Raw genomic sequence first — 55,941 nt, 5'->3', positions numbered from 1 at the left:
GCCGCGCGGCACAGGTCCGCGAGGTGCTCGAGCCTCCGCACCTTGAAGCGCGCCGCGGCCTTCACGCCGGGGTCCACGTCCGCCATGGCGGCGCGCAGCTCGTGGAGCACCCGCTCGAACGTCGCGAGCGCCTCCTCCACCGCGCGCTTCTCTCTCGCGCGCAGCACGTTCGCGACGAGCCGCCAGACGTTCGTCTCCGCCTCGAAGTGCTCCTTGCGGTCGCCCGGGATCGTCACCGTGCGCACCACGCCCCAGTGGCGCAGCTCGGCGAGGCTCATGGAGAGGAGCCCGGTCGAGATGTGCAGCCGGTCGCACAGCTCCGGCGCCGCCAGCGGGCGCTCGGAGAGGAACAGCACCGCCCACACCCGCCCGAGCTGCCGCCGGAACCCCCACAGCTCCATGAGCGCTCCGACCGCGTCGGCGACGGCGAGGTCGGAGCGCGTGAGGGCGTGGGAGGTGGCGGGCGGGTGGGACGCGGTCGCGGTCATGGGCGGAGGCGTCAGGCGAGGGCGAGATCCACGAGCGCGGCGAGCGCGAAGGCGATCGACGCGAAGGCGTTGTAGTTGAAGAACGCGACGTTGATCCGCTCCGGCCGGAGCTGCCCGCGCGGCGCCACGTGGACGTGCTCGGCCGCGACCACCGCGGCGAGCACCACCGTCCCGGCGAACCAGCCCGCGCCCCGGCCGCCGAGCACGCCCGCGAGGGCGACGCAGGCGATGGCGAGGACGTGGAGCCCGCGGGCCCAGGCGAGCGCGCCGCGCACGCCGAAGCGCGCCGGGATGGAGCGGAGCCCCGCGCCGCGGTCGTAGTCCATGTCCTGCAGCGAGTAGAAGACGTCGAAGCCGGCGATCCAGGCCCCGACCCCGAGGCCGAGCGCGATCGCCGAGGCGGGCGCCGCGCCGGTGAGGGCGATGGCGACGCCGATGGGCGCGAGCGCCTGCGCGACGCCCAGCCAGAGGTGGCAGGCCCAGGTGAAGCGCTTCGCGTACGAGTAGCCGAGCAGGATCGCCAGCACCGGCAGGGCGAGCCAGCCGCAGATGGGCGCGATGAGCGCCGCCGCGGCGACGAAGGTCGCGCCGCTCCCGGCGAGGAGCGCGATGGCCGCCCCCGGAGACACCTCGCCCGTCACGAGCTCGCGCCGCGCGGTGCGCGGGTTCCGCGCGTCGAAGGCGCGGTCGGCGATGCGGTTCATCGCCATCGCGGCGGTGCGCGCCGCGACGACGGCGAGCGCCACGAGCGCGAGCCGCACGGGCTCGAGCCGCGCCTCGCGCGAGACGAGCACCACCGCGGCCGCCACGAACGGCAGCGCGAAGAGCGAGTGGCTGAGCTTCACCATCCGCGCGAGCGCGGCGACGGTCCCGCCGGGCGCCGCAGGGGCGGCGCGGGCCGGGGTGGGAGAGGTCATGCGAGGGCCTCCGCGCGCGGGCGCGCGAGCCAGGTGAACGGGCGCTCCTCCGCGCCGAACGCCGAGACGACGAAGTCGAAGGGGTCCTCCACGCGCGCGCCCTCGAGCGGAGCGGCGAGGACGCCCGGCGCCGCGCCCGGCGCGAGCGCGCCGACGTGGGGGGCGCCGACCGCCGGCCCGTTCCACGCGAGCCGGAGGAGCGTCGCCGCCGGGATCTCCGGGAGCTCGCGGCGGAGCAGGGCGAGGTCCGCGAGCGGGGAGAGCGAGGGGCAGGAGGCGAGCGAGTCGGTGCCCACCGCGAGCGGCACGCCCGCGGCGAGGAGCGCCGCCACGGGCGGGAGCTTCCCGACGATGAAGCGGTTCGAGCGCGGGCAGAGGACCACCGTCGCGCCGGTGCGGGCGAGGAGGGCGACGTCGTCCTCGTCCACGTCCACGCAGTGGACCGCGAGGTGGTGGGGCGCGAGGTGCTCGGCGACGAACGCCACGGCCGAGCGCGCGCGGGGCCGGAGCGAGCGGGCCGCGCCGAGCGAGCTGAACATGCGGGCGAAGTCGCCGGTGCCGGTCGCGCACAGCGCGCGCTCGGCGGGATCCTCGGCGAGGTGGATGGAGGCGGGGCCGGCGGCGAGGAGCTGCCCGAGGGTCGCGCCGTGGGTGGAGTAGACCGCGTGGGGCGAGAGCGCGATGCGCAGGCCGGGCGCGGGCGGGCAGGCCGCGCGCGCGGCGCGGGCGCTCGCGAGCGCCGCCTCGATGCGCGCGGGCGTCACCCCGAACACCTCCTGGTAGACGGTGCCGGAGAACCCGGCCGCGGCGAGCGGCGCGACCGAGCCGAGCGTGTTCGAGACGTCCCCCACCGCCGCGACGCCGGCGCGGACCATGTCCTCGGCGGACATGATCATCGCCTGCGCCGCCTCCTCCTCGGGGCGCGGGAGCGCGCGGGCGGAGATGAAGAGGTGGATCCAGGCGGGGAGCCCCTCGCCGCCGGCGACCCGCCCGGCCATGTGCGAGAGCTCGAGGTGGAGGTGCGCGTTCACGAGCGCGGGGAGGATCACCGCGTCGAGCCGCTCGCCCGCGCCGAAGCGCTCCTCGACCGCGGCGCGCGGTCCGGCGGCGAGGACGCGATCGCCCTCGAGGGCGACGGCGCCGTCGCGGAGGGCGGCGGGGGTAGCGCCCGCGGCCGCCCGCCCGGCGAGCACCCAGGGCGCGCTGTAGACGCGCGGGGTCACGCGATCCGATCCCCCAGCCGCTCGTACTTCATGTTCCGCCGCACGGCGCGGAAGCCCGCGTCGCGGATGTGCCGCTCGACCTCCTCCGAGTCCATGCTGAAGGTCGTGCCCGCCGCCGAGACCACGTTCTCCTCGATCATCACCGAGCCGAAGTCGTTGCAGCCCATGTGCAGGGAGGCCTGGGCCACCCCGCCGCCCATGGTGACCCAGGAGGCCTGCAGGTTCGGCACGTTGTCGAGGACGAGCCGCGAGACCGCGTTCACCCGCAGGTAGGCCTGCGCGCTCGTGTCGGACGCGGTGAGCCGCGTGTTCGCCGACTGGAACGGCCAGCAGATGAAGGCGGTGAAGCCCCCCGTCTCGTCCTGCAGCTCGCGCAGCCGCGCGAGGTGCGCCACCCGGTGGCGCGCCTCCTCGCCGACGCCGAACATCATGGTGGCCGTGCTGCGCAGCCCCTTCACGTGGGCGGCCTTCATGACGGAGAGCCACTCGTCGGTCGAGCACTTGAGCGGCGCGATCCGGCGGCGCACCTCGTCGTCGAGGATCTCGGCGCCTCCGCCGGGGATCGAGTCGAGCCCGGCCGCGATGAGCCGCTGGATCGTCTCGTCGAGGGGCAGGTCGCTCGTGCGGGCGATGTGCCAGATCTCCTCGGGCGAGAGCGCGTGCAGGTTGATCACCGGCCACTTTTCCTTCACCCAGCGGAACAGCTCCTCGTACCACTCCACGCCGAGGTCCGGGTGCAGGCCGCCCTGGAGGAGGATCTCGATGCCGTCGAGCGCCACCGTCTCGTCGATCTTGCGGGTCAGCTCGTCGCGGTCGAGGACGTACGCGTCCTTGTGGCCGCGCGGCCGGTAGAACGCGCAGAAGTGGCACGCCGTCGTGCAGACGTTCGTGTAGTTCACGTTGCGCGAGACGATGTAGGTGACGGCGCCGTCCGGGTGCAGCGCGCGGCGGCGCGCGTCGGCGGCGAGGCCGAGCTCGAGGAGGGGGGCCTTCTCGTCGAGCAGCTCCGCCTCGTCGGCGTCGAGCCGCTCGCCGTCGGCGCCCTTCTGCAGCGCGGTGTCGAGCGAGACCACCCGCCGGGTGCGCGCCGTGCGGACCACGTCGTCGACGAAGCGGAGCTTCATCGGCGGCAGGAAGCCCTTCTCGGCCGCTCGGGCGAGGAACGCCTCCAGGCCGTCGAGCTCGTGCGGCCCGAGCCCGTAGCGGATCCGCTGGGTGAGGTAGCGGCGGTAGCGCTCCGGATCGCCGCCCTTCTGCGCGGCGAAGCGCTGGGCGAGCTCGGTCCGGACGCCGAGGCCGTGCTGCGCGGCGCGCGTCAGCTCCTGCACGTCCTCCGGCGAGACGCGGCCCGGCCGCGCCGCCCAGAGCGCGAAGATCATGGGCAGGCCCGTGAGGTGCGTCCACTCTCGCCCGAGATCGACGATGTGGTTCGCGCGCACCCCGAAGCCGCGGTCGCCGATGACGAGCGCGCCCTTCCGGCCCTTGGCGCGCGCGAGCCCCTCGTCGGCCTGCATCGGCGTGAACGTCGGGTGAACGCCCATCTCGTCGAGGACGATCTTGGCGAGCACGTGCGAGGTGCGCGAGGCGGTGTCGAGGAACACCTCGTCCCAGATCGCGGGCGACTGCTCGCCGGCGAGGACCACCGTCTGCACCGGCCCGTCCGCGCCGATGGCGATGCCGGGCACGATCTCGTACTCGCCCTTGGTGAGCGCGGCGACCGAGACGAGCGCGAGATCCACCTCGCCGGCCTCCAGCATCGCGGCGCAGCGCGACGGCTCGGCGAGGACGAGCTCGATCCGCTCGGAGCCCTCGAGCCCGACGGTGAGCGGGTGGGCGTTCAGGAAGGAGACGGCGGCGGCGCGGAGCTTCGGCATGGCGGGTCCTAGACTCGGCGGGCGGCGGCGGCGAGCGGAGGTCCAGCCGGCTGAGGCTGGACCGGAGCGTGCGAGGGGTCCGGGGGGACCGGCATCTCGGCCCCCCCGGCAGGAAGATGCACCTTCAGCACGCGGTAGAGGCTGTCGCGCTCCGCCGGCACCCGGCCCGCGGCGCGGATGAGGTCGTGCAGCGTCCGCTCCGAGAGCGCCTGCGGCACGGTCGAGCCGGCCATGTGGTAGATGCGCTCCTCGAGCACGGTGCCGTCCACGTCGTCCACGCCGAACGCGAGCGACGTCTGGGCGAGCCGCTCGCCGAGCGACACCCAGTACGCCTTCACGTGGTCGAAGTTGTCGAGGTAGAGACGCGCCACCGCCAGCGTGCGCAGCGCGTCGTAGCCGGTCGGCTTGGGGAACGCCTTGCCGATCATGTTGTGCTCGGGGTGGAACGCGAGCGGGATGAAGACCTGGAACCCGCCCGTCTCGTCCTGTAGCTCGCGCAGGAGCCGCATGTGATCGACGCGCTCGTCGAGCCGCTCGATGTGGCCGTAGAGCATGGTCGCGTTCGTCTTGAGGCCGAGCCGGTGCGCGGTGCGGTGGATCTCGAGCCACTGCTCGGCGGTCGCCTTGTCGTCGCAGATCTTGCGGCGCACGCGCTTCGCGAAGATCTCGGCGCCGCCGCCGGGCATCGTGTCCATGCCCGCCGCGTGCAGCTCGCGGAGCACCTGCTCGTAGCTCTTCCCGAACTTCTCCGCGAAGAAGTGGATCTCGATGGCGGTGAACGCCTTGATGGCGAGCTCGGGCCAGGCGGCGCGGATCCGGCGCAGGAGCTCCGGGTAGTAGTCCCAGGGGAGCTCGGGGTGGAGGCCGGAGACGATGTGGACCTCGGTGATCCCGAGACCGCGGCGCGCGAGCACCTTCGCGACCGCGTCGTCGAGGCTCATCGTGTAGCCCTCGGACGCCACCTGATCGTCCTTGCGCGCGAACGAGCAGAACTTGCAGGTCGCGACGCAGACGTTGGTCGGGTTCAGGTGGACGTTGCGGTTGTAGAAGGTGAGGTCGCCGTGGCGCGCCTCGCGGACGTGGTTCGCGAGCGCGCCCACCGCGGCGAGGTCGGTCGCCTCGAGGAGGCGCAGCGCGTCGGCGTCGGAGAGCCGCTCGCCGGAGAGGACCTTGTCGCGGATGGGGCCGAGGCCGTCGCGCTCGAGGGCGCGGTGCGCGAGGGTCGAGATCATCTAGGGTTCCTCCACCGGCTCGGGGGCGCGGGGCACGAGCCCCTCCCAGCGCTTCATGAGCTCGTTCGGCAGGCCGAGCCGGTCGAGCACGCGCGACACGACCGTGTCGACGAGCGCCTCGATGGTCTTCGGCCCGGAGTAGAACGACGGCGAGGCGGGCAGCACGACGGCGCCCGCCTCGATGACCTGGGTGATGGCCCGGGCGTGGACGAGCGAGAGGGGCGTCTCGCGCAGCACGAGCACGAGCTTCTTCCCCTCCTTCAGCATCACGTCACCGGCGCGGCCGACGAGGTCGACCGAGATGCCGTGCGCGATCCGCGCGAGGGCCCCCGACGAGCACGGGACGACGACCATGCCGTCGTACTGCGCCGAGCCGGAGGCGAACGGCGCGGTGAAGTCCTGGTTCTTCCAGACCCGGAACGGGTAGCGCGGCTCGGAGCCGATCTCCTGCTTCCAGACCTGCTTGCCGGTCTGCGTGAAGACGAGGTCCAGCGAGACGCCGTGCTTCTCGCCGTTCGCGGCGACGAAGTCGAGTAGCCGCTTCGCGTAGGGCGCGCCGGACGCGCCGGAGACGGCGACGACGAGCTTCACGCGCGCACCGCCGTCACGAGGCCGCACACGCCCGGGAAGAGCGTCTCGCCGCGCACCTCCCGGAACCCCGCCCGCCGGGCCGCCTCCTCGAACTCCGGGCGCGAGGCGAAGCGCTCCATGGAGGCGACGAGGTAGCGGTACGCCTCCGGATCGGGCGAGAGGATCCGGCCCAGGATGGGCAGCGCGAGCCGGTTGTACGCGCCGTGCACGAACCGCGAGCCTTTGGACTCCGGCCGGAAGAACTCGAGCACGCCGAGCCGGCCCCCGGGCTTCAGCACGCGCGCGAGCTCGGCGAGCCCCGTCTCGTAGCGCTCCAGGTTCCGCATCCCGAAGGTCACGGTGGCGAGGTCGAAGCGCGCCCCGCGGAACGGCAGCGCCATCGCGTCCGCCTGGGAGGCCGGCAGCCCGGTCTTCTCGACGCCGCGCGCCAGCATCTGGAACGAGAAGTCGGCGCCGACGATGCGCAGCCCCGGCGCGCGCCCGCGGGCGAGCGCGGCGACGTCCATGGTGCCGGCGCACAGGTCGAGCAGCGCCTCGCCGTCCCGCGGCGCGAGGTCCGCGAGGAGCCGCCGCCGCCAGGCCTGATCGACCTTCAGCGTCATGACGCGGTTGAGCAGGTCGTAGCGGGGGGCGATGCGGTCGAACATCGCCCGCACCGCGGAGCCGCGCTGCGCCTCGCCGGGGAGCGGGACGGTCACTGGAGGATCCCTCCGCGCCGGGGAGTCCACGAGGCCGCGGGCGGCGCCGCGATGCGGGGGCGGCGCGGCTTCGGTGCGCCCGGGACGAGGCGCTCGTAGAGCGCGTCCATGCGCGCGACCACCTCGGGCGGGTGGACGCAGACCTCCGGCCACTCGCGCCCGCCCTCCTCGGCCCACTTGCGCGTCGCGTCCACGCCGATCTTGCCGCCGAAGGCGAAGTGCGCGGCGGCGTGGTCGAGCACGTCCACCGGCCCGTCGGCGATGACGAGGTCGCGCTTCACGTCCACGTTCGCGAAGGCGCGCCACGCGGCCTGGGAGACGTCCTGCACGTCCACGTCCTCGTCGAACACCACGAGCGTCTTCGTCTGCGCCATCTGGCCGGAGCCCCACAGGCCGTGGATGACCTTCTTCGCCTGGCCGGGGTGGTCCTTCTTGATGGAGACGAGGCAGAGGTTGTGGAACACGCCCTCCACCGGCATCGCCATGTCGACGATCTCCGGGAAGATCATCTGCAGCATGGGCAGGAACATCCGTTCCGTCGCCTTGCCGAGCCACTGGTCCTCGACCGGCGGCGGGCCCACCACGGTGGCCGGGTAGACGGCGTCGCGCCGGTGCGTCACCGCGACGACGTCGAGCGCGGGGTAGTCGTCGGCGAGCGAGTAGAAGCCGGTGTGATCGCCGAAGGGTCCCTCGCGCACGAGCGGCGCGGCGGTGTCCACGAAGCCCTCGATGACGAGGTCCGCGTCGGCCGGCACGTCGAGGTCCACCGCGACGCCCTTCGCCATGCGCACCGCCTCGCCGCGCAGGAACCCGGCGAACAGGTACTCGTCGACGTTCGGGGGCAGCGGCGCGGACGCGCAGTAGGTGAGGGCGGGATCGCCGCCGAGCGCGATGGCGACGGGCATCCGCTCGCCGCGCTTCTGGTAGGCGCGGTAGTGCGCGGTCGCGGTCTTGTGGAGCTGCCAGTGCATGGCGAGCCGCCTCGGCCCGAGCACCTGCAGCCGGTACATCCCGACGTTGCGGATGCCGGTCTCCGGGTCGCGCGTGATGACCTGCGGGAGCGTGATGAACGGCCCCCCGTCGTGCGGCCAGGTGGTGAGCACCGGCAGGCTCCCGAGATCGGGCTCGCGGACGACGACCTCCTGGCTCGCCGCGGACGAGACGTGCTTCGGCGTCATCGTCGCGAGCTTCCCGAGCTTCGGGAGCATCTTGAGCTTGTCCCAGAGCGACTGCGGCGGGGCGAGGTGCAAGAGCGCGCGCAGCTCCCGGGCGTGCTCCTCGAAGTCCTCGGAGGAGAGCGCCCAGCTCGTGCGGCGGCGCGTCCCGAACAGGTTCATCGCGACCGGGAACCCGCCGGGCGCCCGCCCCTTCAAGTTCTCGAAGAGGAGCGCCGGTCCACCCTGCTTCGCCGCGCGGTCCGCCAGCGCGGCCATCTCGAGCACGGGGTCGACCGGCTCCTTCACGCGGACGAGCTCGCCCGCCGACTCGAGCCGATCGAGGAACTCCCGCAAGGAGCGGTAGGCCATGGCGCGGCGATCTGTACCAGTGGCGCCGCCGGGTTTCAATGTTCGTTGAACGGAAAGGCCCCGCGCGCGGCGGGCCCCGCGGCGCGACGGTTTCCCCCGGCGCGAAGGTCGGATACAACGCGGGCCCGATGGACCGCCGGAACCAGGCCCGCACCCTCGTCGCCAGCGCGCTCGCCGAGATCGAGGCGGAGCTCGCGGCCCCGAAGTACCAGCTCTGCCCGACCCAGCTCGGCGCCTGCCGGGACACGCTCCGGTCCTACCTGACCTCCCTCGAGGCGGGCGCCCTCCCGCCGAAGCGCGATCGCGAGGAGGGCCTCGGCCGGATGATCGCGGACTCCTGGCCGTTCGACGTGCCGCTCGGCGCGCTCGTGCTTCGCGCCGAGCGCGCGTGGCGCAATGCCTGAGTGGGCCGGCGCCCATGCGCGCGGCGCTCCTCGCCCTCATCTTGCTCGGCGTGACCGCCTGTGACGCCGGGCCGGATCTGGAGGAGGAGGCCGCCGCGTGCGAGGAGGGGCCGCCGTCCGCCCTGCCCGGCGTGGACGGCCACCTCGTCGCGCTGAACGCGTACTACCTCCAGGAGGAGGCGACGCGCGCGCTCCGCCGCGGGGAGGTGGAGGCCGCGGCCGTCGAGGAGACGCTCGCGAAGGCGGCCGCGCTCGGGGTGCGCGCGGTGCGCACGAACGCGTTCAACGACGGCGCGGGCGACGCGGCGATGCAGACGGCGCCGCTCGTCTACGACGAGCTCGCCCTGCGCGGCCTCGACCTCGTCCTCGCCCGCGCGCGCGCCCACGGGCTCCGGCTCGTCCTGCCGCTCGCGAACCGCTGGGACGACTACGGCGGCCAGCGCCAGTACGTCGCGTGGGCGGGGCTCCCCGCGCCGCGCGAGGGCGATCCGCGCTTCTTCACGGAGCGCGCGGTGGTCGAGCACTTCCGCGCGCACGTGGCGGCGCTCCTCGACCGGGTGAGCACGGTCGACGGCATCCGCTGGGGCGACCACCCCGCCGTGCTCGCCTGGGAGCTCGTGAACGAGCCCCGCGCGGAGGGCGTCTCGCGGGAGGCCCTCCGCGCCTGGGTGGACGAGGTCGCCGCGCTCGTGAAGGCGCGCGCGCCCGGCCACCTCGTGGGCTCAGGCGAGGAGGGGCTCGACGGCGAGGAGTTCGCGCTCCTCACCGCGTCGCCGTACGTCGACTACGCGAGCGTGCACCTCTACCCGGAGGCGTGGGGCGTCCCGGCGGACTTCGCGGCGTTCTTCGGCGCGGGGTTCCTCTCCGAGCGGATCGCGACCGCGCGCCGGCTCGGGAAGCCGCTCCTGGTCGGCGAGCTGGGGCTCCGCAACGACGGGCTGCCGCTCGAAGATCGCCGCGCGATCTACCGCGGCTGGTTCCGCTGCATCCGCCGGGCGGGCGGCGCGGGCGTCGCGCCCTGGCTGTTCGCCTACGACGCGCGGCCGGACGGGTGGGACCCGTACACGTTCCGCTGGCGGGACGGCACCGACCCCGCCGATCCGGTGAACCGCTACGCGGACCTCGTGCGCGACGCCGCTGCGCTGCCTTGACCGTCGGTTCACGCAGGATCGCACGCACCCTGGGCGCCCGCCTGCCCGCCGGTGCGCCCTCCCGCGATCAGAGCCGCGTGTCGGCGACGAGGTCCTTGCCGTACTCGGGCCGGTAGGGCCCGGCGGGGAAGCCGGGGCCGGGGAAGGACAGCGCCTTCCAGTTCGCCTGGCGCGCGAGCGGCATGTAGTTCGGTGAGGCCTTCGTCACCGCGGCGGCCACCATCGCGCCGATGATCCCGCCGCCGTTCGAGTCCGGCTGATAGGCCATCGCCTCGTGGTCCGTCCAGAGCGTCTCGCCGGTCTTGCCGTCCTTGAGGACGTACTCGAACTCGACGTTCACCTGCGTCGTGACGACGAGGTACTTCGCCTCCCACTTCTCGATGGAGACGTACAGCACCGCGTCGGCGCCGAAGAGCGCGCAGAGCCGTCCGGGATCGGCGCCGTGCACGAGCGCGGCGTCGGCGAGCCCGTCGTCCTCGAGGAGGCGCTTCACGAGGTTCACCGGGAAGACGTAGTAGCCCCGCTCCGCCACCGGGATGGGCAGCGTGGAGAGGAAGTAGTCCGCGGCGTCCACGTTCACGCTCTTGTTGACCACCGGGACGATGAGGATCGCGCGCGGCTGCGCCGCGACGAACTTCGAGTAGTCCTTGCGCGGAGCGGTGGCGCAGGCGGAGAGGAGCGCGAGGATCGCGGCTGCGACGGCGACGCGGGCGTGCCGGGACATGTCAGCTCCTCTTCAGCGCGCCCGCGGGACCCTTCGCCGGCGTGGACGGGTTCGTGGCGCGCTTCTGCTGCGCGTTGCGGATCATCTTGTCCATGAGGACCCGCGACTCGGGCCACTGGTCGCGCTCTCGCTGGAAGTAGGCGATGGCGTCGTCGTGGCGCCCCTCCTCCATGAGCGCCCAGCCGTACTCGGCGAGGCAGCCGGGGGGCACCTTCTCGCCGCGCTGGGTGGCGTCGCGGATCACGGCGTCGAGGCTCGCCACGAAGCGCTCGCGCTCCTGGGGGTTCTTGTAGTGCACGTACAGCGCCTCGTCGTAGTCGCCCCAGGCGTACATCGTCTGGTGCCGGGCGCAGCCCTGGAGGACGGCGAGGAGCGCGACGGAGGAGAGGAGCAGGGTCGTCCGGTTCATCGTCAGTGCACCTGGATGGTCTTGAGCTCGCTCTCCACGAACACCTTCTGGCGGTGCAGCACGTTCCCGGCGCCGTCGCGCACGTCCACCTCGTGCGAGCCCGGCTCGACGAGCAGCACGTTCGGGTGGCCGTCGTACGCGCTCGCCGCGCCCGCCGGCTCGCCGTCGACGAACAGGACGGCGCCCGCGGGCGCGCCTGCCACGGCGAGGCTGGGGCGCGTGTCGGGCGTGCGAACCACCGTCTGCGGCATCGCGCAGGCGAGCGCGAGCATCGCCAGCATGAGGATCTTCCCCGTCATGGCGCACCTCACGACTTCGGCTCCGTCACGAACAGCTTCGCGAGCGCGGCGGGCTCGACCCGGCCGCTGAGCACCTCGCAGGCGGCGCCCTCGTTCGTCTCGCTGTCGCCGAACAGGCTCACCACCCGCAGCGTGGCGACCTGCTTCGGCGGGAGCGTCACCTCGAAGCCGGTCTGCTTGCTCTTCACCGTCGCGCCCGCCTCCATGACCGCGAGGGTGTCGCCCTCGCGGAGGCCCTGGTGCTTGCCGCCGGTGATGAACAGCTGCGCGCCCTGCACCTCGAGGATGTCCGTGCGCCAGGGGCGATCGGCGAGCGTGGCCGCCAGGCGATCGATGACGTCGGAGATGGCCGCGGCGATGGCGCGGTCGTTGAGCGTGGCGTCGTACTCGGAGTGGCTGCCGAACCCGGCGATCTCGCCCGACTCGGTGCTCGCCTCGCCGGCCCCGATCGCGGAGAAGTAGGCGTGGCCGGTCTTCACGTCCACGAGGCGGACGTCGACCTTGGCGTGCGCGAGCTGGACCTTGGTGCTGCTCAAGAACCCGCTCTTCCCGCCGACCGAGCGGCCGAACTCGGTGACCGAGCCGGTGATCACCGTGTCGGCCCCGACGAGCTTTCCGCCGGAGAGCTGCTGCTCGCGCTCGAGCTTCTGGAGATCCGGGCGCTCCAGGACGACGAAGTTCCCGGACATGATGAGCCGGGAGGCGAGCATGTCGGAGGCCTGCTTGCCGATCCGGTCGAGATCGGCGTCGTTCAGCAGCGACCGCCCGTAGTTCGTCTCGTTCGAGAAGCGCGCGATCGCGAGCTTCATCTTGTAGCGCTTGGCAGCGGGCGCCCGGCGCGCCTCCTGCGCGGACAGCTGCGCCGCCTTCGGCACCGGCGACTCGGCCGGCGCGGGCTTCTCCGACACCGTCGCGCAGGCCTGCAACAGCAGGGCGGCGCCGGCGGCGATCCCGATCCTTCTCATCGTTCCCCTCCACCGCGCAGAGGCGCGGGCGAGCACGGACGCGCAGTCTCTCACGGAGGGCCCATCACCGGGCGAGAACTCCACGCCGGGTGGTGTCCCGTGACCGTGGGTGAGGTGGGTGTGCGCGCGCGGCGCACGCGGCCGCTCGCGAGCGGAGCTCGCCCGCGGCCGGAACGACGCGTGGGGGGGTAGCGCCCCGCGCCGCTACTTGTCGCCCTGGAAGATGAGGGGCAGGCCGCTCTTCGGGCTGCCCACGATCACGACCTTGGCGTTCGGGCTCGCCGCGAGCCGCTCGGTGGCCTCGATCCCCTTGAACTGCAGGTACTCCGGCGTGAGGCCCTGGCGCACGATGTTCTGGTACTTGAGGATGCCCTCCGCCTCGATCTGCTTGCGCTGCGCCTCCTGGCGCTCGCGATCGAGCGTGAACTTCATCTTCTGCGCGCGCTGCTCCTCGGCGAGCTTGTCGGAGATGGCGGTCTTGATCGCGTCGGGCAGCTCGACGTCGCGGACGAGCACCGCCTCGACCACGACGTGCTTCCCCTGGAGCGCCTTCGTCACCTCGGCGTAGATCTGCTGCTCGATCTCCTCGCGCTTCGTGGAGTAGATCTCCTCCGGCTGGTAGCGGCCGAAGACCTTGCGCGCCTCGGAGCGGACGATGGGCGCGATGAGCTTCGAGTCGTAGTCCGGGCCGATCTGGGTCTGGAGCTCGTACAGCTCCTGCAGCATCGGGCGGAAGCGGACGCTCGCGTCCACGCGCAGCGGCAGGCCGTTCGAGGAGAGCACCGAGAGCTGCTCCTTCATCTCGTGCACGCGCGTGTCGTAGGGGATGACGCTGTTCCACAGCGGCATCACGTGCATGCCCTCGTCGAGCACCTCCCGGCTCGTGCCGCCCCCGAGCGTCTTGAAGACGATCCCGCGGTGGCCGGAGTCGACCGTCGGGCAGCGGCAGGCCTCGAGGAAGGGCGCGACGGCGAGCGAGACGTAGAGCAGCGTACGGACGACCTGGCGCATGGGATCTCCTGGCTGGCGGGTAGCCTACCGCGCCGGCTGCGGCGCGGGGAGCACCTCTGGTGACAACCCTGCGTCCCTGAGCGCCGGGGCGAGCGTCGCGGCGTCGCCCTGCACGACGATCTGTTCGCGTCCCACGTTCACGGCCTGGGCGGCGGCCTGGATGCGCTCCGGCGTGAGCGAGGCGATCGAGGCCGGGAGGCCCTCCCACGCGTCGAGCGGCAGATCGGAGAAGAAGAGCTCCTCCACGGCGCCGATACGCTGGCTCGTCGTGTCGAACCGGAACGCCTGCCAGCGCGCGACGAGCCAGCGCGCGAGGTTCGCGTCCACCGAGGCGAGCGGACGCGCGGCGAGGTTCCTCACCGCGTCGAGCGCCGCCTGGATCGCGCCGGGGACCTGCCTCGCGTCGAGCGTCGCCCAGGTCGACAGCGTCGGCGCGTGTGGCAGTCCGCCGTGATGGATGAGGATCCGGCCGGCCGGGCCCGCGAGCGCGACGAGGCGCGTCCCGACGTCGTGCTGCACCGCCAGGAGGGCCGCCTCGTCCGAGCCCTTGCGCAGCGGGAGGCGGTAGGCGACCGCGACCGTGGCCAGCTCGGCGCCGGGCACGTCCACGAGGAGCACGTGCCGCCGCGCCGGCAGGGGCGGCGAAGCGTGCTCTCCCGGCGCCGAGGTGCGCCGCTTCCACCCGCCGAAGCGGGCCTCGACGTCCGCGAGCAGCTCCTTCGTGGGCATGATCTTGCCGGCGATGACGAGGAGCGAACGCTCGGGGCGGAGCTGCTCGAGGAGCCAGCGCCGGGCGGGCTCGGCCTTCAGCCCGGCGAGCGGCGCGCTCGCGAGGGGATCGTCCTCCGGCGAGTAGAGGGCGGACGAGATCGCGAGCCCGGCGCGCATCGACGCGCTCGTCGCCTCTCCCCTCGCCAGTGATGACGTCATGCCCTCGCGAACGGCGTCCACGCGGTCTCCGTCGAGGCTTCGCCGCGTCCAGCAGGCGAGCCGCCCGAGCATCTCCGGGAGCGCGTTCGCCGAGCCGCGCTCGCGGAAGGAGATCTTCTCCCGCCTGGGGAGGAACGGGCTCGCACGGCAGGTGTGCCCTCCCGCGAGCGTCCACGCCTTCTCCGAGGCCGCGAGGGCGATCGACGGCACGAGGGACCCTCCCGCACCACCCACGGGATCCGAGTCCACGAGGAGCCGGGCCTCCACGATCGGGCGCTCGCCGTGGGGCAGGACCACCACGCGGAGCCCGTTCGAGAGCCGCGTCTGGAAGGCCTCGCCGAGGCGAGGCGGGTCCAGGAGCTCCCGGACCTCGGTCGCGCCGGGCGCCGCGGCCCCCAGGGTACGGACGATCGGGATCCACGCGCCCGGCTCGTCGAGCGGCGCCTCCGTGGGCGGACCGCCGGCGCCGGGAAGCACCGCCACGGAGACCGCGCGCTCGACCGTGATCCACTTGCGGTAATACTCCTCGAACGATCGACCGAGCTGGGTCCGTGCCTCCCGGGCGAAGGCGGCGAGCGGGTCCGGCTCGCCGGTCGCGCGCAGCCTCCACGCCGCCTCCGGCCCCGGGCCCTCCTCCATGTCCCACAGCCCGACGTCGATCCGCCGCGCGAGCGCGCGGACGGCGACGTGCTGGGCGTAGTCGTCGAGCGCTCGCGCGTCGTACGCGGAGTGCAGGAGCGCGTTTCGCACGGGCGCCGCGTCCTCCGCGCTGCGCAGCTCGATCCGCGCGAGGAGCGCGGAGCCCTGGTGGCCGCGCTCGAGCGTGAGCGTCACCCCGGTGACCCGCGCGGCCAGATCGCCCTCACGGGCGCGCCAGAGGCGCTGCTGGAGGACGACGGTCGCGGCGAAGGCGCTCGCGCTCGTGCCGTCCTTCATCCCCGGGAGCGGCCACGCGAGCCAGAGGTGGGGCTTCGTGCCAGGGATCGAGCGAGTCTGCATGTCGGTCCAGAGGACCGGCTCCCGGCCGGCGACGGACGGTCGCTCGGCAGGGGAGACGCGTGGCTCGTCGGGTGCGCCGGTCGTCGCGAGCGCGCCGAAGGCGGCGAGGACCCGCCGGACGGCCTCGCTGGGTGCCTCGGGGACGCTCACGACGAGGACGAGGCGATCGGGGACGAGATGCTGGCTCGCCCAGGAGCGGACGTCCTCGAGCGTCAGCGCGCGCACGGACTCGGGCGTGGGCGGGGCGCGGTCGTAGCGCGTGCCGCGCCACGCGAGCGCGAAGACCGAGGCGCCCTCGGTCGCGCCTTGGTCCGCCGCGAGCTCGCGCGCGAGCGCCTCGCCCTCGCGCGCGACCTCCTCCTTCGTGATCCCCGCGAGCGGCTCGCGAAGCCGGTCCGCCTCGATCGCGAGCGCCTCGTCGAGCCGGGCGAGCCGCACGATCGACTGGAAGTCCGTCGAGTCGGCGCCGACCTTCGCGGAGTCGATGACGCCCGCCGCGAACAGCCGCTCCCGCAGCCGGAGCCCGCCGCTCGCCGGAGCGGCGACCGCGGTGAGCCGCGCGGCGAGCCGCGCGAGGCCTTCCTTCCCGCGGGGATCGTCCGCGTCTCCGACGTCGTACGACGCGATCACCGTCGCGCGCTTCGCGTGCGAGGTCCTGAACGCAACGAGCCGCAGCCCGGTCGGATAGGTCGCGAAATGACCCTGGTACCGGAACGGCTCGACCGGCGGGCGCTTCACGCTCGTGGCGCAGGAGAGCGCGGCGCAGGCGAGGGCCACGAGGGGGAGGCGCATGCCCCGAAGCCCTAGCACGCTCGGTGACGGTGCGTCGAGGATCGCACTCCGGGCGCGGGGCCCGGAACGCTGCGGCCTAAACGGCCGATCATGATTCGCGAACAGGCGAGCGTAGCGAGCCCGCCGGGGCGACGCCGCGGAAGCGGCGAAGCCGCTCGCGGCGGCGCACGGGACCCGGCGAGCGGGGGTGGGCCCCCGACGAGCTTCGCTCGGCGGGGCGGGGGACGCAGTCCCCCGTTCGAACATGGCTAAACGACAGCGTGATTCGCGTCACCGAAGGTGATCGCGAATCACGAACTGTCGTTTAGAACGCGCGCTCGGTGAGCGATCCCGCCGCCTCGCGCAGCGCCCGGCGGTGCACGCCGTCGGGCACCTCCTCGAGCGCGGCGAGCGCGCTGCGGGTGTGCTCGCGGGCGAGCGCGCGCGCGTCCTCGACGCCGCCGACGCGCTTCACCACCTCGACCACGTCGGCGGCGACGGCGTCGCCGTCGTCCTGGCCGTCCACGAGCGCGGCGAGCCGCTCGCGCAGCCGGGGCTCGGCCTCGCAGGCCCGGATGAGGGGGAGCGTCGCCTTGCCCTCGATGAGGTCCGTTCCGAGGCGCTTGCCGAGGAGCTTCGGGTCGGCGGCGTAGTCGAGCGCATCGTCCACGAGCTGGAAGGCGATGCCGATGCCCTCGCCGAACCGGACGAGCGCCTCCGGCACGTGCCCGACCTCGCCGGCCGCCCACGCGCCCGCCGCGGCGGCCCAGCCGAAGAGCGAGGCGGTCTTGCCGATCACGACGTCGAGGTAGTCCTTCTCGGTCGCGGCGAAGGAGCTGCGGAGCGAGAGCTGGAGCACCTCGCCCTCGACGAGCCTGCGCATCGTGGCGAGCAGCGTCGGGAGCGCCGCCGAGCGGGCGGGCTCCGCCGAGACGATCTCGAGCGCGCGGGTGAGGAGCCAGTCGCCGGAGAGGACCGAGACGGCGTTGCCCCAGATGACGCGCGAGGCGGGCTGGCCGCGCCGCAGCGGGCCGTCGTCGATCACGTCGTCGTGGAGGAGCGTCGCCGAGTGGGTCAGCTCGGCGGCGACCGCGTACGGCACCGCGGCGCGCATCTCGCCGCCGCAGGCGCCGCAGGCGAGGAGCGTCACCATGGGACGGATGCGCTTGCCGCCCGCCGAGACCAGGTGGCGCGCCGCGGCGCGGAGCTTCTCCTCGGCGTCCTCGGTCGCGCGGGTGAGCTGCTCCTCGAGCGCGACGAGGCTCTCCGGCAGCGCGGGGACGTCTGCGAGGGCGGCCTGCGCACGCTCGGGGCGGACGCCGCGCTCTGCGCTCGCGTCGAGCTGGGACAGGATGGCCTGCTCACTCGCTGCCACGGGGAGCCTCCGGGGACCGGCGCTTTCAACGAAAGTTGAACGGCATATAACGCGGGCGGCGCCGCGGGGTCAACGAATGCCCGACCCTCATTCGTAGTGCCGCACCGCCGGCCAGACCTCGGCGAGCGGGCGCGTCGCGCCGCGGCAGATCCAGATCCAGCGCGCGTCCTCGTAGGGCATCGTCCACGGGCTCGAGGGCAGCCTCGCGGCGAGCGTGCGCTCGCGGTACAGACCGGCGCCGCAGTCCTCGTGCGCATCCGAGACGACGATGAGCGGATCGCCACCCGTCGCCGGCGGGCCCCACAGGAAGTACTGGTTGTGACCGGAGACGACCGGCGCCCCGAGCCCCGGCGCGTGCACCTCGAGCGCCGCCGCCTCGCCGTAGTTCTGCGCGAACACGGCGGCGCGGGCGCGCGCCTCGGGCGGGAGGCCGCGCGTCACGTCCGCGACGGCGGCGGCGAGCGCCTCCCATCCGTGCTGGTCCGCGAAGATTTGCGGCAGCGCGCCGTACGCGTGCCGCTCGAGCGGCGCCGGCTTCAGCCCGAGCGCGGCCTGGTAGCGGACGAAGGCCTCGACGGGCAGGAGCGGGATCGCGAGGGGGAGCCCGATCGCGCCCGTGACCGCGATCGCACAGAGCGCCGCGAGGCGCGCCGCTCCGCGCCGGAGCGCCCGCTCGATCCCGACGCCGCCCGCGGCGAGCAGCATCGGCAAGGCGGGCGCGGCGTAGTAGGCCTTCCCGCGCGTGGCGACGAGGGTGGCGAGGTACAGGGCTCCCCCGATGGCGAGGAAGCGGAACGGCCGCGCCCGCTCGGCGAGGAGGAGCCAGGCGAGGCCGCCGAGCCACACGGGCGCGGCGAGCGGGCCGGGCTCGAGGAGGAGCGAGCGCGCGAAGCCGCCGAGCGAGAAGGGCGCGTTCTTCTCGAGCTGTCCGTTCCGGACGAGCTCCAGGAACGGCAGGCCGTGCGCCGCCTGCCACAGGACGTTCGGCAGGACGAGGACCGCGCCGAGCGCTGCGCCGGCGAGCGCCCATCGCGTCGCGAGCGCGCGTCGCGCCGGCGTGGCGAGGAGGCCGGCGAGGAGCCCGAGCGCGAGCAGCGCGGACGTGTACTTGAGGAGCGCGCCCGCGGCGGCGACGGCGCCGGCGAGGAGCCACCACCGAGGGGAGTCGCCCAGCACGAGCCGGACGAGCACGCAGGCGAGCGCGATCATCGCGAGCGGCTCGAACGCGTTCATCGTGAGGTAGTGGCCGAGCCCGGCGAGGAGCGGCGAGGCCGCCAGGGCCACGCCGGCGAGCGCCGCCGCGAACGCGCCGCCGCCGAGGCGTCGCGCGAGCCGCGCGGCGAGGAAGACCGTGGCGGCCGAGGCGAGCCACGCGGGGAGCCGCAGGCCGGGGACCCAGGTGCCGAAGAGCGCGTGCGCGACCCGGGCGACGAGCGCGATCCCGGGCGGCTGATCGACGTACCCCCACCCGAGCCGCTCGCCGCAGACGATGAAGTAGAGCTCGTCGCGGAAGATGCCGTAGCGGCCGCCGGCGGCCACGTGCAGCGCGAAGGTCGCGGCCGCGAGGGCGGCGGGGAGGAGGCGCGCCGCGCGGCCGCCCTCGGGTGCGGGGACGTCGGAGAACTCGGAGGGAGGAACCACCGCGGGCGAGCTCACGCGCGCGAGCCTACGGTGCCGCCCTCACTCCCGCCACTCCTCGAGCACCACGTCGTCATAGAAGACCTGACCCTCGTAGTAGTTCACGTGCGGGTCGCCGAACATGAACCAGTCCGGCCAGGTGCCGCCCGCCGGCCAGCGCGGAAACTCCGGTCCCACGAAGGAGCCCGTGTCCACGCAGCCCGCGGCGCCGGCGGCCTCGGCGGCGTCCACGGGGTAGTGCCAGAGGCACGTCTGTGCGGCGTCCACGCTCGCGCGGTAGGTCTGGTCGCCGCCGTAACGGAAGCGGCCCGAGATCTCGAGCGTGTAGCGCGGGCCGTCGCGCTCGATCGTCACGCGGTACCAGGTGTCCGGCAGGTACGCGTCCACGGCGCGTATCGCGCCGGAGGGCTGCCACGCGCCGTTCGAGAAGGAGAGGAACGCGTTGCCCGTCTTCGCGTCGCCCGGGCGCGAGCCGTCGAGCGCGATCATCATGATCGGGTGCTCGCCCGACGCGACGAAGCCGCTCCCGGTCCACACCTCCATCCACGGTGGGTAATGGTTGTCCGAGTCCACGACCACCTTGCGGTGGTGGTGGATCCAGGTGTTGTCGTGCGGCCGCGGGAGCGCGTCGAGGATGGTGAGCCAGTAGAAGCCGTTCTGGCTCGTCGCGCTCTCCCCCGGCCACCAGGGGCCGGCGGTCTCGTCGCCTCTGTCGTAGCCGTTCAGGCCGGGCTTCCCGTCGCCGAACGCGGCGTAGCCGACGCGCAGCGAGATGCGGTAGCGCGCCGGGAGCGGCTGCGTCGGGCGCACGACCGTCCCGTCCGTGTGCTCGGGCGAGCGGAGGCGCAGGACGTGGTTCGTTCCGCCGGCGGGATCGGCCACCACCGCGGCGCGGTCGGCGAGCGCCGCGTCGGCGCGGCGCGAGTACGACTCGAGCGTGAGCCAGCCGCTCGCGCCGAATGGCTCCGTGGCGCGGAACGCGGCGGGCGGGGTCACGCCGCGCGCCACGAAGAAGGCGCCGCCGTCGGCGAACGGGCCGTCGTCGGGCACCGGGTCGGGAGCGAAGGTGCCCGCGGGCAGGTCGCCGCCCTCGAAGTCCTCTCGCGCGACGACCGCCCAGCCCGGCGTCGTCGGGGTGCCCCCACCTCCGCCGCCTCCGCCGCCTCCACCTCCGCCGGTCCCCCCGCCGCCGTCCGTGCCGCCCCCCGACGGCTCGCCGGTCGAGCCGCCGTTCCGGCAGCCGGCGGCGGAGAGGGCGAGGAGGAGCATCGCGCAGAGCAGGCGGAGGAGCGGCATGGCCGTGGTAGGTTGCGCACGTGCCGGTCGTGAAGCTCGTCCTCGAGTACGACGGGACCCGCTACGTCGGCTGGCAGGTCCAGCCCAACGGCCCGTCGATCCAGGCCGAGGTCGAGCGGGCCCTCGCGACGCTCCACAAGGAGCCGCGGCGCGTGACCGCGGCGGGGCGCACCGACGCGGGGGTGCACGCCCGCGGCCAGGTCGTCTCCTTCCCGGAGGCGCGGCCGCTGCCGCTCTCCGCCTACGTGAAGGGGATGAACGCGCTCCTCCCCGACGACGTCGCCGTCCGCACGGCGAGCGTCGAGCCGGACGGCTTCGATGCGCGCCGGAGCGCGCGTGGCAAGCGCTACCGCTACGTCGTCCTGAACCTCGAGACGCGCGCGCCGCTGTCGCGCCTCCAGGCGTGGCAGCTCTTCGGCGCGCTCGACGTCGGCGCGATGCGCGCGGCGTCGCGCCACCTGCTCGGTCGCCAGGACTTCGCTGCCTTCCAGGCGGCCGACTGCGCCTGCGAGCACGCCGTCCGCGACGTGCACCGGCTCGACGTGCTCGGCGAGGCGGGAGGGCGGGTGGAGCTGGTCGTCGAGGCGACGGCCTTCGTGAAGCACATGGTGCGGAACTTCGTCGGCACGCTCGTGGAGGTCGGGAAGGGCAGGCGGAGCGCGGACTCCATGCCCGCGCTCGTCGCGAGCCGCGACCGCACCCGGGCCGGAAGGACCGCACCGCCGCAGGGGCTCTTCCTCGAGGAGGTCTTCTACTGATTGGACCTCGCGCGGCGGCCCGCCGCGCGCGTTGACTCGCGAGTCGGCGCTCGCCGGCCCCGCCGCCTCGACGGGCCCATCCCGTGTGCTACGCTCCACGGTTCCTTTCCAAGCGAGGAGTCATGAGCCAGAAGAAGCTGAAGGTGGGCGTGCTCGGCGCGACCGGCATGGTCGGCCAGCGGTTCGTCGCGCTGCTCGAGAACCACCCCTGGTACGAGGTGACGCTCGTGGCCGCGAGCGCGAACTCCGCGGGCCAGAAATACGCCGACGCGGTGAAGGGGCGCTGGGCGCTCAAGACCGCGATCCCGGCCGCGACCGCCGCCCTCAGCGTGAAGAACGCCTCCGCGGTCGACGAGATCGCCCGCGAGGTGGACTTCGTCTTCTGCGCCGTCGACATGTCCAAGGAGGAGACGGCGAAGCTCGAGGAGGACTACGCGCGCCGCGAGACGCCGGTCGTGTCCAACAACTCCGCGCACCGCGGCACGCCCGACGTGCCGATGATGGTGCCCGAGGTGAACCCCGAGCACGCCGCGGTGATCGAGGCGCAGCGCAAGCGGCTCGGCGCCGCGCGCGGCTTCATCGCCGTGAAGCCGAACTGCTCGATCCAGAGCTACGTGCCGGCGCTCCACCCGCTCATGAAGTTCGGGCCGAAGCGCGTCGCGGTCTGCACCTACCAGGCGATCAGCGGCGCCGGGAAGACCTTCGAGAGCTGGCCGGAGATGGTCGACAACCTCATCCCCTTCATCAAGGGCGAGGAGGAGAAGTCCGAGCAGGAGCCCATGAAGATCTGGGGCCGGCTCGAGGGCGGCCGGATCGAGAAGGCGAAGGACCCGATCATCACCGCGCAGTGCATCCGGGTGCCCGCCTCCGACGGGCACATGGCGGCGGCGTTCGTGACCTTCGAGCGGAAGCCCGACCGCGCCGAGGTCATCGAGCTGTGGCGGAGCTGGGAGCCGAAGCCCCAGAAGATGGGGCTCCCCTCGGCGCCGAAGCCGTTCCTCACCTACTTCGAGGAGGACTCGCGGCCGCAGACGAAGCTCGACCGCGACATCGGCGGCGGCATGGGCGTCGCCATCGGCCGGCTGCGTCCCGACGCGCTCTTCGACTACCGGTTCGTGTCGCTCTCGCACAACACGGTGCGCGGCGCCGCGGGCGGCGCGGTGCTCACGGCGGAGCTCCTCACGGCCGAGGGCTGGATCCAGGCGAAGTAGCGCGCTCCGGTCGCGACCTGCGGCGCCGTGCCGTCCCGCGCCCGCGGGGCGCGCGGCGCCGCGCTGCGTCCGGCGTCGCTCACTGCGGGATCGGCGGCGCTCAGGCGTGGACCTCACGGTGCCTGAGCCACGGCACCTGCAGCCGGCTCTCGCGCTTCATGAGCCGCTCGTCCACCGAGAGCGGCCCGGCCCCGCCGATGAACAGCGCCAGCAGCCCGGCGAGGAAGAGGAGGTTCACCTCGATGCCCGGCATCCCGAACACCGGGCCCTTGTCGGTCATCCCGGTGATCTGGATGTAGCCGAAGCCGTACGGCGCGTGAACCCTGATCATCGCGACGAGCATCTCGAGCGAGAGCAGGAGGGCGACGAGCCAGGTGGCGGCGCCGACGATGAGCGCGATCCCGCCGAAGAACTCGACGATGCCTCCCACCCAGGCCATGAGCGCGGGCAGCGGGATCCCGAGCTGGGCGAGCATGCCCTGGAACTCGGCGTGCCCCGCGGCGGTGAGCTTCGGGGCGCCGTGGTACATGAACGAGATCCCGAGCAGGATGCGGAGCGGAAGCGGCCAGTAGTGTTCGAGGTGGCGATCCATCGCAGCGACCTCCTGGCGGCGAGGGAGCTGCCGCCTCTGGATCCATAGCTGCGCCGGCCTCCGCAGCAACCCGGAGTCACGCCGCTCCTCGCGCGCCGCTCGCCCTGCGCCGGTGCGCGGCGCCGCGTGATGGGCGCACGACCGGCCGCTCCGCGGCCTCCCGGGCGCCACGCCGCGCGGCCGCAGCCTCATGCCGAGTTGCCGTGCGGACGCCGCGCCGGTACAGAAGCACGGCCCCGCAAGCTCCGGAGAGCCCGATGCACCTCGACCCTGCCCGCGAGATCGCCCCCGGCGTCGTCCTCCTCGACTCGGGCTACGTCCGCCCGAAGCTCGCCGCCTGCTACGTCGTCCGGGGCGACGCGTCCGCCGCCGTGATCGAGACCGCGGCGTCCTCGTCCGTGCCGCGCATCCTCGAGGCGCTCGCCGCGTTCCGCATCGCGCCCGCGGACGTCTCGCACGTGGTCGTCACGCACGTGCACCTCGACCACGCGGGCGGCGCGGGGAAGCTCATGGAGGCGCTCCCTCGCGCGACGCTGGTCGCGCACCCGCGCGGCGCGCGCCACCTCGTCGATCCGTCGAAGCTCATCGCGGGCACCGCCGAGGTCTACGGTGAGGCGCGCTTCCGGGAGCTCTACGGCGACATCCCGCCCATCCCCGCGGCGCGGGTCGTCGAGGCGCCGGACGGCCACGAGGTGGATCTCGGCGGCCGCGTGCTCCGCATGCTCGACGCCCCCGGTCACGCGAAGCACCACCTCGTCGTCCACGATCCCGCGACGCGCGGCTTCTTCACCGGCGACGCGTTCGGCATCTCCTACCGCGAGGCCGACTCCGCGAAGGGGCCCTTCGTGTTCCCGACCACGACGCCGGTGCAGCTCGATCCGGCCGCGCTGCGGCGGACCGTGGAGCGCATGCTCGCGGAGAAGCCCGAGCGCATCTACCTCACGCACTTCGGGATGCTCGAGGGGGAGATCCCCCGCGCCGCCGCCCAGCTCCTCGAGGGCCTCGACGAGCACGTGCGGCTCGCGCGCGCGGCGCCCTCCGGGCCCGGCCGTCACGCCGCCCTGCGCGAGGCGCTCGCCGGTCAGCTCCTCCGCGGCCTCGCCGCGCACGGCGCGCCGCTCGCGCGCGAGGAGGCGCTGGCGGTGTACGGGGTGGACCTCGACCTCAACGCGCAGGGGCTCGAGGTCTGGCTCGACGCGCAGGCGTAGTGATCGTACGGGGGCTGCGCCCCCGCCCCGTCGGCGGCTCACCGCCGTCGCCGGGGCCCCACCCCTGCTCGGCGGGGCCCGTGAGCCCGTGCGCCCGCGTTCGCGGGTGCGCCCGGGCTCCCCGCCGGGAGGGGGCGTTGCCCCCTCCCCGTGCGTTGCACGGGGCCCCTCCCCGGTTCGACCACCTATCAATGCACGAGCGCCTCGCCCTCGACGGCGCGGGCGCCCTTCGCGAACGTGATGTTCCCGTCCGGCCCCTCGTCCACCACGACGTGGTCGCCGGCCTTGAACTCGCCGCGCAGGAGCTTCGTCGCGAGCGGGTCCTGGATCATCCGCTGGATGGCGCGCTTCAGGGGGCGCGCCCCGTAGACCGGGTCGTAGCCCGCGTCGGCGATGGCCTCGCGCGCCGCAGGCGAGAGCTCGATCGTGATGCGCCGCTCCTCGAGGAGCTTGCGCAGGCGCGCGAGCTGGATCTCCACGATGCGCCCGACGTGCTCGCGCGACAGCGGGCGGAAGACCACGATCTCGTCCACCCGGTTCAGGAACTCCGGCCGGAACTCCGCGCGCAGGTTCTCGAGCGCCGCCTCCCGGATCGCCGAGACGTCGGCCCCCGGGCGGCCGGCGAGCCGCTGGATCTCCTGCGAGCCGATGTTGGAGGTCATGATGACGACCGCGTTCCGGAAGTCGACGGTGCGCCCCTGGCCGTCGGTGAGCCGGCCGTCGTCGAGGATCTGGAGGAGCACGTTGAAGACGTCGTGGTGCGCCTTCTCGATCTCGTCGAAGAGGATCACCGCATACGGCCGGCGGCGGACCGCCTCGGTGAGCTGGCCGCCCTCCTCGTAGCCGACGTAGCCGGGGGGCGCGCCGATGAGCCGCGACACGGCGTGCTTCTCCATGTACTCGCTCATGTCGAGGCGGACCATCGCGGCCTCGTCGTCGAACAGGAACTCGGCGAGCGCGCGGGCGGTCTCCGTCTTCCCGACGCCGGTGGGCCCGAGGAAGATGAACGAGCCGATCGGCCGGTTGGGATCCTGGAGGCCCGAGCGCGCGCGGCGCACCGCCGCCGAGACCGCCTGCACCGCCTCGTCCTGGCCGACGACGCGCTCCCGCAGCCGGTCCTCCATGCCGAGGAGCTTCTCGACCTCGCCCTCGACGAGCTTCGAGACCGGGATGCCGGTCCACTTGGAGACCACCTCGGCGATCTCCTCGGGCGTGACCTCCTCCTTCAGCATCGCGCCGTCGCGCTGCAGGCCGGCGAGGCGCTCCTGCAGCTCCGCCACGCGCCGCTCCACCTCCGGGAGCCGGCCGAACTTGATCTCGGCGGCCTTCTGGAAGTTCGCCTCGCGCTCCGCCTTCGTCTGCTCCTGCTTCAGCCCGTCGATCTCCTGCTTCGCCTGCGCGAGGTCCTGGATGACCGCCTTCTCCGCGTCCCAGCGGCTCTTGAGGCGCGCGAACTCCTCGTTCAGCGCGGCGAGCTCCTTCTCCGCCTGGCCGAGCCGGTGCCGCGAGGCCTCGTCCTGCTCCTTCTGCAGCCCCTGCCGCTCGATCTCGAGCTGTGCGATGCGGCGGCGCACCTCGTCCACCTCGGTCGGCATCGAGTCGATCTCGATGCGCAACCGGCTCGCCGCCTCGTCGACGAGGTCGATGGCCTTGTCAGGCAGGAAGCGGTCGGTGATGTAGCGGTGGCTGAGCCGCGCCGCCTCGACGAGCGCCGCGTCCTGGATGCGGACCTTGTGGTGCAGCTCGTAGCGGTCCTTGAGGCCGCGCAGGATCGAGATGGTGTCGGCCACCGACGGCTCGCCCACGAACACCGGCTGGAAGCGCCGCTCGAGGGCGGGGTCCTTCTCGACGTGCTTGCGGTACTCGTTCACGGTGGTGGCGCCGATCGCGTGCAGCTCGCCGCGCGCGAGGGCGGGCTTCAGCATGTTGCCCGCGTCCATCGCGCCCTCGGCGGCGCCGGCGCCGATGATGGTGTGCATCTCGTCGATGAAGAGGATGATCTGGCCCTCGGACGAGACGACCTCCTTGAGGACGCCCTTCAGCCGCTCCTCGAACTCGCCGCGGTACTTCGCGCCCGCGACCATCGCGCCGAGGTCGAGCGCGAGGAGGCGCTTCCCCTTGAGCCCCTCGGGTACGTCGCCGTCCACGATGCGCCGGGCGAGCCCCTCGACGATGGCGGTCTTGCCGACGCCCGGGTCGCCGACGAGCACGGGGTTGTTCTTCGTGCGGCGGGAGAGGATCTGGACGACGCGGCGGATCTCGTCGTCGCGCCCCACCACCGGATCGAGCTTCCCCGCCTTCGCGAGCGCGGTGAGGTCCTTCGCGTACTTCTCGAGGGCGCGGTACTGGCTCTCGGCCTCGGGCGACGTCACGCGCGCCCCGCCGCGCACGTCCTGGAGCGCGGCGACGATCCGGTCCGGCGTCGCCCCCGAGGCGCGCAGCGCCTCGCCCGCGCCGGTCTTCTCCTCGGCGGCGGCGAGCAGGAGGTGCTCGGTCGAGACGTACTCGTCCTTGAGCCGCTTCGCGGCGTCCTCGGCGCGGTCGACGAGCTTCGCGAGCCGGTTCGCGAGGTACGGCTCCGCGCCGGAGACCTTGGGCACGGTGCGCAGCTCGTCCTCCACGCGCGAGGCGACGAGCGACGGCTCCGCGCCGATCTTCTCCAGGATGGGCGTCGCGGTCCCCTCCGGCTGGGAGAGGAGGGCGAGCACGAGGTGCTCGACGTCGATGGCCTGGTGGTCGCGGCGGCGCGCCTCGCTCTGGGCGGCGGCGAGCGCCTCCTGGGCCTTCACGGTGAGCTTTTCCATTCGCATGGCGCGAACGTAAGACCGCGGGGGGGCTTGGCAAGCAGCGCCGCCGCGGCAGGAAAGCCGGAATTGCATCGCTCCGGCTCGTGTAGAGTCGAGGCCCGCCCGGGGATGGGCGCCTCCATGGTGGACGATCTGACCCTGCCTCGCGCGGCCTCGCGACCGCCCACCGCCTCGTCCGGGCTGCGGCTCGCGTGGCTCGTCGCGCTCGCCGCGCCCCTCGTCATCCTCCTCGCGCTGCCCGGGCTGCACGAGCCGCTCTCTGCGGCCCGGTACCTCCCCGTCCACACCGTCCTCGAGCTGCTCGTCGTCGGCGTGGCGTTCGCCACGTTCGGCGTGCAGTGGTTCGCGGCCCGCGAGTTCCCGGATCGACGGGCGCAGGTGATCGGCCCCGCGTTCCTGGCGGTGGGGCTCTTCGAGGCCCTGCACCTGCTCACGTTTCCGGGGATGCCGGGCGTCGGGGGCCCGGGGACGACCGAGCGGGGCATCTACTACTGGTTCCTTGCCCGCCTCTGGACCGTGGGGACGCTCGTCTGGGTCGCGCGGCTCCCGCCGAGCGATCGGAGCCTGCGGCCGGGCAGGGCGCGCCTGCTCGTCCCCCACCTCGTCGCGGTCACGGCCTTCGTCGCGGTCGAGCTCGCCTTGCCGGGCGATCGGGCCTTCTTCTACGTGGAGGGAGGCGGGCTCACGTCCGCGAAGGTCGGGCTCGAGCTCTTCGTCGCGGCGGTCGCGCTCGTGGGCGCGCTCGTGCACCACCGCGCCGCCCGCGCCGGCGACCGCGGCGCCCGCACGCTCGCGGCGGCGCTCGCGGTCACCGTCCTCTCCGAGCTCTCCCTCACCCTCTACGCGCGCCCGTTCGATCCGGTGCACGTGCTCGGGCACGCGTACCTGGTGCTCACCTTCTTCCTCATCTTCCGCGCGCTGTTCGTGGGCGCGGTGGTCGCTCCGCACCGCGAGCTCGTCGCGCTGCGGAGCCACATCGAGAACGAGCTCAACGTCACCATCGCCGAGCTGCGCGCGACGAAGGAGAGCCGCGAGGACCTGCTCCGCGCCGTCTCTCACGACCTGCGCAACCCGCTCCAGATCGTGCTCCTCAAGGCGCAGGTGCTCGGCCGCCACGGGGCGAAGCCGGGCGCGGCGGAGAAGGCCGCGCGCGACATCGCGCTCGCGGGCAGGCGGATGGAGCGGATGCTGCGCGATCTCGCCGACGCGGCGCGCCTCGAGAGCGGCGCCGCGCTCGCGCTCCAGCGCGCCGCCGTGGACGTGCGCGCGTTCGTGGCGGAGGCGATCGAGCTCAACCGCGGGGTGTTCGACCCGCAGCGCCTCGAGGTCGCCGTGCCGGACGGCCTCCCGCCGGTGCACGCCGATCCCGACCGGCTCGACCGCGTCCTCGTGAACCTGGTCGGGAACGCGCTCAAGCACACCGCCGGCCGCGTCGTCGTGAGCGCCAACCCGGCCGGCGCCTTCGTGCGGATCTCCGTCATGGACGAGGGGCCCGGGATCGCGCCCGAGGACCAGCAGCGGATCTTCCAGCGCTACGTGCGAGGTCCCGGGCGGGAGGCCGACGGGCTCGGCCTCGGGCTCTACATCGTGCGGCGGCTCGTCGAGGCTCACGGGGGCGAGGTCGAGCTCGTGAGCGCGCCCGCGGCGGGCAGCACGTTCAGCTTCACGCTGCCCGTCGCGACGCCCGGTTGACGGCGCTGCGTCCGGGCGCCACGGCCCCCGGCCGGACCTTGCGGCCGTGCGCGCGGGGTCACATGCCTGCCGCTGGGCCGTTCCCCCTATGACGAGCACGCACCCCGCGATCCTCTCCGTCGGCCGCGCGCTGCCCCCGAACTTCGTGGATCAGGAGACGCTCATCGCGGCCCTGTCCGCGTACTGGGGCGCGCGGCACTTCAACGTCGAGCGTCTCGCCGATCTGCACCGCGCTGCACGCGTGGGCGGCCGCCACCTCGCCCTTCCGCTCTCCGAGTACCCGGCGCTCGACTCGTTCCGGAAGACCAACGACGCGTTCATCCGGGTCGGGAGCGAGCTGGGCGCGGCGGCCGTGTCGGAGGCGCTCGCGCGGGCGGGCGTCACCCCGCGCGAGGTGGACCATCTCTACTTCGTGACCGTCACCGGCGTCGCCACCCCCTCGCTCGACGCGAAGCTCGTGAACCGGCTGGGGATCTCGCCCTCGGTGAAGCGGACGCCGATCTTCGGCCTGGGCTGCATGGCGGGCGCGGCGGGGCTCGCCCGGGCCTCGGACGCCCTGCGGGCGTTCCCCGGCGAGGTGGCGGTGCTCGTCTCGGTCGAGCTCTGCTCGCTCACCCTCCAGCGGGAGGACACCTCCATCGCGAACGTCATCGCGAGCGGCCTGTTCGGGGACGGCGCGGCGGCGGTGGTGCTCCAGGGCGGCGAGCGCGCCCCCGCGCCCGACCACGCGCCGCGGATCCTCGCGACCCGCTCGGTGTTCTACCCGGACACGGAGTGGGTGATGGGGTGGGACGTCGTCGACACGGGCTTCAAGGTGGTCCTCTCCGCGAAGGTGCCGGAGGTGATCCAGGCGAACGTCGGCGGAGACGTGGATCGCTTCCTCGCCGCGAACGGGCTCTCGCGCGGCGACGTGCGCCACTTCATCGCCCACACCGGCGGGCCGAAGGTGCTCGAGGCCTTCCGCCGCGCCCTCGACCTGCCGGAGGCGGCGCTCTCCCGGTCCTTCCGTTCGCTCCAGGAGGTCGGCAACCTCTCCTCCGCCTCGGTGCTCTTCGTCCTCGGCGACCTGCTCGACGCGGGCGAGGCCCGCCCCGGAGACGTGGGCCTCCTCGCCGCGATGGGCCCGGGCTTCTCGGCCGAGCTCGTCCTCCTCCGGTGGTGACCATGACGGATCGTGAAGCAAGGGTGGCGCACGAGATCCTCCGCATCGCGCGCGACGAGCTCCGGCTCGGCGACGCCACGCCCGCGCCCGACGCGGCCCTCGCGGGCGCGCTCGACTCGCTCCAGCTCCTCTCGCTCGTCGTCGCCGTGGAGGACCGCTTCCGGATCGTCCTCGAGGACGACGACGCGGCCGGAACGCGCACGCTCGCGGATCTCGCGCGGCTCGTCGCGGCGCGCTCGGACGCGGCGCTCATCCCCGCCCAGGCGCCGGAGCCGGCCCGGTGAGGCTCGTGGGGCCACCGGCGCCCGCGCCGCGCTCCCCGACGCTGGCGCACGCGCTCCGCGCGGCCGTGGGCCACCCGAGCGGCGTCACGTTCGTCGATCTCCACGAGCGCGAGCGCACGCTCCGGTGGGCCGAGGTCGCCGACCGCGCGGAGCGGGTGGCCGCCGCGCTCGCGGCGCGGGGCGTGGCGCCGGGCGATCGGGTGGCGATCGTGCTCCGCACGGAGCCCGCCTTCCTGGACGCGTTCTTCGGGGCGTGGCTCGCCGGGGCGGTGCCCGTGCCGCTCTATCCGCCGGTCAGGCTCGGCCGGATGGAGGAGTACCTCGCGCAGACGGCCCGGATGCTCGAGGTGTCGGGCGCGCGGCTCGTCGTCTCCTCCGGCGCGGTGCGGCGCCTCCTCGGCGGCGCCATCGCGCGGGCGGCGCCGCCGCTCGGCTGCGCCGACGCGGCGGAGCTCTCGCAGGAGACCGGTCGACTCTCGCGCGCCTCCGAGCCCGAGGCGCTCGCGCTCGTGCAGTTCTCGTCCGGCTCGACGGTGGACCCGAAGCCGGTCGCGCTCACCCACGCCGCGCTGGAGGCCCAGGTGGACGCGCTCGTCGAGCGGGTCCGGCCCGACGCGAACGACGCGCTCGTCTCCTGGCTGCCGCTCTACCACGACATGGGGCTCATCGGCTGCCTGCTCGCGGCGATGAGCTACCCGGGCCGCCTCGTGCTCATCGCGCCCGAGCACTTCCTCGCGCGCCCCGCGCTGTGGCTCCGCGCCATCGCGCGCCACCAGGGCACGATCTCGGTCGCGCCGAGCTTCGCCTACGCCTACTGCGCCGATCGCGTGAAGGACGCGGAGCTCGCCGGGCTGTCGCTCGGGACCTGGCGCCTCGCGCTCGACGGCGCCGAGCCGGTCTCCGCGGAGGCGATGCGGAGGTTCGCGGCGCGCTTCGGGCCGCACGGCCTCGATCCGGCGGCGCTCGTGCCGGTCTACGGCCTCTCCGAGGCGGCGCTCGCGGTCACCTTTAGCCCGCGCGGGCGGCCGCTCGAGGGGCGTCGGGTCGATCCCGCGCGCCTCGCCCGCGACGGCACCGTCGCGCCCGGGCCGCGCGAGCTCGTCTCGGTGGGCCCGCCCATCGCGGGCGTCGAGGTGGAGATCCGCGACGAGGACGGAGCGCTCGCCGGGGAGGGCCGCCTCGGGCGCGTGTTCGTGCGCGGGCCGTCCCTCATGCAGGGCTACCTCGGCGATCCCGCCGCGACGCGGCGCGCGCTCTCGGGCGGCTGGCTCGACACGGGCGATCTCGGGTTCGCGCTCGGGGGCGAGCTGTACGTGCACGGGCGCGCGAAGGACGTCGTCATCGTGCGCGGCGCGAACCACGCGCCCGACGAGTTCGAGGCGGCCCTCGCGGGCGTGGCGGCGGTCCGGCCGGGCTGCGCCGTGGCGGTCGGCTTCGTCCCCCTCGGCGAGGGGGACGGCGAGGGCGGCGAGGCGCTCGCCATCCTCGCCGAGCGCGCGCGGGGGGCGCGGGACGACCCGGCGGCCGAGTCGGAGATCCGGCGGGCGGTGCTCGAGCGCACCTCGATCGCGCCGTACACGGTGCGCCTCCTCGAGCCGGGGACCCTGCCGCGCACCTCCTCCGGCAAGCTCCGGCGCCGGGAGGCCCTGCGGCGCTTCCTCGCCGGCACGCTCGTGCCGCCGCGCCGGGCGACGGCGCTCCGGCTCGCGCTCGCGCTCCTGCGCGGCGAGCTCGCCCTCGCCCAGGCGCGGGCGCGCCGGCGGCGGCCCGCGTGAACGGCCCCCTGCGCGACGCCGTGGTGGTGGGCGGCGGCCCCGCCGGGCTCGCCTTCGCGATCGCGGCGGCGCGGCGCGGGCTCTCGGTGACGGTGCTCGAGAAGCGCGAGGGGCCGGTGGACAAGGCGTGCGGGGAGGGGATCCTCCCCGCCGGCGTGCGGGCGCTCGCGGCGCTGGGGGTCACCGGCCGGCTCGACCCGGAGCACACCGCGGCCTTCCAGGAGATCCGCTGGATCGAGCGGCACGACGCGGCCCGGCTCAGGCTCCCGGCGCCTGGCGGGCTCGGAGTGCGCCGGACGGCCCTCTCGGCCGCGCTCTCGGCGCGGGCGCGGGAGGCGGGCGCGGAGCTCGTCCAGGCCGACGTGCACGCGCACCGGCGCGAGCGCGACCGGATCTGGGCGGTCTCCTCCGCAGGCGACGTCCCCGCCAAGGTGCTCGTCGCGGCGGACGGGCTCTCCTCCGCGGTGCGCCGCCGCGAGGGGCTCGAGCGCTCAGCCTCCGGCCCCGCCCGCTACGGCGTCCGGCGCCACTTCGCCATCCCGCCCTGGGCGGAGGCGGTGGAGGTTCACTTCGGGCCGGGCGCGGAGGCCTACGTGACGCCCGTCGGCGCCCGGCGCGTCGACGTGGCCTTCCTGTTCGAGCGGCAGGGGCCGGTCGAGTACGAGGCGCTCCTCGCGCGCTTCCCCGCCCTCGCCCACCTGCTCGAGGGCGCACCCGCGATCACCGCGCCGCGCGGCGCGGGGCCGCTCGCGCGGCGGGCGCGCGCCCGGATCGCCGACCGGCTGGTGCTGCTCGGCGACGCGGCCGGCTACCTCGACGCGGTCACGGGGGAGGGACTCTCCCTCGCGTTCGGCTGCGCGCTCGATCTCGCGGCGCTCCTGCCGGCCGCGCTCGGCGAGGGCGCGACGCGCGCGGCGCTCGCGCCGTACGAGCGCGCCTGGCGCCGCAGGTTCGCCCCTTACTGGGCGTGGACCCGGATCGTGCTCGGACTGACCCGGCACCCTGCGCTCCGGCACCGCATGCTCGCGCTCGCCGCCTCGCGTCCGGCGCCGTTCGAGCGGGCGGTCCGCCTCGCCGTGGGGTGACCTCTCCCGGCGCCTCGAGCCGTGCGCCGCGAGCGCCCGGCCGAGCGGCGGGAGCCCCGGGCGCGACGGGGGTAGGCTCCGAAAGCGTTGCCCATCTCGACGATGCGCCGCGTTCGGGGTATGTCCCCCGTCCCCGCGGGCCCCGGAGTTCCCGGCGTCCGGCGGGCCACCCGCGGCATACCATCCGCCGCAAGGAGGGCTCATCATGCGCTGCACCGTCCTCGGCGCCGGCTCCTGGGGCACCGCGCTGGCCTCGCTCCTCGCGTCCAAGGGGTACACCGTCACGGCGTGGGACAAGGACCACGCCGTCATCGACGCGATCGCCAAGACCCACCGCAACGATCGCTATCTCCCCGGCACGCCGCTGCCGCCCTCGCTCCTCACCACCCCCGACATCACCCGGGCGCTCGAGGGGGCGGAGCTGGTCGTCGTCGCCGTCCCCTCCCACGCGGTGCGCCAGGTGGCCATCGAGGCCAAGCGCCACGTGCACGCCGGCACCCCGGTCGTCTGCGTCGCGAAGGGCATCGAGCTCGACACCCTCATGACCATGAGCGAGGTGCTCGAGGACGTCCTGCCGGTGCCGCTCCACCCCTACATCGCGGTGCTCTCGGGCCCGTCGTTCGCGAAGGAGGTCGCGAAGGGGCTCCCCACGGCGGTGACCGTGGCCGCGCGCTGGGACCGGGTGGCGAAGCAGGTCCAGGACGCGTTCCACACCCGCACCTTCCGCCCGTACACCTCGAGCGACGTCGTCGGCGCGGAGATCGGCGGCTGCGTGAAGAACGTGGTCGCGATCGCCGCCGGCATCTCCGACGGCCTCGAGTTCGGCGCGAACGCGCTCGCGGCGCTCATCACGCGGGGCCTCGCCGAGATCACCCGCCTCGCGGTTCGCAAGGGCGCGAACCCCCTCACCCTGTCCGGGCTCTCCGGCCTCGGCGACCTCGTGCTCACCTGCTCGTCGGACCTCTCCCGCAACCGCACCGTGGGGCGCGGGCTCGCCGCGGGGAAGACGGCCGAGCAGATCCAGAAGGAGCTCGGCCAGGTCGCCGAGGGGATCCGCAACGCCAAGAGCGCGCGCGACCTCGCGCGCCGGCTCGGCGTCGACATGCCCATCACGGACACCGTGTACCGGGTCCTCTACGAGAACGTCCCGCCGCGCGACGCGGTCACGGCGATCATGATGCGCGAGACGAAGCCGGAGATGTGACGCGGCTTCGCGCACGATCCCGGGCCTGCGGCGGGCGTCCTCGCTCCTGCGCGGACGCGCGTGCGCTCGGCCGGAGCGTCCCCTAATCTATGCGAATGAGCCCCGACGCCTCCCGCGCGCTGTGCGGGACCCCCGACGAGTTCGAGCGCGGCTGCCGCCGCGACATGGATCGCGCCCGCGCGGAGGCCGACCGGCTGAAGGCGATGCCGGCGCCGCGCGCCGCGCCTGCGGCGCTCGCCGCCTTCGACGCCGCCTTCGGGGCGCTCTCCGACGCCGCCTCGCGCGCGAGCCTCGCCCGCAACGTCCACCCGGACCCGCGCATGCGGGACGCCGCCGAGCGCTCGGAGCAGGAGATCGACGCGCTCTCGACCGAGCTCTCGCTCGATCGCGGCCTGTACGACGCGATCGCGGCGCTCGACGTCTCCGGGGAGGACGGGGCGACCCGCTACTACCTCCAGAAGAGCCTGCGCGACTTCCGCCGCGCCGGCGTCGATCGCGACGAGGCCACCCGCACGCGCGTCCGTGCCCTCCGCGAGGAGCTCGTGCGGATCGGCCAGGAGTTCGGGCGCAACATCAAGGACGACGTGCGGCGCATCGAGCTCGCGCCGGCGGAGCTCGACGGGCTGCCCGAGGACTGGCGGCGAGCGCATCCGGCCGGCCCGGAGGGCAAGGTCGTCGTCACGACCGACAACACCGACTACGTGCCGTTCATGACGTACGCGCGGAGCGAGCGCGCCCGCGAGGCGCTCTGGCGCCTGTACCGCCTGCGGGGCCACCCGAAGAACCTCGACGTGCTCGCGCGCATGCTCTCGCGCCGCGCCGAGCTCGCGCGGCTCCTCGGCTACGAGAGCTGGGCGGCCTACGTCACCGAGGACAAGATGATCGGCAGCGACCGCGCCGCCGCCGAGTTCGTCGAGAAGATCGCCCGGGCCGCGGAGGCGCGGATGCGCCGCGACTTCGGGCAGCTCCTCGCCCGCAAGCGCGAGGACGTCCCCGGCGCCGAGCGCGTCGAGCCCTGGGACAGCGCCTACCTCCAGGAGCGCGTGAAGGCCGAGCAGTACGGGTTCGACTCGCAGTCGGTGCGCCCCTACCTCGACTACGCCCGCGTGAAGGACGGCGTCCTCGACGTCACGGGGCGGCTGTTCGGCATCGCGTACCGCCCGGTGCCCGACGCCCCGGTCTGGCACGCGGAGGTCGAGGCGTACGACGTGGTGGAGGGCGAGAAGCTCGTCGGGCGCGTCTACCTCGACATGCACCCCCGCGACGGTAAGTACAAGCACTACGCCCAGTTCACGCTCGCCTCCGGCCAGGCCGGGCGGCAGCTGCCGGAGGGCGTCCTCGTCTGCAACTTCCCGCGCCCGCAGGGCGGCGCGCCCGCGCTCATGGAGCACGGCGACGTGAAGACGTTCTTCCACGAGTTCGGCCACCTGCTCCACCACGTCCTCGGCGGGCACACGCGCTGGGCGGGGCAGTCCGGCGTGGCCACCGAGTGGGACTTCGTCGAGGCGCCCTCGCAGATGCTGGAGGAGTGGGTGTGGGATCCCGGCGTGCTCGCCGGCTTCGCGCGCCACGTGGACACCGGCGCGCCGCTCCCCGCCGACGCCGTCCGGCGCATGAAGGCCGCCGACGAGTACGGCAAGGGGCTCATGGTGCGGCAGCAGATGTTCTACGCCGCGACGAGCCTCGAGCTGCACCGGCGCGACCCCAAGAGCCTCGACACGACCGCGCTCGTGGCGGAGCTGCAGGAGCGCTACACGCCGTTCCGCCACGTGGACGGGACCTACTTCCACGAGTCCTTCGGGCACCTCGACGGCTACTCCGCCATCTACTACACGTACATGTGGTCGCTCGTGATCGCGAAGGACCTGTTCGGCCCGTTCCGCGAGAAGGGGCTCATGGATCCGGAGCCCGCCCGCCGCTACCGCCGCGCGATCCTGGAGCCCGGCGGCTCGAAGCCCGCCGCCGAGCTCGTGAAGGACTTCCTCGGGAGGCCCCACGCGTTCGACGCGTACGAGCAGTGGCTGAACGCGTAGGGGCGAGCAGCGCACGCAGAAAGACTGCAGCGCCCACGCGGCGGCGGAGGGGGGGCCGCGTGGGCGCCTTGCTGCACCTGCGACTCTCGGCCGGCGCGGGGCGCCGGGAAGTGAAAGGCCCATCGTGATTCGCGACAGGCGAGCGAAGCGAGCCCGCCGGGGCGCTGCCGCGGAAGCGGCGCAGCCGCGCGGCGCGGCGCACGGGACCCCGGGCGCAGGGGTGGGGCCCCGACGAGCTCCGCTCGGCGGGGCGGGGGCGCAGCCCCCGTATTTCTAGAAGCGGACGCTCACCGACCCGAACAGCCCGAGGTCGTTGCGCGCCGTCTGGTCGATGGTCGCGGAGGCGAGGCCGTCGAACGCCGTCACGTAGTCACGCGCGGTGAGCCCGAGCCCAAAGGCCCCGTGCTCGACGTTCGCGCCGGCGGAGACGTAGCCCGCGAAGTCGGTCTCGGAGTCCACGTCGAGATCGCGGAAGCTGTAGGTGCGCGCGCCGGCGCCGATCCCCACGAACGGCTTCAGCGTCCAGCCCTGCGCGAGCGCCACCGGGTACTGTCCCTGGACGCCGAGGTCGTACTGGAAGAGGTCGAGGTCCTCGCCGAGCGCCTTCACCTGCGTGGGCGACCATCCGACCGCGCCGACGATCGCGACGTAGGGATGCACCTCGTAGCTGAGGGTGAGGCCGGTGAGCACGGAGTCATCGAGGAGATCGCGCTGGTCGCCGGTCCCGACGAACGCTCCGACGAACGGCGCGATGCTGAGCTTCCGTGAAGGATCTTCGGCGCGCGCGGAGGTCGACGTGAAGGCGATGACGGCGGCGGTGATGACGAGCAGCTTCTTCATCTTGTGTTCCTCGTGAAGTGAATTGAGACGACGCGCAGCCGGTGCTGCAAGGCCCGCGCCCGGCGCGGCGCTGCGCGCGCGGCGGCGAAACGCCGGGAGGATCGGCGCGGGCGGCCGGCGCGAGCGCGCGCCGCGCGTCGGGATCGACGACAGTCGCGAGCGAGCCGCCGTCGGAACTCCGCACACCGGCCGCGGTCGCGCTCACAGATCGAACGCGGCGGAGAGGCCGGCGAACGCGATGAGGCCCAGCGACGGGCTCGGCACGTCCACCGCGCTGCCGTCCGGACGCTCGTGTCGGGTGAACCGCGCCAGGGCGACCGCGACGACGGGGCCCAGCGTCGAGCGCGCGCCGAAGCGCCGGTCGAAGCCGAGCCGCAGCCGCAGGACCTCGTGGCCGTCGAACGACTCGGTCCCGCCTTCCCGCTCCACCCCGTGGCGGCGAAGGGCCACGCCGAGCGCGATCCACGGATCCCAGCGCTCGTCCGGCGCGACGTGGAGCTCCGCCTGCGCTCCCCCCGCGATGCTCCAGACCTCCGCGCCCGCCGGCGGCTCACCGCCGCGCGCGTACAGCCCTCCCGTGCCGAACACGCCGAGCGCAAACGCCGCCACCGGCCGCCAGGCCACGGCGAGCTCGAGCGCCGCGCCCGGCCCGCCGTAGTCGCCGAGCGACGGCAGCGCGTAGCCGATCTCGCCGAAGGCCTGCTCGTAGCCGGACGAGAGCCTGACCTCCAGGGCCGCATCCTGCGCGCGCCGTGGTCCGTCCTGCGCCCCGGCCCGGAGCGCGGACCCGGCGATGGCGGCCGCGACGAGCGCGCGGGTCGCGCAGGTCATCGACGGCCTGCTCGCGGTCGAGGGCGGCCGGCGCCGCGGCGCGGGGGTCGCCCGGCGCTCACTCCCCCGCGGACCGGGGCGAGCCGCTCGCGCGGGGGCTGGCGGGATGGACTCGCGCGGTGGTCGCGGTCACCGGGACCGCGGCCGGCGCGTCCTCCGCGGGCGTGCCCGCCGCGGCCGCCGCGCTCCGGTACTCGGCCCCGATGAGCGAAACCCCCAGCAGCGACGCCGCGAGCCCGAGCCTCTTCATGAACGCGCTCCCTTCCGTGGTCATCCAAGGGTGGCGCCGCGCGGGCGCGCCGCCGCAGGGAGCGTCCCTGGGCTCGGTCCGCCGGCGGCGCGGCACCCGCGCAGGCGCCACGCGAGCGTGCCTTTACATGCCTCGTGCCACGGCGCGAGTCGCAGGCCTGCACGGCTCGGCAGGCGCGGCGCGCAGGCGGGCTGCCGGGTTCGCGGACAGGTTCCGGGGCGAGATCGTCCGCGTTCCCGGCAGCGTGGCAACGGAGCCGGACCCACGGCATGATGGCGGCCCATGCTCGACCCCGCTCGCGGCTCAGGCCCGGATCTTGCGACTCCACGAGGAGTCATGCCGGAGCGATTGGACGCCGCGCGCTGGAGGCGCGTCATCGCCGCCAACGTCGAGTGCCGCTGGAAGCGCACGCGGTGGTTCCTGTTCGCCGGCTTCTACGCGGTCTGGCTGGCGTTCTGCGCCGCGCTCGCCGCGACCGGGTACCCCCCCTGGCGAGTCGCCGTGCTGGCAGGGATCCTCGGCGCGCTGCTCCTCTCGCACGTGGCGCGGGCGCTCAGCGAGCGCGTCGCGAACGCCTGCGAGGGCGACGAGCGCCAGCCGTTCGCGTTCATCGTCATCGCCATCGCGACGACGGGCGGGTTGCACAGCCCGGTCCTCATCGCCCTCATGGGCGCGGTGTCGCAGTTCACGATCCGGCGCGGGATCTGCCGGGCCACGCTCGCCGCGCTCACGGCGCTCGTGGTGCTCGTCGCCGCCATGTTCGCCGTCCCGCAGGCCTGGCTGGGCCCGGTCATCCCGGATCCGCTCTACAGCCTCTCCGCGCTCGGCTTCCTCCTCGTGTCGGTGGTGCTGCACACCGACTACATGTCGCTCCTCGCGCGCACCGTCGAGTCGACCTTCGGCCAGATCTTCCGCTCCCGCGAGGAGATCGCCGCGCAGGCGCTGGCGCGCGCCCGCGAGCTGGAGCTCCTGAGCTCGAAGCTCTCGCACGAGCTCAGGAACCCGCTCGGCGCGATCAAGGCGCTCGTCCAGCTCTCGGCCCGCGAGGCGAACGAGCCCGAGATCCGGGAGCGGCTCCAGGTGGTGGAGGGCGAGGTCGAGCGGATCCAGAAGATCCTCCAGGAGTACCTGTCCTTCTCGCGTCCGCTCGACACCCTGCGCCCCGAGCCCGTCGCGCTCGGCGCCGTCGCGGACGAGGCCCTGGCCGTGCTGGAGGCGCGCGCCGAGAGCGCCGGGGTGTCGCTCCGCCGGCAGGGCGACGCGGAGCTCGTGGCCGATCCGCGACGCCTGAAGGAGGCGCTCCTGAACCTCGTCGCGAACGCGATCGAGGCGACCCCGCGGAAGGGCCGCGTCGAGATCGAGATCGGAGAGCGAGACGGCCAGGTCCGCGTGGAGGTGAGCGACACGGGCCGGGGCATGCCGCCGGAGGTGCTCGACCGCGTCGGCACTCCGTTCTTCACCACGCGCGAGGAGGGGACGGGGCTCGGCGTGCTCCTCGCCCGCGGCGTGTTCGTGCAGCACGGCGGCGCGCTCGAGTACCGGAGCGTGCCGGGCCAGGGCACGGTCGCGAGCGCGTCCCTGCCGCGCGAACCCACGGTGAGGTGCGTCGATGCCCCGCTTGCTGCTCGTGGATGACGATCCGCCCGTCCTGTACGCGCTGAAGGAGCTGGTCCGCTCGCTCGGCCACGAGCCGGTGCTCGCCCGCTCCGGGAAGGAGGCGCTCGAGCGGCTCGAGGGCGTGGACGCTGTGGTCACCGACTACGCGATGCCCGAGATGGACGGGCTCGCGCTGGTCCACGCCATCCACGAGCAGGACGAGGCGCTCCCCGTCGTGCTCCTCACGGCCCAGGGCTCGGAGCGCGTGGCGGTGCGGGCCATGAAGGCCGGCGCCTACGAGTACGTCACGAAGCCCTACGACATCGAGGAGATGTCGCTCGTGATCGACCGCGCCCTCGAGGCGCGCGCGCTCCGCACCCAGAACCGGCGGCTCGCCGCGGAGAAGGCCATCGGGCGGAGCCTCGTCGCGGACACGCCGGCGATGCGCCGCCTGCTCGACGCGGTGAGCCGGCTCGCGCCCAAGGACATCACCGTGCTCGTCCGCGGCGAGACGGGCACCGGGAAGGAGCTCGTCGCCTCGCTGCTCCACGCCGAGAGCCGGCGCGCGGCCGGACCGCTCGTGCGCTTCAACTGCGCGGCGATCCCCGCCGAGCTCGCCGAGGCCGAGCTGTTCGGTCACGCGCGCGGCGCCTTCACCGGCGCGGCGCAGGCCCGGCGCGGCTTCTTCGCCCAGGCCGACGGCGGGACGCTCGTCCTCGACGAGGTGGGCGAGCTGCCGCTGCCGCTCCAGGCGAAGCTCCTGCGGGCGCTGCAGGAGGGCGAGATCCAGCCGGTGGGCGCCGGCCGGGTGGAGAAGGTGGACGTGCGCGTCGTCGCGTGCACGAACCGGGACCTCGAGTCCGAGGTCCGCGCCGGGCGCTTTCGCGAGGACCTCTTCTACCGGCTGGCCGTCGTCGAGCTCGTGGTGCCGCCGCTCCGCGACCACCGGGACGACATCCCGGCGCTCGCGGCCGAGTTCGCGCGCCGGTACGCGGAGCGGTTCGGCATGGAGGACGTGCGGCTCTCGCCCGCGCTCCTCGCCGCCCTGCGGAGCGCAGACTGGCCCGGCAACGTGCGGCAGCTCGAGAACGCCGTCGCACGCATGGTCGCGCTCGGCTCGAGCGGGGAGCTCGGTCCGGAGGCGTTCGGCCGACCGCCCGCGGCCGCTCCGGAGGAGCCCGGGGCGGAGTCGCCGCCGGAGGGCACCCTCTCGCTCCGGGAGCACCTCGACGCGGTCGAGCGCAGCCTCATCGTGAAGGCCCTCGCCGCGACCGGAGGAAACCAGTCCGAGGCCGCGCGGCGCCTCGGCCTGAGCCGCTCCGCGTTCATCGACCGGCTGAAGAAGTACGGCTTCGCCTGACGCGCCTCGCACCGCATCCCGCCCGGGACGGGCCCGCTCGCGAAGGGTCACTGGACGGTCCTCACTACGCTAGGATGAAGGTCGCCCGCGCTGCCGCGGCGCCCGAGTCGCTCATGCGCACCCCGCTCCTCGTCCTCTTCGCCCTCTTCGCTGCGGCGTGCGCCGCGGACCAGGAGCGCCGCGCCTCCGCGTCCGACGGTGCGGTCGTCCTGTGCGATCGCGCCGCCTGCGGGCCCGCCCTCGGCATGCCGAACTGGATCTGCGCCGACGGGAGCACGGGCGGGCCCACGGGCCGCTGCGTCGAGCACGCGGGCGGCCAGTGCGGCTGGGAGATCCACGAGTGCCCCTCGCAGGTGCGCTGCGGCCCCGAGAGCGGGCGCGCGTGCTCCGGGGAGTTCGTCTGCGTGGACCTGCCCGGCGACGGCTGCACCTTTCCGACCGACGCGGGCTGCGACGGCGTCTGCGTCGCGCCCGTCTTCTGCGGCGGGGTCGCCGGGCTTCCGTGCCCCGACGGCCGCGCCTGCGTCGACGATCCGCGCGACGACTGCGCGCCGCCGAGCGGCGCGGACTGCGGCGGGCTCTGCGCGCCGTAGCCGGCTTTCGCGAGGCCGGAAGCGGCCCACGATGGTTCCCGGGCGGTTCCTGCGCTCGCCTCCGGCCTTCCGCGCCGCCGCGGATCGGCCGATACTGGGCGTGCGGAGGCGCCGATGACGATCACGATCCGTCACCTCGAGCCCGGGGACTACGGCCCGATCATCCGGGTGCTGAACGACTGGTGGGGCGGAAGGCGCATGGCGGACATGCTCCCGCGGCTCTTCTTCGTCCACTTCCGGCCGACGAGCTTCGCGGCCGAGGCGGACGGGAAGCTCTGCGGCTTCCTGGCCGGCTTCCAGTCGCAGACCTCCCCCGAGCAGGCGTACATCCACTTCGTGGGCGTCGACCCTGTCTTCCGCGCCGCCGGCGTGGGCCGCACGCTCTACGAGCGGTTCTTCGAGACGGTCCGCGCGCTCGGGGTGACCGAGGTGCAGGGGGTCACCTCGCCCTTGAACGAAGGGTCGCTCGCGTTCCACGCCGCGATGGGGTTCGAGCTCCTCCGGGGCGACGGCGGGGTGGGGCACTCGCCCGACTACGACGGCCCGGGCGAGCCGCGCGTGCGGTTGCGCAAGAGAATCTGAGGGCCGCGCTGCGGGGGCGGGCGACGCGCGCCTCCCGCGGACCGCTCAGGGACGCACGACGCGTCCCATGAACACGAGCGCGCCGGTGGCGTGGTCGCGGATGGCGAACACGAAAGGTCGGTCGATCGCGACCGTTCGCGTGACCGGCGCGCTCGTCGGTCCGACGATGACCGCCGTCGCCGCGGCCGCCTCGGTGCCCGCCTCGTTCACCTTCACGAACGCCTGGTGGACGACGTCCGAGACGCGCAGGCCCACCTCGGTCGACATGCGCGAGAAGTCCGCCTGGTCGCCGAACGCGACGCCGAGCCCGAGCGCGGTGAGCGGCGGCTTCAGCTGCAGGGAGCTTCGCACCTCGAACCGCGGGAGCGTGAGCGCGAGGTGCTCGTCCCGGAGCGCGGCGAGGTACGCCTCGAGCCGCGCCGGCGTGAGCTGCTCCTCGAGCGCCGCGAGCCCGCCCGCGGGCGGGACGAGGAGCAGCATCGAGAGCTCGCCGTCGTCGTAGGGGAGCTCCACCACCTCCACGCCCGCCACCTGCGCGGCCCGGGTGGGCAGGTCGCCGCTCGCCATCGTGGGCACGAGGAGCCGCGAGCCGTCGAGGAGCGTGAACTCGCGGTCGCGGGTGAGGGCGGGGTCGAACTTCTTGGCCCAGGCCGCGTTGAAGTAGATCGCGTTCACCAGCACGGCCACGGTGTCTGTGTCGATCGTCCCGACCGGCAAGAGGTCGGGGATGCGGTCCTCGGTCTCCTCCGCCACCCACGCGTTGATCGCCTCGCGGGCGGGCTCCGGCGCGCTCCCGAAGTCGAGGAGTCGCACGTCCGCGCCGTACTCCCCGGCGAGCGTGTCGAGGAACGGTTGCTCGAAGGTGAAGCCCTTCCGCGCGAAGAGCTGGTTCACGAGCCGCAGCCGGAAGGGCTGACCGTCGGCGCCGGACGCGTTCTCGCCGCGAGAACGGAGCTGCCGGTCGAGGTCGTTCATCGCCCGGTGGTAGCGAGGCTCCGGGATCGAGACGTGGAGGGTCTGCTCGAACGCGGCGGCGGTCGCGCCGGAACCGCCTGGGTAGGTCATCGAGAGCGCGAAGGTGATGCTCTGCGGGGAGAAGAACAGGTTCTCCTGCGCCTCGGACGCGAGCACGCGGTACAGGTCGAGCGCGAGCGCTCCGTTGCTCCCCACCGCGGCGGCGAGATCGGCCGGTGGAGCGGAAGCGGTCACCCGCGCCTCGGTGGAGCCGATCCGGTCGCCGGGCGCCGAGGGCGCTGGCGTCGGGCTCGATCCGCCGCCGCAGGCGCTCGAGAGCGTGAGCGCGGTGACCGCCAGCAAGGCCGCGCGGGAGAGCGTCATGGAGGTACCTCCGCGCCGCAGCGTAGCAGCGCGGACGGGCGATTTCACGCCTTGTGCGCGGGGTGACCCCTCCGAACGGCGCTCACGCGGGCCGGCGAGGCCCCTCCTCGGAGCCGGGGCCGCGCCATGGGGACAGGCGCGGGAGCCAGCGCGGCACCGCGCGGGCGTAGACGGGCCACTCGGCGGGGAAGCTGCGCGCGAGGACCGGCTCCTCTCCGAGGACGACGCGCACGTGGAAGACGAGCGCCAGGACGAAGGCGTAGGCGAGGGTCGAGGGCGAGCCCCTCCACGCGGCGATCCCCGTCACCAGTGTGAGCACCGAGAGGTACATGGGGTTCCGCGCGAACCGGTACATCCCGACCACGACGAGCTTCGTCGGAGGCGACCACGGCGCGAGCGTGCCCTTGCCGATGGTGTAGAAGTCCCGCACGCACCAGAGCAGGCCGGCGAGCCCGGCGAAGGCGAGCAGGAGGCCGGCGGAGTGATCGGAGCCGCGCGCGCCGTCCCTGTGCGCGATCCAGAGCGGGATCGCGACGCCGACCACCGCCGGCATCGCCAGGAACGCGAGCACCGCGCGCGCGAACATCGTCTCTCCCCCTCTCCGACGGAAGGCCGGGAAGCCGTCCGCGCCGTCACGCGGCGACGTCCTCACCTGCGCGCGGAGCTCGCGGGGCGCGCGTCCGCTGCGAGCCGCCGCCGCAGCGCCTTCGCCTGGGCGAGCAGAGGCAGGTCGCCATCCGCGCCGTGCAGCAGCGCGAGGAGGTGATCGAGACACTCCCGCGCGCTCGTGCGCTGGCCGAGCCGGTCGAGAGCCACCGCCTCGAGGTAGAAGCTCCGCGGGTACATCCAGCTGCGCGCCGGGCCACCCGGCCGCTGTCGCAGCGCGCGCAGCTCCCCGATCGCCTCCTCGTCGTGGTGGGACTCGAGCGCGACGCTCGCCGCGATCCACGTCGCGCCGATCGCGAGGTCTCCGCCGCGACCCGGGGAGAGGAGGAGGGGGCGCAGCAGCGCCCGCGCTCGCTCCGGATCGCCGCCGCGCCAGGCCGCGGCGCCCTCGTACAGCGCGCGCGACGGTCCGGGCGGCAGCGCTCGCGCCTGCGCGCGGGCCGCCTGCAGGTCGCCGGTGAGCGCGAGGACGGAGGGGAGCCCCTCCCATCGCCACCCGGAGGCGGCGAGCCGCCGGGCCTCCTCGCGCGCAGCGTCCTGGGGCTCCTCGCCGAGGAGGTGCAGCAGCCGCAGGGTCGGCTCGCTCGGCGAGGTGGCGTGGGCCGCGAACCGGTCGATCACCTCGAACGCCTCGCGCCGCCGGCCCTGGTACGCGAGGGAGCTGGCGAGCGCGGCGGCGGCCTTGGCGCGATCCGGCGAGGCCTCCGCGCGCTCGGCGACGGGGCGCACGAGCGCCTCGGACTCGCCGTGACGCTCCGAGAGATCCAGCGCCTCGGCGAGGGTGATGCGGGAGAAGATGTTCCCGTCGAGCTCGAAGGCGCGACGGGCGTCACGTTCCCCCTCCTCGAAGCGCCCGGACGACATCTCGGCGCGCGCGAGCGCGCGATACGACGCTCCCCCCGGCGCCTTCTCGACCCAGCTGCGACTGCGGGTGAGCATCTCGTCGATGCGGCCGAGCCTGGCGAGCGCATCGGTGACGTGCATGAGCGCCGGCTCCCAGATTGGGTCGAGCTCGAGCGCGCGCTCGAACAGCGCCAGCGCCTGCGACGAGTCTCCGTCGTGGAAGTAGAGATCCCCGGCCAGGTAGAGGACCTCCTTGTCCTGCGGGTAGGCGGCGACGGCGCGCGCGTACAGGTCGTGGGCCTGCTCCTCGTCCCCGTCCACGTGCGCCTTCCAGGCCTCGATGAGCAGCCGCTCCTTCTCGGGGACGCGGCTCGCGCCCCGCACCGCGGCGTCGATGGCGGCGCGCCGCGCCGCCGCGTCGAGCCCGGTGAACTCGCCCAGGTACGCGATCCGGTAGGACGCCAGCGCGAAGTCCGGGTCGACGCCCAGGGCGGCCCGGTACTCCTGCAGCGCCTCCTGGTAACGCGTCGCGTCCTGCGCCTGCTCGCCGCGGAAGTAGTGCGCGTACGCCTCGAAGCTGCCCGTCGTCGCGGACGCCAGATCGACGCGCGAGGCGCTCACCTCCGCCGGGCTCTCCCGCAGCCGCTGGCGCGTCTCCTCGGAGAGCCGGTCGATCATCCCGGGGACGCTCGCCTTCCCCTGGCCCGTCTCCTGGAGCGTGAAGAGGTACTCGCTCGTGTGGGGGTCGAGCGCCTTCAGCTCGATGGCGTAGAGCGCGTCGAAGCGCCGGATGGAAGCGAGCACCAGCGCGCGGGCCCCCGCGCTGCGCGCCACCTCGCGGCCGAGCGCCTCGTCCACCCCGGTCACCTTCTCGCGCCCGAGCTGGCGCAGGATGTCGAGCATCCGGACTCGCGTCAGGACCGACAGCCGCCGCGATTGCTCGAGCGAGGTGATGAGCATCCCCGAGAGGCCCGCCAGCTCCGGCTCCCCGGTGAGGTTCTCGAAGTCTGCGACCGCGACGGTGACGCGCGTCGCGCCCTGCCCCGCGGCGGGAGGCGCCGTCGCTCCGGACCCCCGCAGGGCGACGACCCCTCCGCCCACCGCGAGCGCGAGGAGGGCGGCCGCCGCCGCGAGCCACCGTGCGCGGGCAGGGCGGCGACGGCGCGCGGGCGCTGGGGGCGCCCCGGGCGTCCGCTCGGGCCCGGTGCGGAGCGCGTCCAGCGCCGCCGCGACCTCCGCGCCGTCGCGGGGCCGGTCGACCGGGTCCTTCGCGAGCATCCGCGCCAGGAGGGCGCCGAGCGCGGGCGCGTCCGGGACGTGGAGGGCCGGCGCGGGCCTGGGGCTCGCGGTCGCGCTCCCTTCCGCGTCGTCGGGGAACGGGAGCGTCCCCGCAACCATCCGGTAGACGAGGACCCCGAGCGCGTACACGTCCGTCCGCTCGTCCTCGGGCGCCCCGCGCCACTGCTCCGGCGCCATGTGCCCGGGGGTGCCGCCGCTGATCCGCCGCCGCCCGAACGCGTGCGCGAGCCCGAAGTCGAGCACCTTCACGCGCCCGTCGCCGCAGACGAAGACGTTGCCGGGGGAGAGGTCCCGGTGCACGACGCCCGCTGCGTGGGCGTGCGCGAGCGCGTGCGCGACGGCGGAGCCGATCCGCAGCGCCTCGCCGGTCGCGAGGGGCTCGCCGGTGAGGCGGTCCGCGAGCGTCTCGCCGCGGAGCAGCTCGAGCACGAGGTAGGGGCCGTGCTCGCAGCGGCCGGCGTCGAAGAGGGTGACGATGTTCGGGTGCGAGAGCCGCGCCGCGGCCTCGGCCTCGCGCAGCAGCCGGTCCTCTTGCAGCGCCGCCCGGTCTCCCGCCCGGATCGCCTTGAACGCCACCGAGCGGCCGAGCTCGCGGTCGCGGGCCTCGTACACGATCCCGAAGCCCCCGCGCCCGATCTCGCGCAGGAGCTCGAAGCGGCCCACGACGGCACCCGGCCCGAGCACGTGCTCCCAGGCGGAGCCGAGCTGCACCTCCGGCGCGCGCGCCAGCTCCCCGAGCAGCGCCGACACGCCGCCTCCAGCGGCCGGCGCCACGCCGGCGGGGCCGTCACCCGCGCTCGGCTGACCTCGTTCACGCGCCACGAGAGCTCCGGACAGCAGACGTTCCTACAGTTACTCGGCGCCGCGGGCGCCGCACCGGAGTCTCTCATGGGAGGGAGCGCCCGCGCGCCCGCCCGCGCCTCGCCGTGGGCGGCGGGCCGCGGCCCCGGCGGATCCGCCTGCTCGGCTACCAGTACCGCTCCACGTGCACCTCTCCCGGCTGACGCGGCGCGTGCTCGCGGAAGCCCTCCCGCTCGAGGAGCAGCGTCATGTCGTCGATCATCGCAGGATTTCCGCACAGGAAGACGTGCGTGTCGGCCGGCGTCGGCCGCGCGCCCCAGGCTCGCGCGAGGGCGCCGTCGGTCCAGAGCGCCTGCACGTAGCCCGTCGCGCCGCCCCACGGCGCCGGCTCGGCGTCCGGGCGGCTCACCGTAGGCAGGTAGGTGAAGTTCGGGCAGAGCCTCGCCAGGGTGATGAGCTCGGCGGAGTAGCCGAGATCCCACGAGTGCCGCGCGCCGGCCAGCACGGCGAAGCGCTGCGGCCCGCCGCAGGCGAGCTCGGTGCGGAGCATGCTCATGTAAGGAGCGAGCCCCGTGCCGGTCCCGACGAGCACGACGTCGCGCTCCGGCGGCACGTCTCGGAGCGTGAACATGCCCGCGGGCTTCGGGCCGAGCCATAGCCGGTCGCCGGGCGAGAGCGCGAAGAGCCGCGGCGTGAGCTCGCCCGAGCGGACGAGCGTCACGTAGAGCTCGAGCTCGCCGCGCTCGAGCGACGACGACGCGATGGAGTAGGCCCGCCGGATCATGCGGTCCGGCTCCGACTGCTCGTCCGGCGGCTCCGGATCGGAGAGCGCGACGCGCGGGGCGCGCGCGGGGAGGCCCAGCACCGCGAACTGGCCGGGGCGGAACTCAGGGTACGTCCAGCCGTCGGGGACGACGCGCAAGATGACGAGGCCCGGAGCGACCTCGATGCGGCGGGTGAGGATGGCGTTGACCTCGAGCTTTCCCACCCGGAGACGTGTAGCCGGCCCCACGCCGCCGTGCCTCACCCCGGAAGGCCGCCCCGCGGAGCGCCCCGCGCGTGCGCCCAGACGTCCCCGGGGGGCTCGTACCGCGCGGTCGACGCGTCAGCCCCGGGGCCGCACGCCGCGGACGAGGGCGCGGGCGCAGCGCAGGGTGATGCCGCCGTCGTCGCGCGGCACCGGCTCGAACCCGCGCGCGTGCCCGGCGAGGACGCGGCGCCGGACCTCGTCCTTCGGCAGCGTGGGCGTGCCGCGGTCGAACCACTCGTCGAAGTCGAGCTCGAACGGCTCCTCGAGGAGGCGCAGCCCGCCGAGCCCGGCGCGCGCGAGCACGTCCACGAGCTCCCCCGCGGACAGGCTCCGGACGTGGGTCCGGTCCCGTGCGCGCTCGATCGCCTGGTGCCAGCGGGCGCGCTCCGGGTCGGGATCGGCCGTGTGATCGCAGGCGACCACGACGCCCCCCGGCGCGACGAGCGCAGCCTGCGCGCGCACGAACGCGAGGGGGTCCTCGACGTGGTGGATGACGAGGCGCGAGATCGCGGCGTCGAACGGGCCGGCGCGGAGGTCGAGCACCGAGCCTTCCTCGAAGCGCGCGCGCGCGCCGAACCGGTCGCAGCGGCGTCGCGCGCGCCGCACCATCTCCGGCGAGAGATCCACGCCATGCACGGAGCTCCCCGCGGCGAGGAACGCCTCCGCGACGAGCCCGGGCCCGCACCCCGCGTCGACGAGCCGTGCGCCGGGCGGGAGCGCCGCGAAGGCGACGAGCCCTTGGAGCGCCGCGGGGTCGCGCTGCGCGGGGGCAAGCTCGAACCGCTCGGCCTGGCCGTCGAAGGCGCGGGAGAGCTCGCGATCGTGATCGCTCACGGCGTGGATCCTACGCCGGCCGGCTCGCGCGCGCTCCCTCGGGCTCCGCGACGTGGCGGGCGCTCGGCCCGGTCCGGCCATCCCGGGACTGAAGCGGCGGTCCCGGCCGTGCCCGATCCGGGACGCGTGTTCGCTTCAGGTGCGGCTCCGGGAGGGCCGGCTACTCGGCGCCGACGAGGCGGCCATCTGCGGGCGGCGTGGTGGCCGGGTAGGGCCGCGCCGCTCGCCCGGGCGCAGGCGGCCGATCCGCGTTACCGTACGCCCGTGAGCCGCACCCTCCGCGCCATCCCCACGCTGCTCCGCGTCGGCTTCGCCGAGTCGGTCGCTTACCGGGCCGAGATGTTCGTGTGGCTCCTCTCCACCACGATGCCGCTCGTGATGCTCGCCCTGATGAGCGCGGTCGCGCGCGAGGCGCCGATCGGGCGCTTCGGGCAGGCGGAGTTCGGCGCCTATTACCTCGCGGCCCTCGTCGTGCGGCTCAACGCCGGGGCGTGGGTCATCTGGGAGGTGAACTTCGAGATCCGCCAGGGGACGCTGGCGTTCCGGCTGCTCCGACCCATCCATCCGCTCGTCTCCTACGCCTGCTCCAACGTCGGCGCGATGCCGATCCGCCTCGTCGCCTCGCTCCCCATCATCGCGGTCGCGCTCGCGACCCTCGGCCCCGGCCGCTTCACCCACGACCCGCTGCTCCTCGCGCTCTTCCCCGTGACCGTGATCGGCGCCTGGCTCATCACGTTCCTCGCCATGGCCGTCATCGGCGCGCTCGCCTTCGCGATCGACTCGTCCTCGTCGGTGTTCGAGCTGTGGCTCGGCCTGTACGGCGTGTTCTCCGGCTACCTCATCCCGCTCGAGCTCTTCCCCCGCTGGCTGGAGGTCACCGCGAAGCTCCTGCCGTTCCGCTTCATGCTCTCCTTCCCGGTCGAGATGGTCATCGGCATGACCCCGCGGGCGACCGCGCTCCGCGAGCTCGCGGTCCAGTGGACCTACGTGGCGGTGCTCGCGCTCGCGGCGCGGGTCACCTGGCGCGCAGGGCTCCGCCGCTTCGCGGCGTTCGGAGGGTAGGGTGCGCCGCTACCTCACGCTCCTCGCGATCCAGCTCCGCGCCTCCATCGCGGTGGCGATGCAGTACCGGGTCGACTTCCTCGTCCAGGGCGGGCTCGCGCTCTTCTGGACCTCCTGGTCGCTCGTCCCGATCCTGGTCGTCTACGGACGGCGCTCCTCGATCGCGGGCTGGTCCTTCGAGGAGGCGCTCGTCGTCATCGGCTGGTTCACGGTGATGAAGGGCGTGCTCGAGGGGGCGGTGAACCCGTCGCTCGCCTCCGTCGTCGAGCACATCCGCAAGGGAACGCTCGACTTCGTGCTGCTCAAGCCCGCCGACGCGCAGTTCCTCGTCTCCACCGGGAAGTTCGCGCCGTGGCGCGCGCTCGACGTCGTGGGCGGGCTCGCCGTCTTCGCCGTGGCGTTCCACCGGATGGGTCGCTGGCCGTCGCCCGGCGCGGTCCTCGCCTCGCTCGTCCTGCTCCTCTGCGCCACGCTCATCCTCTACGCGCTCTGGATCCTGGTCGTCTCGTCGGCGTTCTTCGTGGTGAAGGTGGACAACCTCTCGTTCCTGCTCCTCTCCATCTTCGACGCCGCCCGCTGGCCCGCGGACGTCTTCCGCGGCGCCCTGCGCGTCGTCTTCACCGTCGTCATCCCGCTCGCGCTCATGACGACGTACCCGGCGCGCGCGCTCCTCGGCACACTCGCGTTCTCCCAGGGGGTGTTCGTCCTCCTCGGTGCGCTCGCGTTCTCGGCCTTCGCGAGGCTCGTCTGGCTGCGCTCGATCGGGCACTACACGTCGGCGTCGTCGTAGGCCGGCGCCGCGCCCCGTCCGGCCCCGCCCGATCACCCGGACCGAGCCGACCTTCCCGATCCGCTCCACGATTTCCGCGCCCGGCGCCCGCGCCCGACCGCGCCCGCGCCCGACCGAGAGTTCCGCTGTTCGTCCGATCCGTCCGCGATTCGTCCGCTGGACGCGCCATGGGACCGAACGTCAGTGCGGGCTCGCGTAGCGGTCCGAGCCCGGAACGTCAGTGCGGGCTCGCGTAGCGGTCCGAGCCCGCGCCCGACCGAGAGTTCCGCTGTTCGTCCGATCCGTCCGCGATTCGTCCGCTGGACGCGCCATGGGACCGAACGTCGGAGCGAGCTCGCGTAGCGGTCCGAGAGTTCCGCGGCTCGTCCAGCGCGTCCATGATTCCGCCCCGGCGCGGCGTCCGCGTGAGCCCAGCCGAGCGAGAGGCAAACGCCCGTCCGTCGAACGCGTCTCCCCCGCCCCACGCCCCACGGAGAGCTCCGGACGTACCTCACGCCGACTTCGTGAGCCGCAGCTCGAACCCGACGCCGCTTGCGGCGATCTCGCAGCCTCCGAACCGGCTCCGGGCCGACATCTGCTCGAGATCCTCACGCGAGTAGGCGCTCTTCAGCAGCATGTGTCGGAAGGTCCAGCGCGTGACGAAGGCGTCGAGGCGCGTCAGGTTCATCGCTCGCACCTCCGCATCGATGGCGTCGAGGGGCGCATCCCTCCGCAGGTCGAAGATCGACGCCCGCCCGCCCGGCCGCAGGACGCGGTGAAGCTCGTCGAGCGCGCCGACGGGGTCCGCAAAGTTCTTGAAGGCGGCCATGCACACCGCGAAGTCGAACGACGCCTCCGGGAAGGGAAGCTCGGCCGCGTTGCCGTGGCGGAACTCGATCGAGACCCCCGCCCGCGCCGCGTTCTCACCGGCGATCCGCACGAAGGACCGGCTGATGTCGAGTCCGGTGACCGCGTAGCCGCGTTTCGCGAGCTCGATTGCGAGGTACCCGGGCCCAGGGGCGACCTCCAGCACGCGCCCACCTGGCGCCACGCGGGCAGCGACCGCATTCGCGGCGGTCACGAAGCGTCTCCTGTCACGCCCCGTGTTCCGCGTGTACCAGCTCGCGATGAGCCCCTCCATCGCAACACCCTTGTACGCCTTCGCTCGTGCCGTCATGTCGCATTCTCCCTCGGGCCAACGCCCAGCTAACAACGGTCGCTACAAGCTAACGACGTTAACGTAATGCGACCAGCGTTGTCGGATCAAGGGGGTGGCGCGTAGGATCGGCGCCAGGGAGGTGAGGGTGAGCTTCGTTCCGTACCGCGACCACAGGGGCCCTCCCCGACGCAAGCCGCTCGACCGGGCGCAGGTCGTCCGGGCGGCCCTCGACCTCCTCGACGAGGTCGGGCTGGATGAGCTCACCATGCGCCGCCTGGCCGAGAAGCTCGGCGTCAAGGCCGCCTCGCTCTACCGGCACGTTCGCGACAAGGACGAGCTGCTCGTGCTCGTCGCGGACGAGATCGCGGGGGAGATCCCGGAGATTGCCCCGACGGGCTCATGGCGCGACCAGCTCACGGAGATGGCGCGGGTCAACCGCCGGGGCCTGCTCGCTCATCGGGACGCGGCCCGGGTGCTCGCGAGCACCCCGCCGATCGGGCCGCGGCGGCTTCGCCACATCGAGGCAGTGCTGCGCGTCCTGCGGTCGTCCGGCCTGTCCGACCGGGACGCCGCGCGCGCTGCCTACCATCTCAACAACTTCGTAACCGAGTTCGCGGCGGACGAGGCGCGCTACGAGGCCGCCGCGGCGGCGATGGGCGTCACACGTCGGAAGATGCTCGGCGAGGCGCGCAAGCAGTTCAGAGCGCTGCCCCGAGAGGAGTTCCCGCTCCTCGTCGCGCTGGCGGACCACCTGGCGGAGGACGACCCCGACGGCCTCTTCCAGTTCGGGCTCGAGGTCCTCGTGCGAGGCCTGGAGCGCGTCGCCCGCGGCCGCGACTGACCGCTCGTCGGCGCCCGCGCAGCGCTCCGAGCCGCACCGCGCGCGTCGCCGAGCCGCACCGCGCGAGCCCGCACCGAGAGTTCCGCGCTCCGCACCGTGGGGCCGCCGGTCGGACGGTGTCGCTTATGAAGTTCCAATGGATTTGCGCAGAGTGGCGGGCACACTCCCTGCTCACACCCGTCGCATGACCGTTCCGCGACAAGTTCTCAGAGGGACCACCTATCTCGTAACTCGACGCTGCGCGCACCGGCAGTTCCTGCTCCGGCCCTCCAAGTGTTTGAACGGCGTGTTTCTGTTTCTCCTCGCCGTCGCTGCCCGTCGGTACGGCATCGACGTCCACGCCTTCTGCGTCATGTCGAACCACTTCCATCTCGTCGTGACGGACCCTGACGCGCGCCTTCCGGCGTTTCATCAGTTCCTGGATGCCCTGGTTGCTCGCGCCGTGAACGCCTCCCTCGGGCGCTGGGAAGCCTTCTGGGATCCCAACAGCTACAGCGCCGTGAGGCTCGTCTCGCCGACTGACGTCATCGACAAGGCCGCCTACGTCCTCGCGAACCCCGTCGCCGCGCGTCTCGTCCGCTCCGGTCGGTTGTGGCCGGGGCTGTGGTCTGCTCCCGAGTTGATCGGCGGGGACGCCATCGTGGTTCAACGACCCAAGCACTTCTTCGATCCCAAGGGCGCCTTTCCCGATACTGCCGCCTTACAGCTGACCGCGCCCCCGGGCTTTGCCTCGGCCGACGATTTCAGGCGCAAGCTCGAGTCGGCACTCGCCGAGAGGGAAGAGCAGGCCGTACGAGAGGGACAGTCTCGCGGCGGCTTCCTTGGAATCGCCCGCGTCCTGGCACAGAAGCCGACAGGGCGGCCCACGTCCGGTGAGGCGCGGCGCAATCTGCGCCCGCGCGTCGCCTCACGCGACAAGTGGAAGCGCATCGAGACGCTTGGGCGGCTCGCGGAGTTCGTGCGCTCCTACCGGTCGGCATTGGCTTCGAGACGCGCAGGGGACACCGGCATCATCTTCCCATGCGGCACGTACTTGATGCGGGTAGCTCACGGCGTGCCCTGCGTCGGCTTCACTTAGCCATATCGCGGGCGAGCGCATCGGAGCCGCCCAACACCCTCATGCGCGCGAGAGCAAGAAGATGCCGATTCCCACGAGCGCCAGCCCGGCGAGGACGAGCAGGGCCACCTGCGCTCCAGGGACACCCGGTACGAGCACCGCCTGCGACGGAGCGGCCGGGTCGAACCAGACCGTGACCTCGGCGCCTTTGGGGAACCGCTCCACCCACTCGAGCGCACGCTCCTCGTCTTCGTACGCCACGCCGGCCGAGCCGATCCAGATCTGCCTCGATCCCTGCGCGCGTCCCCGAGCCTCATACGCGTAGCGAATCACGAACCCCCACCGTCTCGAGCGCTGCTCGTCAGCCTCGTTCAGGAGCTCCACTCGCGACTCGACGACGCGTCCCAGCGTGCGCGTCCAGTGGCGCGACTCCCTCCCGCGGCTTGACTGGCGGACCGCCATGGCCAGCATGAGCGCGCCGGCGCTGCAGAGGGCGAGGGCAAACCACTTCGGCATCGGCCCATCCTTCGCCGTTCGGCTGCTCGCCGCAACGACGAAGCCAACCTTCCTCTGTCGGTCCGCGCCGCGGCCGTTGTGACCGTCAGCCGGAACTCCCGGTCGGGCACGGCACGGTCGGACCCGGCATTAAACGGCCCGTTCGGTCCGTAACCAGAGCCCGCGCCGCGGACGGGAAGGCCGCCAGGCGGAACTCTCGGTCTGGGCCAACGCCGCCGCCCTCGCCACCACCCCTTCCGGCCATCCGCCGACCGGAGCCCCTCCGCGCCCCGCCTTCCGTTACATTCCCGCCCGATGCTGCGCCTCACCTTCCTCGGCACCTCGGCCGCCCAGCCGACCATCCACCGGAACCTCACCGGCCTCGCGGTGCGGCGCGACCGGGAGCTGTTCCTCGTCGACTGCGGGGAGGGGACGCAGCGGCAGATGATCCGCTTCGGCACCGGCTTCGACGTGGACGCCATCTTCTTCACGCATTTCCACGCCGACCACTACCTCGGCGCCATCGGCTTCCTGCGCACGCTCTCGATGCAGGGCCGCACGACGCCCATGGACGTGTACGGCCCGCGGCCGGCGAAGCGGCTCCTCGACGTGATGCTCTTCACGGGGACCGAGCGGCTCGCCTTCGACGTCCGCATCCACGAGGTCGCGCCGGGCACCGAGATCCGCCGCGAGGGCTGCGTCATGCGCGCGTTCGCGACGGAGCACCGGATCCCCTCGGTCGGCTGGGCGCTCGTCGAGGACGAGCGGCCGGGGCGCTTCCACCCGGAGAAGGCGGCCGCGCTCGGCGTGCCGATGGGCCCGCTCTACGGCGCGCTCCAGCGCGGCGAGGCAGTGACGCTCGCCGACGGCCGGGTCGTCCGGCCGGAGGAGGTGGTCGAGCCGCGTCGCCGGGGCCGGGCGGTGGCGGTGACCGGCGACACCCGCCCGTGCGCGGGCACCATCGCGGCGGCGCGCGGCGCGGATCTGCTCGTGCACGACTGTACCTTCGGCGCTCCGGAGCAGGCGCGCGCCGAGGAGACGATGCACTCGACCGCGCGCGAGGCGGCGCGCGTCGCGCGCGAGGCCGGCGTGCGCGAGCTCGTGCTCACGCACCTCTCCACCCGCTACGATCGCGAGTGGCAGCCGCTCGTCGACGAGGCGCGCGCGGAGTGGCAGGGGCCGCTCTCGGTCGCGAGCGACGGGATGACGATCGAGGTGCCGCTCCCGGACGATCTGGCCCGCGCGCCCGCTCCGGGTTAGAACCGCGGGCCCGTGCCGCGCACGCCCGCCGAAGATCTCGCCCGCTGGGTCCCGCACCTCGTCCGCGTGTGGCGCGAGGGCCGCGACGCGCCCTCCCGGTCCG

The 55,941-nt window shown here is 74.0% G+C and carries 51 protein-coding genes (2 of these 51 cut by a window edge); 22 read left to right on the top strand and 29 right to left on the bottom strand.

The window, feature by feature from the left end; all coding sequences use genetic code 11:
- The 8 genes in view from MLV88_RS07510 to MLV88_RS07475 are tightly spaced (at most 11 nt apart) and all read right to left on the bottom strand, a layout consistent with a single transcriptional unit that may run on beyond the window.
- A protein-coding gene (locus tag MLV88_RS07510; RefSeq protein ID WP_242353247.1) for a GbsR/MarR family transcriptional regulator crosses the window boundary here: on the bottom strand, positions 1–488 show its 5' portion. It extends 88 nt beyond the left edge of the window; 488 of the gene's 576 nt are visible here — the first part of the coding sequence; its start codon is at positions 486–488; its stop codon lies beyond the left edge, outside the window.
- A gap of 11 nt (positions 489–499) precedes the next feature.
- The gene (locus MLV88_RS07505; RefSeq protein WP_242353249.1) at positions 500–1,405 is read right to left on the bottom strand and encodes a 4-hydroxybenzoate octaprenyltransferase; all 906 of its coding nucleotides are present in this window, start codon (positions 1,403–1,405) and stop codon (positions 500–502) included.
- Positions 1,402–2,628: an amidohydrolase family protein gene (locus MLV88_RS07500; protein WP_242353252.1), complete on the bottom strand. Its 1,227-nt coding sequence runs from the start codon at positions 2,626–2,628 to the stop codon at positions 1,402–1,404. The genes MLV88_RS07505 and MLV88_RS07500 overlap by 4 nt, the downstream gene beginning before the upstream one ends.
- Positions 2,625–4,502, bottom strand: coding sequence for a cyclic dehypoxanthinyl futalosine synthase (gene mqnC, locus MLV88_RS07495; RefSeq protein ID WP_242353263.1), 1,878 nt, complete (start codon positions 4,500–4,502; stop codon positions 2,625–2,627). The genes MLV88_RS07500 and mqnC overlap by 4 nt, the downstream gene beginning before the upstream one ends.
- A gap of 8 nt (positions 4,503–4,510) precedes the next feature.
- Entirely contained in the window at positions 4,511–5,734 is a 1,224-nt protein-coding gene (gene mqnE, locus MLV88_RS07490; protein ID WP_242353265.1) for an aminofutalosine synthase MqnE, read from the bottom strand.
- Positions 5,735–6,325, bottom strand: coding sequence for a UbiX family flavin prenyltransferase (locus MLV88_RS07485; protein WP_242339209.1), 591 nt, complete (start codon positions 6,323–6,325; stop codon positions 5,735–5,737). It lies immediately after the preceding gene.
- On the bottom strand, positions 6,322–7,023 hold the full coding sequence (locus MLV88_RS07480; RefSeq protein WP_242339212.1) for a ubiquinone/menaquinone biosynthesis methyltransferase: 702 nt from the start codon (positions 7,021–7,023) through the stop codon (positions 6,322–6,324). The genes MLV88_RS07485 and MLV88_RS07480 overlap by 4 nt, the downstream gene beginning before the upstream one ends.
- Positions 7,020–8,549 (bottom strand): menaquinone biosynthesis decarboxylase, encoded by a 1,530-nt coding sequence (locus MLV88_RS07475; protein ID WP_242339214.1) that lies wholly within the window; start codon positions 8,547–8,549, stop codon positions 7,020–7,022. Before MLV88_RS07475 ends, MLV88_RS07480 begins: the two co-directional genes overlap by 4 nt.
- Before the next feature lie 128 nt (positions 8,550–8,677).
- Between MLV88_RS07475 and MLV88_RS07470 the strand changes: the two genes are divergently transcribed.
- On the top strand, positions 8,678–8,953 hold the full coding sequence (locus MLV88_RS07470; protein WP_242339216.1) for a hypothetical protein: 276 nt from the start codon (positions 8,678–8,680) through the stop codon (positions 8,951–8,953).
- 14 nt (positions 8,954–8,967) lie between these two features.
- Complete coding sequence (locus MLV88_RS07465; protein WP_242339218.1) at positions 8,968–10,104, top strand: glycoside hydrolase 5 family protein; 1,137 nt, start codon at positions 8,968–8,970, stop codon at positions 10,102–10,104.
- A gap of 67 nt (positions 10,105–10,171) precedes the next feature.
- Here the strand turns inward: MLV88_RS07465 and MLV88_RS07460 are convergent, their stop codons facing one another.
- From MLV88_RS07460 to MLV88_RS07420, 9 genes are all read right to left on the bottom strand, one after another.
- Positions 10,172–10,828 carry a DUF799 domain-containing protein gene (locus MLV88_RS07460; RefSeq protein WP_242339220.1) on the bottom strand — a complete coding sequence of 219 codons (657 nt, stop codon included), beginning with the start codon at positions 10,826–10,828 and terminating at the stop codon, positions 10,172–10,174.
- Between the two features lies 1 nt (position 10,829).
- A complete protein-coding gene (locus tag MLV88_RS07455) occupies positions 10,830–11,237 on the bottom strand; it encodes a DUF4810 domain-containing protein (RefSeq protein ID WP_242339222.1) in 408 nt (135 codons plus the stop codon).
- A 2-nt stretch (positions 11,238–11,239) separates the two neighbouring features.
- Positions 11,240–11,536: a hypothetical protein gene (locus MLV88_RS07450; RefSeq protein WP_242339224.1), complete on the bottom strand. Its 297-nt coding sequence runs from the start codon at positions 11,534–11,536 to the stop codon at positions 11,240–11,242.
- Positions 11,537–11,544: 8 nt separating this feature from the next.
- The gene (locus MLV88_RS07445; RefSeq protein ID WP_242339226.1) at positions 11,545–12,501 is read right to left on the bottom strand and encodes a CsgG/HfaB family protein; all 957 of its coding nucleotides are present in this window, start codon (positions 12,499–12,501) and stop codon (positions 11,545–11,547) included.
- Positions 12,502–12,705: 204 nt separating this feature from the next.
- Positions 12,706–13,512 (bottom strand): prohibitin family protein, encoded by an 807-nt coding sequence (locus tag MLV88_RS07440; RefSeq protein ID WP_242339228.1) that lies wholly within the window; start codon positions 13,510–13,512, stop codon positions 12,706–12,708.
- Positions 13,513–13,536: 24 nt separating this feature from the next.
- Positions 13,537–16,233, bottom strand: a complete 2,697-nt coding sequence (locus MLV88_RS07435) for a M16 family metallopeptidase (protein ID WP_243337204.1) — start codon at positions 16,231–16,233, stop codon at positions 13,537–13,539.
- Between the two features lie 304 nt (positions 16,234–16,537).
- Positions 16,538–17,587 carry a polyprenyl synthetase family protein gene (locus MLV88_RS07430; protein ID WP_242339232.1) on the bottom strand — a complete coding sequence of 350 codons (1,050 nt, stop codon included), beginning with the start codon at positions 17,585–17,587 and terminating at the stop codon, positions 16,538–16,540.
- 87 nt (positions 17,588–17,674) lie between these two features.
- Positions 17,675–19,243, bottom strand: coding sequence for a glycosyltransferase family 39 protein (locus tag MLV88_RS07425; RefSeq protein WP_242339234.1), 1,569 nt, complete (start codon positions 19,241–19,243; stop codon positions 17,675–17,677).
- 24 nt (positions 19,244–19,267) lie between these two features.
- Positions 19,268–20,521: a hypothetical protein gene (locus tag MLV88_RS07420; protein WP_242339236.1), complete on the bottom strand. Its 1,254-nt coding sequence runs from the start codon at positions 20,519–20,521 to the stop codon at positions 19,268–19,270.
- A gap of 20 nt (positions 20,522–20,541) precedes the next feature.
- Here MLV88_RS07420 and truA point away from each other — a divergent pair, with 20 nt between their 5' ends.
- Positions 20,542–21,279: a tRNA pseudouridine(38-40) synthase TruA gene (gene truA / locus MLV88_RS07415; protein ID WP_242339238.1), complete on the top strand. Its 738-nt coding sequence runs from the start codon at positions 20,542–20,544 to the stop codon at positions 21,277–21,279.
- 122 nt (positions 21,280–21,401) lie between these two features.
- Complete coding sequence (gene asd, locus MLV88_RS07410; RefSeq protein WP_242339240.1) at positions 21,402–22,490, top strand: aspartate-semialdehyde dehydrogenase; 1,089 nt, start codon at positions 21,402–21,404, stop codon at positions 22,488–22,490.
- 100 nt (positions 22,491–22,590) lie between these two features.
- On the opposite strand, the gene MLV88_RS07405 is transcribed toward asd, so the two are convergent.
- A complete protein-coding gene (locus tag MLV88_RS07405; RefSeq protein WP_242339242.1) occupies positions 22,591–23,082 on the bottom strand; it encodes a DoxX family protein in 492 nt (163 codons plus the stop codon).
- A 257-nt stretch (positions 23,083–23,339) separates the two neighbouring features.
- Between MLV88_RS07405 and MLV88_RS07400 the strand changes: the two genes are divergently transcribed.
- Positions 23,340–24,290 (top strand): MBL fold metallo-hydrolase, encoded by a 951-nt coding sequence (locus MLV88_RS07400; RefSeq protein ID WP_242339244.1) that lies wholly within the window; start codon positions 23,340–23,342, stop codon positions 24,288–24,290.
- Positions 24,291–24,478: 188 nt separating this feature from the next.
- Here MLV88_RS07400 and clpB read toward each other — a convergent pair whose 3' ends face one another.
- Complete coding sequence (gene clpB, locus MLV88_RS07395; RefSeq protein WP_242339246.1) at positions 24,479–27,100, bottom strand: ATP-dependent chaperone ClpB; 2,622 nt, start codon at positions 27,098–27,100, stop codon at positions 24,479–24,481.
- A 117-nt stretch (positions 27,101–27,217) separates the two neighbouring features.
- On the opposite strand from clpB, the gene MLV88_RS07390 reads away from it, so the two are divergent.
- The 7 genes from MLV88_RS07390 to MLV88_RS07360 all read left to right on the top strand — a co-directional run bounded on the left by MLV88_RS07390 (position 27,218) and on the right by MLV88_RS07360 (position 36,332).
- Positions 27,218–28,789, top strand: a complete 1,572-nt coding sequence (locus MLV88_RS07390; protein ID WP_242339248.1) for a sensor histidine kinase — start codon at positions 27,218–27,220, stop codon at positions 28,787–28,789.
- 88 nt (positions 28,790–28,877) lie between these two features.
- Positions 28,878–29,951, top strand: coding sequence for a type III polyketide synthase (locus MLV88_RS07385; RefSeq protein WP_242339250.1), 1,074 nt, complete (start codon positions 28,878–28,880; stop codon positions 29,949–29,951).
- Positions 29,952–29,974: 23 nt separating this feature from the next.
- Positions 29,975–30,235, top strand: coding sequence for an acyl carrier protein (locus MLV88_RS07380; RefSeq protein WP_242353391.1), 261 nt, complete (start codon positions 29,975–29,977; stop codon positions 30,233–30,235).
- The gene (locus MLV88_RS07375) at positions 30,232–32,010 is read left to right on the top strand and encodes an AMP-binding protein (RefSeq protein ID WP_242360237.1); all 1,779 of its coding nucleotides are present in this window, start codon (positions 30,232–30,234) and stop codon (positions 32,008–32,010) included. The genes MLV88_RS07380 and MLV88_RS07375 overlap by 4 nt, the downstream gene beginning before the upstream one ends.
- Positions 32,007–33,095: an NAD(P)/FAD-dependent oxidoreductase gene (locus MLV88_RS07370; protein ID WP_242337589.1), complete on the top strand. Its 1,089-nt coding sequence runs from the start codon at positions 32,007–32,009 to the stop codon at positions 33,093–33,095. Before MLV88_RS07375 ends, MLV88_RS07370 begins: the two co-directional genes overlap by 4 nt.
- Before the next feature lie 205 nt (positions 33,096–33,300).
- Complete coding sequence (locus tag MLV88_RS07365; RefSeq protein WP_242337591.1) at positions 33,301–34,299, top strand: NAD(P)H-dependent glycerol-3-phosphate dehydrogenase; 999 nt, start codon at positions 33,301–33,303, stop codon at positions 34,297–34,299.
- A gap of 95 nt (positions 34,300–34,394) precedes the next feature.
- Entirely contained in the window at positions 34,395–36,332 is a 1,938-nt protein-coding gene (locus MLV88_RS07360) for a M3 family metallopeptidase (RefSeq protein ID WP_242337593.1), read from the top strand.
- Between the two features lie 273 nt (positions 36,333–36,605).
- Here MLV88_RS07360 and MLV88_RS07355 read toward each other — a convergent pair whose 3' ends face one another.
- From MLV88_RS07355 to MLV88_RS07345, 3 genes are all read right to left on the bottom strand, one after another.
- Positions 36,606–37,172, bottom strand: a complete 567-nt coding sequence (locus tag MLV88_RS07355) for an outer membrane beta-barrel protein (protein WP_242337595.1) — start codon at positions 37,170–37,172, stop codon at positions 36,606–36,608.
- A 201-nt stretch (positions 37,173–37,373) separates the two neighbouring features.
- Positions 37,374–38,003 carry a hypothetical protein gene (locus tag MLV88_RS07350; RefSeq protein ID WP_242337596.1) on the bottom strand — a complete coding sequence of 210 codons (630 nt, stop codon included), beginning with the start codon at positions 38,001–38,003 and terminating at the stop codon, positions 37,374–37,376.
- Positions 38,004–38,061: 58 nt separating this feature from the next.
- Positions 38,062–38,253 (bottom strand): hypothetical protein, encoded by a 192-nt coding sequence (locus MLV88_RS07345; RefSeq protein WP_242337598.1) that lies wholly within the window; start codon positions 38,251–38,253, stop codon positions 38,062–38,064.
- Between the two features lie 336 nt (positions 38,254–38,589).
- Here MLV88_RS07345 and MLV88_RS07340 point away from each other — a divergent pair, with 336 nt between their 5' ends.
- From MLV88_RS07340 to MLV88_RS07325, 4 genes are all read left to right on the top strand, one after another.
- Positions 38,590–39,888, top strand: coding sequence for a two-component system sensor histidine kinase NtrB (locus MLV88_RS07340; RefSeq protein ID WP_242337600.1), 1,299 nt, complete (start codon positions 38,590–38,592; stop codon positions 39,886–39,888).
- Positions 39,863–41,209 carry a sigma-54-dependent transcriptional regulator gene (locus MLV88_RS07335; RefSeq protein ID WP_242337602.1) on the top strand — a complete coding sequence of 449 codons (1,347 nt, stop codon included), beginning with the start codon at positions 39,863–39,865 and terminating at the stop codon, positions 41,207–41,209. Before MLV88_RS07340 ends, MLV88_RS07335 begins: the two co-directional genes overlap by 26 nt.
- Before the next feature lie 74 nt (positions 41,210–41,283).
- Positions 41,284–41,802 (top strand): hypothetical protein, encoded by a 519-nt coding sequence (locus MLV88_RS07330; protein WP_242337604.1) that lies wholly within the window; start codon positions 41,284–41,286, stop codon positions 41,800–41,802.
- A gap of 114 nt (positions 41,803–41,916) precedes the next feature.
- On the top strand, positions 41,917–42,384 hold the full coding sequence (locus MLV88_RS07325; protein ID WP_242337606.1) for a GNAT family N-acetyltransferase: 468 nt from the start codon (positions 41,917–41,919) through the stop codon (positions 42,382–42,384).
- A 45-nt stretch (positions 42,385–42,429) separates the two neighbouring features.
- Here the strand turns inward: MLV88_RS07325 and MLV88_RS07320 are convergent, their stop codons facing one another.
- The 5 genes from MLV88_RS07320 to MLV88_RS07300 form a co-directional block, all read right to left on the bottom strand.
- Positions 42,430–43,722, bottom strand: a complete 1,293-nt coding sequence (locus MLV88_RS07320; protein ID WP_243337201.1) for a serpin family protein — start codon at positions 43,720–43,722, stop codon at positions 42,430–42,432.
- A gap of 82 nt (positions 43,723–43,804) precedes the next feature.
- Positions 43,805–44,308: a methyltransferase family protein gene (locus MLV88_RS07315; protein ID WP_242337609.1), complete on the bottom strand. Its 504-nt coding sequence runs from the start codon at positions 44,306–44,308 to the stop codon at positions 43,805–43,807.
- Positions 44,309–44,370: 62 nt separating this feature from the next.
- Complete coding sequence (locus tag MLV88_RS07310) at positions 44,371–47,280, bottom strand: tetratricopeptide repeat-containing serine/threonine-protein kinase (protein ID WP_242337611.1); 2,910 nt, start codon at positions 47,278–47,280, stop codon at positions 44,371–44,373.
- Positions 47,281–47,497: 217 nt separating this feature from the next.
- On the bottom strand, positions 47,498–48,319 hold the full coding sequence (locus MLV88_RS07305; RefSeq protein WP_242337613.1) for a ferredoxin--NADP reductase: 822 nt from the start codon (positions 48,317–48,319) through the stop codon (positions 47,498–47,500).
- A gap of 117 nt (positions 48,320–48,436) precedes the next feature.
- Entirely contained in the window at positions 48,437–49,195 is a 759-nt protein-coding gene (locus MLV88_RS07300) for a class I SAM-dependent methyltransferase (protein WP_242337615.1), read from the bottom strand.
- 264 nt (positions 49,196–49,459) lie between these two features.
- Between MLV88_RS07300 and MLV88_RS07295 the strand changes: the two genes are divergently transcribed.
- Together MLV88_RS07295 and MLV88_RS07290 are read left to right on the top strand one after the other, a co-directional pair.
- Positions 49,460–50,257: an ABC transporter permease gene (locus MLV88_RS07295; protein WP_242337617.1), complete on the top strand. Its 798-nt coding sequence runs from the start codon at positions 49,460–49,462 to the stop codon at positions 50,255–50,257.
- Between the two features lies 1 nt (position 50,258).
- On the top strand, positions 50,259–51,047 hold the full coding sequence (locus MLV88_RS07290) for an ABC transporter permease (protein ID WP_242337619.1): 789 nt from the start codon (positions 50,259–50,261) through the stop codon (positions 51,045–51,047).
- Positions 51,048–51,537: 490 nt separating this feature from the next.
- Here the strand turns inward: MLV88_RS07290 and MLV88_RS07285 are convergent, their stop codons facing one another.
- Positions 51,538–52,203, bottom strand: coding sequence for a class I SAM-dependent methyltransferase (locus tag MLV88_RS07285; RefSeq protein ID WP_242337621.1), 666 nt, complete (start codon positions 52,201–52,203; stop codon positions 51,538–51,540).
- A 127-nt stretch (positions 52,204–52,330) separates the two neighbouring features.
- Between MLV88_RS07285 and MLV88_RS07280 the strand changes: the two genes are divergently transcribed.
- Both MLV88_RS07280 and MLV88_RS07275 read left to right on the top strand, forming a co-directional pair.
- Complete coding sequence (locus MLV88_RS07280; RefSeq protein ID WP_242337623.1) at positions 52,331–53,026, top strand: TetR/AcrR family transcriptional regulator C-terminal domain-containing protein; 696 nt, start codon at positions 52,331–52,333, stop codon at positions 53,024–53,026.
- 184 nt (positions 53,027–53,210) lie between these two features.
- Positions 53,211–54,104, top strand: coding sequence for a hypothetical protein (locus MLV88_RS07275; protein ID WP_242337625.1), 894 nt, complete (start codon positions 53,211–53,213; stop codon positions 54,102–54,104).
- Positions 54,105–54,143: 39 nt separating this feature from the next.
- Here the strand turns inward: MLV88_RS07275 and MLV88_RS07270 are convergent, their stop codons facing one another.
- Positions 54,144–54,599, bottom strand: a complete 456-nt coding sequence (locus MLV88_RS07270; protein ID WP_242337627.1) for a DUF3592 domain-containing protein — start codon at positions 54,597–54,599, stop codon at positions 54,144–54,146.
- 294 nt (positions 54,600–54,893) lie between these two features.
- Here MLV88_RS07270 and rnz point away from each other — a divergent pair, with 294 nt between their 5' ends.
- Both rnz and MLV88_RS07260 read left to right on the top strand, forming a co-directional pair.
- Positions 54,894–55,838, top strand: coding sequence for a ribonuclease Z (gene rnz, locus MLV88_RS07265; RefSeq protein WP_242337629.1), 945 nt, complete (start codon positions 54,894–54,896; stop codon positions 55,836–55,838).
- A 12-nt stretch (positions 55,839–55,850) separates the two neighbouring features.
- On the top strand, positions 55,851–55,941 hold the beginning of the coding sequence (locus MLV88_RS07260) for a small ribosomal subunit Rsm22 family protein (protein ID WP_243337199.1). Its footprint extends 1,166 nt past the window's final position; 91 of the gene's 1,257 nt are visible here — the first part of the coding sequence; the start codon lies at positions 55,851–55,853; its stop codon lies beyond the right edge, outside the window.

Origin of the sequence: Anaeromyxobacter soli (assembly GCF_022808855.1) — a bacterium.
Classification (GTDB): Bacteria; Myxococcota; Myxococcia; order Myxococcales; family Anaeromyxobacteraceae; genus Anaeromyxobacter; species Anaeromyxobacter soli.
Note: the sequence above shows the minus strand (reverse complement) of the source record. Positions and strands in the feature narration are given on the sequence as shown.

Coding starts and splice junctions, on each gene's coding strand:
- MLV88_RS07505 (WP_242353249.1), bottom strand. CDS start 1,405: ATGACCTCTCCCACCCCGGCCCGCGCCGCCCCTGCGGCGCCCGGCGGG.
- mqnC (WP_242353263.1), bottom strand. CDS start 4,502: ATGCCGAAGCTCCGCGCCGCCGCCGTCTCCTTCCTGAACGCCCACCCG.
- mqnE (WP_242353265.1), bottom strand. CDS start 5,734: ATGATCTCGACCCTCGCGCACCGCGCCCTCGAGCGCGACGGCCTCGGC.
- MLV88_RS07475 (WP_242339214.1), bottom strand. CDS start 8,549: ATGGCCTACCGCTCCTTGCGGGAGTTCCTCGATCGGCTCGAGTCGGCG.
- MLV88_RS07470 (WP_242339216.1), top strand. CDS start 8,678: ATGGACCGCCGGAACCAGGCCCGCACCCTCGTCGCCAGCGCGCTCGCC.
- MLV88_RS07465 (WP_242339218.1), top strand. CDS start 8,968: ATGCGCGCGGCGCTCCTCGCCCTCATCTTGCTCGGCGTGACCGCCTGT.
- MLV88_RS07460 (WP_242339220.1), bottom strand. CDS start 10,828: ATGTCCCGGCACGCCCGCGTCGCCGTCGCAGCCGCGATCCTCGCGCTC.
- MLV88_RS07455 (WP_242339222.1), bottom strand. CDS start 11,237: ATGAACCGGACGACCCTGCTCCTCTCCTCCGTCGCGCTCCTCGCCGTC.
- MLV88_RS07450 (WP_242339224.1), bottom strand. CDS start 11,536: ATGACGGGGAAGATCCTCATGCTGGCGATGCTCGCGCTCGCCTGCGCG.
- MLV88_RS07445 (WP_242339226.1), bottom strand. CDS start 12,501: ATGAGAAGGATCGGGATCGCCGCCGGCGCCGCCCTGCTGTTGCAGGCC.
- MLV88_RS07440 (WP_242339228.1), bottom strand. CDS start 13,512: ATGCGCCAGGTCGTCCGTACGCTGCTCTACGTCTCGCTCGCCGTCGCG.
- MLV88_RS07435 (WP_243337204.1), bottom strand. CDS start 16,233: ATGCGCCTCCCCCTCGTGGCCCTCGCCTGCGCCGCGCTCTCCTGCGCC.
- MLV88_RS07420 (WP_242339236.1), bottom strand. CDS start 20,521: ATGCCGCTCCTCCGCCTGCTCTGCGCGATGCTCCTCCTCGCCCTCTCC.
- asd (WP_242339240.1), top strand. CDS start 21,402: ATGAGCCAGAAGAAGCTGAAGGTGGGCGTGCTCGGCGCGACCGGCATG.
- MLV88_RS07405 (WP_242339242.1), bottom strand. CDS start 23,082: ATGGATCGCCACCTCGAACACTACTGGCCGCTTCCGCTCCGCATCCTG.
- MLV88_RS07400 (WP_242339244.1), top strand. CDS start 23,340: ATGCACCTCGACCCTGCCCGCGAGATCGCCCCCGGCGTCGTCCTCCTC.
- clpB (WP_242339246.1), bottom strand. CDS start 27,100: ATGCGAATGGAAAAGCTCACCGTGAAGGCCCAGGAGGCGCTCGCCGCC.
- MLV88_RS07390 (WP_242339248.1), top strand. CDS start 27,218: ATGGTGGACGATCTGACCCTGCCTCGCGCGGCCTCGCGACCGCCCACC.
- MLV88_RS07385 (WP_242339250.1), top strand. CDS start 28,878: ATGACGAGCACGCACCCCGCGATCCTCTCCGTCGGCCGCGCGCTGCCC.
- MLV88_RS07365 (WP_242337591.1), top strand. CDS start 33,301: ATGCGCTGCACCGTCCTCGGCGCCGGCTCCTGGGGCACCGCGCTGGCC.
- MLV88_RS07360 (WP_242337593.1), top strand. CDS start 34,395: ATGAGCCCCGACGCCTCCCGCGCGCTGTGCGGGACCCCCGACGAGTTC.
- MLV88_RS07355 (WP_242337595.1), bottom strand. CDS start 37,172: ATGAAGAAGCTGCTCGTCATCACCGCCGCCGTCATCGCCTTCACGTCG.
- MLV88_RS07350 (WP_242337596.1), bottom strand. CDS start 38,003: ATGACCTGCGCGACCCGCGCGCTCGTCGCGGCCGCCATCGCCGGGTCC.
- MLV88_RS07345 (WP_242337598.1), bottom strand. CDS start 38,253: ATGAAGAGGCTCGGGCTCGCGGCGTCGCTGCTGGGGGTTTCGCTCATC.
- MLV88_RS07340 (WP_242337600.1), top strand. CDS start 38,590: ATGCCGGAGCGATTGGACGCCGCGCGCTGGAGGCGCGTCATCGCCGCC.
- MLV88_RS07335 (WP_242337602.1), top strand. CDS start 39,863: ATGCCCCGCTTGCTGCTCGTGGATGACGATCCGCCCGTCCTGTACGCG.
- MLV88_RS07330 (WP_242337604.1), top strand. CDS start 41,284: ATGAAGGTCGCCCGCGCTGCCGCGGCGCCCGAGTCGCTCATGCGCACC.
- MLV88_RS07325 (WP_242337606.1), top strand. CDS start 41,917: ATGACGATCACGATCCGTCACCTCGAGCCCGGGGACTACGGCCCGATC.
- MLV88_RS07320 (WP_243337201.1), bottom strand. CDS start 43,722: ATGACGCTCTCCCGCGCGGCCTTGCTGGCGGTCACCGCGCTCACGCTC.
- MLV88_RS07315 (WP_242337609.1), bottom strand. CDS start 44,308: ATGTTCGCGCGCGCGGTGCTCGCGTTCCTGGCGATGCCGGCGGTGGTC.
- MLV88_RS07285 (WP_242337621.1), bottom strand. CDS start 52,203: ATGACGGCACGAGCGAAGGCGTACAAGGGTGTTGCGATGGAGGGGCTC.
- MLV88_RS07275 (WP_242337625.1), top strand. CDS start 53,211: ATGACCGTTCCGCGACAAGTTCTCAGAGGGACCACCTATCTCGTAACT.
- MLV88_RS07270 (WP_242337627.1), bottom strand. CDS start 54,599: ATGCCGAAGTGGTTTGCCCTCGCCCTCTGCAGCGCCGGCGCGCTCATG.
- rnz (WP_242337629.1), top strand. CDS start 54,894: ATGCTGCGCCTCACCTTCCTCGGCACCTCGGCCGCCCAGCCGACCATC.